At 75.3% G+C, this 57,671-nt stretch carries 35 protein-coding genes (2 of these 35 only partly in view); 25 read left to right on the top strand and 10 right to left on the bottom strand.

The window, feature by feature from the left end; all coding sequences use genetic code 11:
* On the bottom strand, nucleotides 1–943 hold the 5' portion of the coding sequence (locus ACFZBX_RS19370; protein WP_391534958.1) for an ankyrin repeat domain-containing protein. It extends 2 nt beyond the left edge of the window; the window shows 943 of its 945 coding nt (coding positions 1–943); it begins with the start codon at nucleotides 941–943; its stop codon straddles the left edge of the window (only 1 of its three bases is visible, at nucleotide 1).
* 300 nt (nucleotides 944–1,243) lie between these two features.
* On the opposite strand from ACFZBX_RS19370, the gene ACFZBX_RS19375 reads away from it, so the two are divergent.
* The 16 genes from ACFZBX_RS19375 (at nucleotide 1,244) to ACFZBX_RS19450 (ending at nucleotide 39,020) form a co-directional block, all read left to right on the top strand.
* Nucleotides 1,244–2,503: a helix-turn-helix domain-containing protein gene (locus ACFZBX_RS19375; protein WP_391534959.1), complete on the top strand. Its 1,260-nt coding sequence runs from the start codon at nucleotides 1,244–1,246 to the stop codon at nucleotides 2,501–2,503.
* A gap of 178 nt (nucleotides 2,504–2,681) precedes the next feature.
* The gene (locus ACFZBX_RS19380; protein WP_391535040.1) at nucleotides 2,682–3,131 is read left to right on the top strand and encodes a cobalamin B12-binding domain-containing protein; all 450 of its coding nucleotides are present in this window, start codon (nucleotides 2,682–2,684) and stop codon (nucleotides 3,129–3,131) included.
* On the top strand, nucleotides 3,128–4,537 hold the full coding sequence (locus ACFZBX_RS19385) for a methylaspartate mutase (RefSeq protein ID WP_391534960.1): 1,410 nt from the start codon (nucleotides 3,128–3,130) through the stop codon (nucleotides 4,535–4,537). The genes ACFZBX_RS19380 and ACFZBX_RS19385 overlap by 4 nt, the downstream gene beginning before the upstream one ends.
* Nucleotides 4,534–5,544, top strand: coding sequence for an asparagine synthetase A (locus ACFZBX_RS19390; RefSeq protein ID WP_391534961.1), 1,011 nt, complete (start codon nucleotides 4,534–4,536; stop codon nucleotides 5,542–5,544). The genes ACFZBX_RS19385 and ACFZBX_RS19390 overlap by 4 nt, the downstream gene beginning before the upstream one ends.
* Nucleotides 5,541–6,794: a glutamate synthase-related protein gene (locus ACFZBX_RS19395; protein ID WP_391534962.1), complete on the top strand. Its 1,254-nt coding sequence runs from the start codon at nucleotides 5,541–5,543 to the stop codon at nucleotides 6,792–6,794. The genes ACFZBX_RS19390 and ACFZBX_RS19395 overlap by 4 nt, the downstream gene beginning before the upstream one ends.
* Nucleotides 6,795–7,012: 218 nt before the next feature.
* On the top strand, nucleotides 7,013–11,701 hold the full coding sequence (locus ACFZBX_RS19400; RefSeq protein WP_391534963.1) for an amino acid adenylation domain-containing protein: 4,689 nt from the start codon (nucleotides 7,013–7,015) through the stop codon (nucleotides 11,699–11,701).
* Nucleotides 11,701–16,317: an amino acid adenylation domain-containing protein gene (locus tag ACFZBX_RS19405; protein WP_391534964.1), complete on the top strand. Its 4,617-nt coding sequence runs from the start codon at nucleotides 11,701–11,703 to the stop codon at nucleotides 16,315–16,317. The genes ACFZBX_RS19400 and ACFZBX_RS19405 overlap by 1 nt, the downstream gene beginning before the upstream one ends.
* 50 nt (nucleotides 16,318–16,367) lie before the next feature.
* Nucleotides 16,368–18,170: a non-ribosomal peptide synthetase gene (locus ACFZBX_RS19410; RefSeq protein WP_391534965.1), complete on the top strand. Its 1,803-nt coding sequence runs from the start codon at nucleotides 16,368–16,370 to the stop codon at nucleotides 18,168–18,170.
* 1,466 nt (nucleotides 18,171–19,636) lie between these two features.
* A complete protein-coding gene (locus tag ACFZBX_RS19415; protein ID WP_391534966.1) occupies nucleotides 19,637–20,422 on the top strand; it encodes a thioesterase II family protein in 786 nt (261 codons plus the stop codon).
* Nucleotides 20,416–21,600, top strand: a complete 1,185-nt coding sequence (locus tag ACFZBX_RS19420; protein WP_391534967.1) for a cytochrome P450 — start codon at nucleotides 20,416–20,418, stop codon at nucleotides 21,598–21,600. The genes ACFZBX_RS19415 and ACFZBX_RS19420 overlap by 7 nt, the downstream gene beginning before the upstream one ends.
* 193 nt (nucleotides 21,601–21,793) lie before the next feature.
* Complete coding sequence (locus ACFZBX_RS19425; RefSeq protein ID WP_380622803.1) at nucleotides 21,794–22,006, top strand: MbtH family protein; 213 nt, start codon at nucleotides 21,794–21,796, stop codon at nucleotides 22,004–22,006.
* 8 nt (nucleotides 22,007–22,014) lie between these two features.
* On the top strand, nucleotides 22,015–23,013 hold the full coding sequence (locus ACFZBX_RS19430; protein WP_391535041.1) for a TauD/TfdA family dioxygenase: 999 nt from the start codon (nucleotides 22,015–22,017) through the stop codon (nucleotides 23,011–23,013).
* Between the two features lie 42 nt (nucleotides 23,014–23,055).
* On the top strand, nucleotides 23,056–36,471 hold the full coding sequence (locus tag ACFZBX_RS19435; RefSeq protein WP_391534968.1) for an amino acid adenylation domain-containing protein: 13,416 nt from the start codon (nucleotides 23,056–23,058) through the stop codon (nucleotides 36,469–36,471).
* The gene (locus tag ACFZBX_RS19440; RefSeq protein ID WP_391534969.1) at nucleotides 36,468–37,760 is read left to right on the top strand and encodes an MFS transporter; all 1,293 of its coding nucleotides are present in this window, start codon (nucleotides 36,468–36,470) and stop codon (nucleotides 37,758–37,760) included. The genes ACFZBX_RS19435 and ACFZBX_RS19440 overlap by 4 nt, the downstream gene beginning before the upstream one ends.
* A gap of 52 nt (nucleotides 37,761–37,812) precedes the next feature.
* Nucleotides 37,813–38,625 (top strand): dimethylargininase, encoded by an 813-nt coding sequence (gene ddaH / locus ACFZBX_RS19445; protein WP_391534970.1) that lies wholly within the window; start codon nucleotides 37,813–37,815, stop codon nucleotides 38,623–38,625.
* Nucleotides 38,626–38,786: 161 nt separating this feature from the next.
* Nucleotides 38,787–39,020 (top strand): hypothetical protein, encoded by a 234-nt coding sequence (locus tag ACFZBX_RS19450; RefSeq protein WP_391534971.1) that lies wholly within the window; start codon nucleotides 38,787–38,789, stop codon nucleotides 39,018–39,020.
* A gap of 59 nt (nucleotides 39,021–39,079) precedes the next feature.
* Here the strand turns inward: ACFZBX_RS19450 and ACFZBX_RS19455 are convergent, their stop codons facing one another.
* Nucleotides 39,080–42,265: a BTAD domain-containing putative transcriptional regulator gene (locus ACFZBX_RS19455; protein WP_391534972.1), complete on the bottom strand. Its 3,186-nt coding sequence runs from the start codon at nucleotides 42,263–42,265 to the stop codon at nucleotides 39,080–39,082.
* 326 nt (nucleotides 42,266–42,591) lie between these two features.
* On the opposite strand from ACFZBX_RS19455, the gene ACFZBX_RS19460 reads away from it, so the two are divergent.
* Nucleotides 42,592–43,611 carry a hypothetical protein gene (locus ACFZBX_RS19460; protein ID WP_391534973.1) on the top strand — a complete coding sequence of 340 codons (1,020 nt, stop codon included), beginning with the start codon at nucleotides 42,592–42,594 and terminating at the stop codon, nucleotides 43,609–43,611.
* Here ACFZBX_RS19460 and ACFZBX_RS19465 read toward each other — a convergent pair.
* A complete protein-coding gene (locus ACFZBX_RS19465) occupies nucleotides 43,605–43,997 on the bottom strand; it encodes a hypothetical protein (RefSeq protein ID WP_391534974.1) in 393 nt (130 codons plus the stop codon). The genes ACFZBX_RS19460 and ACFZBX_RS19465 overlap by 7 nt on opposite strands.
* An 86-nt stretch (nucleotides 43,998–44,083) precedes the next feature.
* Between ACFZBX_RS19465 and ACFZBX_RS19470 the strand changes: the two genes are divergently transcribed.
* The gene (locus tag ACFZBX_RS19470; RefSeq protein ID WP_391534975.1) at nucleotides 44,084–44,923 is read left to right on the top strand and encodes an S-methyl-5'-thioadenosine phosphorylase; all 840 of its coding nucleotides are present in this window, start codon (nucleotides 44,084–44,086) and stop codon (nucleotides 44,921–44,923) included.
* A 4-nt stretch (nucleotides 44,924–44,927) separates the two neighbouring features.
* Here ACFZBX_RS19470 and ACFZBX_RS19475 read toward each other — a convergent pair whose 3' ends face one another.
* Nucleotides 44,928–45,737, bottom strand: coding sequence for a phosphotransferase enzyme family protein (locus tag ACFZBX_RS19475; protein ID WP_391534976.1), 810 nt, complete (start codon nucleotides 45,735–45,737; stop codon nucleotides 44,928–44,930).
* Between the two features lie 84 nt (nucleotides 45,738–45,821).
* On the opposite strand from ACFZBX_RS19475, the gene ACFZBX_RS19480 reads away from it, so the two are divergent.
* On the top strand, nucleotides 45,822–46,385 hold the full coding sequence (locus ACFZBX_RS19480) for a DinB family protein (RefSeq protein ID WP_391534977.1): 564 nt from the start codon (nucleotides 45,822–45,824) through the stop codon (nucleotides 46,383–46,385).
* 59 nt (nucleotides 46,386–46,444) lie between these two features.
* Here ACFZBX_RS19480 and ACFZBX_RS19485 read toward each other — a convergent pair whose 3' ends face one another.
* From ACFZBX_RS19485 to ACFZBX_RS19495, 3 genes are all read right to left on the bottom strand, one after another.
* A complete protein-coding gene (locus tag ACFZBX_RS19485) occupies nucleotides 46,445–47,830 on the bottom strand; it encodes an MFS transporter (RefSeq protein WP_391534978.1) in 1,386 nt (461 codons plus the stop codon).
* A 336-nt stretch (nucleotides 47,831–48,166) separates the two neighbouring features.
* The gene (locus ACFZBX_RS19490) at nucleotides 48,167–50,488 is read right to left on the bottom strand and encodes a glycoside hydrolase family 3 C-terminal domain-containing protein (protein WP_391534979.1); all 2,322 of its coding nucleotides are present in this window, start codon (nucleotides 50,486–50,488) and stop codon (nucleotides 48,167–48,169) included.
* A 72-nt stretch (nucleotides 50,489–50,560) separates the two neighbouring features.
* On the bottom strand, nucleotides 50,561–51,889 hold the full coding sequence (locus tag ACFZBX_RS19495) for an MFS transporter (RefSeq protein ID WP_391534980.1): 1,329 nt from the start codon (nucleotides 51,887–51,889) through the stop codon (nucleotides 50,561–50,563).
* Between the two features lie 108 nt (nucleotides 51,890–51,997).
* Here ACFZBX_RS19495 and ACFZBX_RS19500 point away from each other — a divergent pair, with 108 nt between their 5' ends.
* From ACFZBX_RS19500 to ACFZBX_RS19520, 5 genes are all read left to right on the top strand, one after another.
* Complete coding sequence (locus ACFZBX_RS19500) at nucleotides 51,998–52,609, top strand: TetR/AcrR family transcriptional regulator (protein ID WP_391534981.1); 612 nt, start codon at nucleotides 51,998–52,000, stop codon at nucleotides 52,607–52,609.
* Between the two features lie 60 nt (nucleotides 52,610–52,669).
* The gene (locus tag ACFZBX_RS19505; protein ID WP_391534982.1) at nucleotides 52,670–54,520 is read left to right on the top strand and encodes a sulfatase-like hydrolase/transferase; all 1,851 of its coding nucleotides are present in this window, start codon (nucleotides 52,670–52,672) and stop codon (nucleotides 54,518–54,520) included.
* Nucleotides 54,521–54,604: 84 nt separating this feature from the next.
* Nucleotides 54,605–55,579, top strand: a complete 975-nt coding sequence (locus ACFZBX_RS19510; protein WP_391534983.1) for a formylglycine-generating enzyme family protein — start codon at nucleotides 54,605–54,607, stop codon at nucleotides 55,577–55,579.
* Nucleotides 55,576–55,971 (top strand): YidH family protein, encoded by a 396-nt coding sequence (locus tag ACFZBX_RS19515; RefSeq protein ID WP_391534984.1) that lies wholly within the window; start codon nucleotides 55,576–55,578, stop codon nucleotides 55,969–55,971. Before ACFZBX_RS19510 ends, ACFZBX_RS19515 begins: the two co-directional genes overlap by 4 nt.
* The gene (locus ACFZBX_RS19520) at nucleotides 55,968–56,255 is read left to right on the top strand and encodes a DUF202 domain-containing protein (RefSeq protein ID WP_391534985.1); all 288 of its coding nucleotides are present in this window, start codon (nucleotides 55,968–55,970) and stop codon (nucleotides 56,253–56,255) included. The genes ACFZBX_RS19515 and ACFZBX_RS19520 overlap by 4 nt, the downstream gene beginning before the upstream one ends.
* A gap of 17 nt (nucleotides 56,256–56,272) precedes the next feature.
* Here the strand turns inward: ACFZBX_RS19520 and ACFZBX_RS19525 are convergent, their stop codons facing one another.
* From ACFZBX_RS19525 to ACFZBX_RS19535, 3 genes are read right to left on the bottom strand one after another with little or no spacing between them, the layout of a single operon-like run.
* Nucleotides 56,273–56,761: an NUDIX domain-containing protein gene (locus tag ACFZBX_RS19525; protein WP_391534986.1), complete on the bottom strand. Its 489-nt coding sequence runs from the start codon at nucleotides 56,759–56,761 to the stop codon at nucleotides 56,273–56,275.
* An 8-nt stretch (nucleotides 56,762–56,769) separates the two neighbouring features.
* Nucleotides 56,770–56,967, bottom strand: coding sequence for a hypothetical protein (locus tag ACFZBX_RS19530; protein WP_391530868.1), 198 nt, complete (start codon nucleotides 56,965–56,967; stop codon nucleotides 56,770–56,772).
* Entirely contained in the window at nucleotides 56,964–57,200 is a 237-nt protein-coding gene (locus tag ACFZBX_RS19535; protein ID WP_391534987.1) for a hypothetical protein, read from the bottom strand. The genes ACFZBX_RS19530 and ACFZBX_RS19535 overlap by 4 nt, the downstream gene beginning before the upstream one ends.
* 126 nt (nucleotides 57,201–57,326) lie before the next feature.
* On the opposite strand from ACFZBX_RS19535, the gene ACFZBX_RS19540 reads away from it, so the two are divergent.
* On the top strand, nucleotides 57,327–57,671 hold the 5' portion of the coding sequence (locus tag ACFZBX_RS19540) for a helix-turn-helix domain-containing protein (RefSeq protein ID WP_391534988.1). 486 nt of this gene lie beyond the right edge of the window; 345 of the gene's 831 nt are visible here — the first part of the coding sequence; its start codon is at nucleotides 57,327–57,329; the stop codon falls past the right edge of the window.

Raw genomic sequence — 57,671 nt, forward strand, 5'->3', positions numbered from 1 at the left:
ACTCCGCGGGCAGCCGGACCCAGCGGTCGGGGGCGCCGCCGAGCGCCCGGGCGTCGGTGGGGCGCAGCCCGGTGAACGCGCAGGCGTAGGCCGCCGGCGCGCCCCCGTACAGGAAGTCGGTGAGGACCTCCGCCGAGTCGTCGCCGACGTCCGGTGCGCCGCCCGGGTGCAGGTCGTGGGCGACGATGACGCCGTCCCGGGCGATGCTGCCCTGGTTGCCGCTCTTCGGATTGGCGTACAGGCCGTAGCAGACCGTGCCCACCGAGAGCCGGGACAGCACCTCGGGCGCCTGCGGCGTGTACCCCCACGGCTGGGTCACCACGCAGCCGCCGGGGACCGTCGTCACCCCGACGATCTCCTCGGTCTCCTCCGGGTCGAACTCGTCGGGGTCCTCCAGCACCTCCTCGATCTCCTCGTCCGGCACCGGCACGGCCGCCAGCCGCCGGACCGCCTCGTCCGCGTCGAGGCCGGCCACGCAGGCCAGCCCGGTGCCGTCCTGGACGGAGCGGCCCAGGGCCGCGATCAGCAGCCGGGCCTCGTCGGCCGCCGCGCGCTCGGCCTCCGTCAGGTGCTCGCCGACCCGGGCCGGGAAGAGGTCCGGGGTCGGCCCGGCCAGGCTCAGCCGCCCCGGTGACCAGCCGCCGAGCGAGCGCCGCCAGGGGTCGGCCCCGGCCTCGGCGAGGACCCGGGCGATCTCCGGCCGCCGGTGCGCGACGGCCTCCCACAGGGCCGTCACCCCGTTGTCGAGCGCGTCCACGTCGCCGACCCGCCGGGCGATCTCCGCGACGACCTCGGGCGAGCCGAACGCCGCCGCCCGGTGCAGCGGCCGCCCGCCGCCCCACCGCTCCGGGTCCGCGCCCCGGTCGAGCCTGCGGCGGACGTCCTCGACGTCCGTCCAGCCCCGGCCGATGCCCGCCCAGCCGTCGTCCCGCACCCCGCTCATCCGCACCCTCCCGGCCGTTCCCGCCCGGCTCCGGCGAGCCAGGGCGCGTCCAGCCTCGCACCCCGGTCCGACAATCCGGCCCGCCGGCACCCCGGGAGGGTTCGTGGACGATGCGGAGGTGTCGTGAACCTGCGGTGATCGGCCGTTGATCGGCCGTAGAGCACGGCCGTGGAGCATCTGCGGGCAGGGGAAACCCGGCCCGGCGGTCACCACCGCCCGGCGCCGCCCTCGGTACGCCGGACGGCGGGCCCGAGCCCCTGGTCCCCGGTAGTTGGCCAACCCACGGAAGGCGGACGGAGCATGGACGGCGTTCACACCCTGCAGTCGACGGCGGGCTTCGGAGAGCTGCTCAGGATCCGGCGCGAGCGCATCGGCCTGACCCAGCAGGTGCTCGCCGATCACGCGACCCTGAGCGTCCGGGCGATCCGCGACATGGAGAGCGGACGGGTGCAGCGCCCCCGGCAGGAGACGGTCCGGCTGCTGGCCGACGCGCTGCGGCTGGAGGGCCGCAGCCGCTCGGTGTTCGAGGCGGCCGCGCGCCGCCAGGCGCCCGCCGAGGAGCCGCGCGAGGAGCCGGCCGCCCCGCCGGTGGCCCGCGGCGCGATCGTCGGCCGGGAGCCGGAGGTCGACCTGCTGACCGAGGCCCTCGCCGTGCACGGCGACCGGCTGGTCACCGTGACCGGCCTCGGCGGGGTCGGCAAGACCCGGCTGGTGCTGGAGGCCGCCCGCCGGCTGCACCTGACGGCCCGCTGGTCGGTGCGCTGGACGGACTGGGCCCGCCACCCCGGCATGGGCCCCGAACGCCGCGCCGAGCTGGTCCTGGCGATCGGCTCCCGCCCGACCCTGCTGGTCCTGGACGGCGCCGACAGCGGAGTGGAGCCCGCCCTGCTGGACGAGCTGTTCCAGCGCTGCCCCGGCCTGCGGGTGCTGATCACCGCCCGGGTCGCCCAGCCGCTGCCCGGCGGCCAGGTGATCCCGCTCGCCCCGCTGCCCACCCCGGGGCCGGAGCTCGACCACGACCCGCTCGCGCTCGCCGAGGTCGGCGCCGTCCGGCTGCTGCTCTCGCACCTGCGCCGGCTGCGACCCGGCTACCGGCTGGAGCCCGAGGAGGCGCCGGCGGTGGCCGCGCTGTGCCGGCTGCTCGACGGCCTGCCCGGCGCGCTGGAGCTGGCCGCGGGCTGGTCGACGGTGCTCTCGCCGCGCCAGCTGGTGGCCCGGCTGGCCGAAGGACCGTTCCAACTGGCGCCGCCCCCGGCCGGGTTCGGCGGGCGCGGCGGGGTCGGCGAGGCCCTGGACGCGGCGCTGGACCGGCTGACGCTCGGCCAGCGCGACCTGCTGGCCCGGCTGGCCGCCGAACCGGGGGACTGGTCGGGCGAGGACGCCGTCGAGCTGAGCGGCCGGCCGCCGCAGGAGTCGCTGGCCGCCGTGCACGAACTGCTGGCGAGCGGGCTGATCCGCAGCGTCCCCGCCCGCGACGGCGTCCGGTTCACCGTGCTGAACCTCTGCCGCCGGCTGTTCGGCGCCGCCGGGGCGTACCCGGTGCTGGCGGCCGCGGGCTGACCCGCGACCCGCCGCGGATACTGCCCGTCACTTGCCGGACGAGCTGCCGGTCCGCCCCCCGGATCCTCCCTAGCGTTCTGTCCATCACTCACCGACACAGAGGGTTTGCGCCGTGGACCAGTTGGAGCAGCAGCGCGCCGAGGCCGAACCGGCCGGGCTGGAGGTCGTGGTGACGACCATGGCCTCGGATTCGCACACCTGGAACCTGGTCTTCCTGCAACTGCTGCTGGAGGAGCTCGGCCACCGGGTCGTCAACCTGGGCGCCTGCGTGCCGGACGAGCTGCTGGTCTCCGAGTGCCGCCGGATCCGGCCGGACCTGATCGTGCTGAGCAGCGTCAACGGGCACGGCCACCACGACGGCCTGCGGGTGATCCGCCGGCTGCGCGCCTGCCCCGAACTCGCCCGCACGCCCGCGGTGATCGGCGGCAAGCTCACCATCGCCGGGCCGGGCGATCCGGAGCGGCAGCGCTCGCTGCTCGCCGCCGGGTTCGACGGGGTCTTCGAGGAGGGCCGCCCGGTGGCCGACTTCCGCGCCTTCGTGGGCGCGCTGCCCGCGCCGTCCGCGCCGATGGCCGCCGTCCTGCCCGCAGCCCTGACCGTGGCGACCGCCTCCCGGGTGCTGCGATGAGCGCCCTCACCGCCGCCGCGCCGCGCGGGTCCCGCCCGGCCAGAGCCGGCTTCGGCGCCTTCGTCGCCCGCGCCCGGGCCGCCGGCGCCCTGGTGGTCCAGCCCCGGATGGGCATGGCCGACCCGCTGCGGATGCGCGACGGCCTGCTCGCCACCCGCGGCGCCGACGCCGTCACCGTCGGCACCATCACCCTGGACAGCTACACCCGCACCGGCGACCTCGCCGCCGCCCGTCGCGCCCTGGCCGACGGGGTGGGGCTGAACGGCTACCCGATCGCCGGCCACCCGGTGGACGTCACCCGGGCGGTGCTGCACGGCGTCGCCGGTGAGGGCTTCCCGGTGCAGGTCCGGCACGGCTCGGCGCTGCCCGGGCACATCGTCCGCGCGCTGCTCGCGGCCGGCCTGGACGCCACCGAGGGCGGCCCGGTCTCCTACTGCCTGCCCTACAGCCGCACCCCGCTGCGCGAAGCGGTGGAGAACTGGCGGCGCAGCTGCGAACTGCTCGCCTCCATCCGGGCGTTCGGCGCCGAGCCGCACCTGGAGACGTTCGGCGGCTGTCTGATGGGCCAGCTCTGCCCGCCGAGCCTGCTGATCGCGGTGAGCGTGCTGGAGGCGCTGTTCTTCCGGCAGCACGGGCTGCGCAGCGTCTCGCTCAGCTACGCCCAGCAGCCCGACCCGCGGCAGGACGAGGAGGCGCTCACCGTGCTCGGCCGGCTGGCCGGCGAACTGCTGCCCGACGTCGACCACCACCTCGTGCTCTACGCCTACATGGGCGTCTTCCCGCGCACGCCCGGCGGCGCCCGGCTGCTGCTGGAGGACGCCGCCCGGCTGGCGGTGCGCACCGGGGCGGCCCGGCTGATCGTGAAGACGACGGCCGAGGCGCACCGCATCCCGACCGTCGCCGAGAACGTCCGGGCGCTGGAGACGGCCGCCGCGGCCGCCGGGGCCGAGCACCTGCGCCCGCCGCTGGCGGTGCCGGACACCGGCATCGAGGCGGAGGCGCGGGCGCTGATCGGCGCGGTGCTGGAGCTGGACGCCGACATCGGCCGGGCCCTGGTCCGCGCCTTCGCGGCCGGCTACCTGGACGTGCCCTACTGCCTGCACCCCGACAACGCCGGGCGGGCCCGCAGCTCGCTCGGGCCGGACGGGCGGCTGCACTGGTCGGACGTCGGCTCGATGCCGATCGCCGGCCTGTCCGGCGGCCCGCGCCCGCCGATCCTCGGCTCCGCCGACCTGCTCGGCGCGCTCTCCCACGTCCAGTGGAGCTACGACAGCCGCGCCGCCGACGCCGCCCCGGAGCTCGGCACCTCGGAACTCGACACCGCCGACCTCGAAGCCTCGGACCTCGACCTCGACCTCGACCGAACACCCGCCGCACCACGAGAGTTGGGACTCACCACGCCATGACCACCGACGGGCCCACCCCCGCGACCGCCGCCGCGACGCTCCCGGACCCCGGCCGCCACCTGACCTCCCCGACCACCCGCGCCGCGCTGCGGATCCAGCACCACCTGCTCTCCGCCGCCCGCGAGCACCTGCGCGGCCAGGGCTTCACCGAGCTGCTCCCGCCGATCATCGGCCCGGTCACCGACCCCGGTTCGCGCGGCTCCAAGCAGGTCGACGTCGACTTCTACGGCCACCGCTACAAGCTGATGACCAGTGCGATCCTCTACAAGCAGGCCTCGCTGCTGGCCTTCGACAAGATCTTCTGCATCGCGCCGAACGTCCGGCTGGAGCCGCTGGAGACCGCCGGGACCAGCCGCCACCTGGCCGAGTTCCACCAGCTCGACGTCGAGGTGGCCGGGGCGAGCCGGGACGACGCCGTGCGGCTGGTCGAGGAGCTGGTGGTGCACATGGTCGGCAGCGTGGTGCGCGAGCTGCCCAAGGAGTTCGCCGAACTCGGCCGCGACACCGACGCGTTCGCCGAACTGCTGAAGGGCTCCTTCGGCCGGATGCGGCACGCCGAGGCGGTCACCGAGCTCCGGGGTCTGGGCCACCCGCAGAGCCCGGACGCCGAACTCGACTGGGACGGCGAGGCGTTGCTCTCCGCGCAGCGGGACCGTCCGTTCTTCGTCACCGACTACCCCAAGGGCTCGCGCGGCTTCTACGACCGCGAGAACCCCGAGGACCCGGGCCTGCTGCGGAACTTCGACCTCATCGCGGCCGAGGGCTACGGAGAGCTGTGCAGCGGCAGCCAGCGCACCAACGACTACGCCGAGATCGTCACCCGGATGCGCGAGACCGGGGAGAACCCGCAGAAGTACCGCTGGTACCTGGACCTGGTCCGCGAGGGCGTGCCCGGCAGCGCCGGCTTCGGCATCGGCGTCGAGCGGCTGACCCGCTACGTTGCCGGGCTGGACGCCGTCTGGCAGGCCAGCGCCTTCCCGAAGATCGCCGGGGTGGTGACGCCGTGAGCGATCTCAGCGCACCGGGCTTCCCGGAGGAGGAGGTCCGGCAGCGGGCCCGGGCCGGGACGGCGGCGGCCTTCCCGCCGCCCGGCGCGTACGGGCTGGTGCTGTTCGGAGCCGCCGGGCACGCGTACGGGGGCGCCCCGGACGCCCTGGACGCGCTGCGGATCGTACCGCCGGTGTTCATGCCGCAGCGGCTGGCCAAGCTGATCGACCTGGGCCGCGAACCCGACCACCGGGACGTCGAACTCACCACCGTGATCGGCGGGTTCACCTCCGCCCTGCCGGTGTACGTGTCCGCGACCGGCTCCACCAGGGCGGCCGGCGGGGACCTCGGGCTGGCGCTCGGCCGACAGGCGGGCGCGCTCGGCCTGCCGATGGTGATCGGCGAGAACGTCGTCCCGGTGAACGGCTACGGCCGGCTCGGCGAGGCCGCCGACCGCGCCCTGCTCGGCCGGCTGCGCGCCTACACCGAGCAACTGCCGAACGGGCTGGGCGGGGTGGCCGTCCAGCAGTCCACCGAGGACGCCGACGCCGAGGTGTGGAACCTGGTCTACAGCGACCCGGCGGCCCTGCCGCTGCTCGAATCGGGGCGCCTCGCCTTCGAGTTGAAGGTCGGACAGGGGGCGAAGCCGGGGCTCGGCGGGATGACCGTGCTGGACGCCGAGGCCGCCGCCCGGCTCGGCGACCGCTACGGCCTGGACCCGGTCTTCGGGGAGGACGACGGCCGGGTGCTGCGCGCCAGTACGCCCGGCACCTTCACGGCGGAGATCCTGCGCCAGCAGATCCGGCTGATGCGCAACAACTTCCCGCGCGCCCGGGTCTGGGTGAAGCTGCACCCCGGCCGGGACGTCGCCGAGGCCGCCCGGGTGGCCGCCGAGGCGGGCGCGGACGCCGTCACCGTGGACGGCGCCGAGGGCGGCACCGGCTGGGCGCCGGGCGTCTTCCCGGCACAGGTCGGACTGCCGCTGGCCGAGTGCCTGCGCCGGCTGGCGGCCGCCGGGCCGCCGCCCTGCCTGCTGGTCTCCGGGCGGATCTGGGAGGGTGGCCGGGCGGTCAAGAGCCTGGCGCTGGGCGCCCGCGCGGTGGGCCTGGGCCGGGCGGCCCTGCTGGCCGCCGCCGAGGACCCGCAGGCGGGTCTGGTCCGGTTCACCGAATGCCTCGCACTCGAACTGCGGCTGCTGATCAGCGCCCTCGGGAAATACGCGCCGGCCGCCCTGGAGCGGGCCGACGTGTGGTCCCCGGAATTCCCCTAGAAAAGCGGTTCCCCGAGCCCGCCGAGGCGCCCGTGTGCGCCCCGGCGGGCTTTCGTCGTTCCATCAACCTGCTTGATGCAAGAGGCAGTTGTAACTGCCGATGGTCTTCCGGGAGTTCTGCCGATCGGCCCCGGAAAGCCGCCCTATCGTCGAGACCACTGCTCGCAGCGTCGTCAATTCATCGGGGTTGGATGATGGAATCTCGCGGTTTCCCCTTCATGTCCGTCGCGCGCCAATTCCCGGACCGGCCGGCCGTACGGCTCGGCGCCCGGACCGTCCGCTACCGGGAGCTGGACGAGCTGAGCGGCGCCCTCGCCTCCCGGATCGCCCCCGGGCGCACGGTGGCCGTCACCGGCCGCGACCGGCTGGACCACCTGGTCGGCCTGCTCGCCGCGCTCCGCGCCGGGGCCACCTGCCTGCCGCTGGACCGGGAGGCCCCCGAGGAGCGCAACCGCTGGATCCGCGAGGACGCCGGTGCCGGCCTCGCCCTCACCGACGGCGAACTCGTCGAGCTGGGCGACGGTGACGGCGAGGGCGGCGGCGCCGAGGCCAGGTCCGCCCCGGCCCCCGGCTACCTCGTCTACACCTCCGGCACCACCGGCCGCCCCAAGGGCGTACACGTCCCGCTCCCCGCGCTGACCGGCCACCTCGCCGCCGCCGTCGACCGCTTCGGCCTCACCGCCGACGACGTCGTGCTGCACCTCGCCCGCCCCACCGTCGACGTCGCCGTGGAGCAGGCGCTCACCGCCCTGTCCGCCGGTGCCTGCCTGCTCGTCCCCGAGCGGCAACTGCTGGCCCCGGACGCCCTGCTGGACCTGCTGGACGCCGAGGGCGTCACCGTGGCCAACCTCGCCGCCGGCTACTTCCAGGAGGTGGTGACGGCGCTGCGCGCCCGCGGCCGGGCCCCGCGCACCCTGCGCCTGATGATCTCCGGCAGCGACCGCCTGCACCCGGACACCGCCGCCGGCTGGTGGGCCGCCACCGGAGTGCCGCTGCTCAACGCCTACGGGCCCACCGAGACCGTGATCACCGCCACCGTCCACGAGCTGTCCGGCCCCGCCGAGGCGGACGCGGTCCCGATCGGCACCCCGCTCGGCGAGCGCCGCGCCTACCTGCTGGACGACCGGCTGCGGCCGGTCACCGCGCCCGGCGGGACCGGCGAGCTGTACCTGGGCGGGCCGCTGCTCGCCGCCGGCTACCACGGCCGCCCGGGCCTGACGGCGGGCCGGTTCGTGGCGGACCCGTTCGCGCCCGAGCCGGGCGCCCGGATGTACCGCACCGGCGACCTCGTGCGCCGGGAGGGCCCGGACGCCCCGCTGGAGTTCGTCGGCCGCACCGACCACCAGGTGAAGATCCGCGGCTTCCGGGTCGAGCCCGGCGAGATCGAGCAGCTGCTCGCCGCCCGCCCGGGCGTCGCCGCCGCCGTGGTCGTCGCCCACGAGGGCCGGCTCGCCGGCTACGTCACCGGCGACGCCCCCGACCCCGCCGCGCTCCGCGCCCACCTGGCCGAGCGGCTGCCCGAGCACATGGTCCCGGCCACCGTCACCGTGCTGGACGCCTTCCCGCTGACCGCCGGCGGCAAGGTCGACCGGGCCGCCCTGCCCGAACCGCAGGCCGCGCCCGCCGCCGCCCCGGCCGGCCGCCCGCTGCGCACCCCCGCCGAGCAGCTGATCGCCGCCGTCTGGGCGGACGTGCTGGGCGTGCCCGAGGTCGGCGCCGAGGACAACTTCTTCCACCTGGGCGGCGATTCGCTGACCGCCGTACGGGTGGTCGGCCGGGTCTTCGACGTCTTCGGCATGATCTCCCCGTACACCATCTTCGACGCCCCGACGCTCGCCGAGTTCGCCGCCGCCGTCACCGCCGCCTCCGGGGGCGAGCGCCCGCCGCTGACCCGGGCCGGGGCCGACTCGGCGCCGCTCTCCCCGTACCAGCGCGGGCTCTGGTTCCTCGACCAGTGGAACCCGGGCGCGCCCACCTACATCGTGCCGTGGGTGTTCCGCTTCGCCGGCCCGGTCGACCCGGAGCTGCTGCGGCGGGCGCTGGAGGGCGTGGTGGCCCGGCACGAGGCGCTGCGCACCACCTTCGCGTTCACCGAGGACGGCCCGCGCCAGCTGGTCCACCCCGCCGTGGAGGTGCCGTTCGGCGTGACGGAGACCGAGGCCGGGCGGGTGGACGCGCTGGTCGCCGAGGCCGCGCTGGTCCCCTTCGACCTGGAGGCGGGCCCGCTGCTGCGCGCCCACCTCTACCGCACCGGCGACACCGCCACCCTGCTGCTGCTCTGCCACCACATCGTCTGGGACGAGGGCTCGCTGCCCGTCCTGGAGGGCGAACTCGCCGCCCTGTACGAGGCGCTGGCCGCCGGCCGCCCGGCCGCACTGCCCGAGCCCGCCGTCCAGTACGCCGACTACAGCGCCTGGCGCTACCAGGACCCGGACCACGCCGAACGCCAACTCGCCCACTGGCGCGAGCACCTGGCCGACGCGCCGACCGAACCCGCGCTGCCCACCGACCACCCCAGGCCCGACGTCCAGCGCTTCCGCGGCGACTTCCACCGCTTCGCGATGCCGCGCCCGGTCGCCGAGGCGGTCCGCGCGCTGGCCCGCAGCGAGGACGCCACCCCGTTCATGGTGCTGCTGGCCGGCCTGGCGCTCACCCTGCACCGCCGCACCGGGCGGCGCGACCTGGTGCTCGGTTCCCCGGTGAGCGTCCGGGGCCGGGCCGAACTCGACGCCCTGGTCGGCTACTTCGTCAACCTGCTGCCACTGCGGGTGCGGATCGGCGAGGCCATGGACTTCCGCGAACTGGTCCGGCACGTCCGCGAGGTGGCGATCGCCGGCTACCGCCACCAGGAGGCGCCGTTCGACGACATCGCGGCGAGCGTCCTGGAGGGCCGCCCGGACGACGAGCGCGCCGACAACCGCAACCCGCTCTGCCAGGTGCTGCTGGAGCTGCACCCGCTGGACAGCCGCCCGCTGACCGTCGGCGGCATCGAGGTGACCCGCGAGCTGCACTCCAACCCGGTCTCCCGCTTCGACCTGTCGATCTCGGTCGACGACCGGGGCACCGACTTCACCGGCCGCTTCGAGTACGACTCCGACCTGTTCGACGCCGCCACCATGGCCGAGCTGTGCGACGCCTGGCTGGGCACCCTCGCCACCGCCGTCGAGGCGCCCGTGCACGCGCTGGTCGAGGCCCGGGCCGCCGCCGCGCCCGCCGCCCTCGCCCTGGTCTCCGGCGAACAGCGGCTCTCCTACGGCGAGTTGAACACCCGGGCGAACCGGCTCGCGCACCACCTGGCGGAGGCCGGGATCGGCCGCGGCGACACCGTCGCCGTGCTGGTCGAGCGCGGACCCGACCTGGTCACCGCCCTGCTCGCCGCGCTCAAGGCCGGCGCCGCCTACACCCTGCTGGACCCGGACTTCCCCGCCGAACGGCTGGCCGGCGCGGTCGCCGACAGCGCCGCCGCCCTGCTGGTCACCCACCGGCACGCGAGCCCGCCGTTCCCCGTCGGGCGCCATCTCGACCTGGACGCGCAGGCCGCCGCGATCGCCGTCCGCCCCGGCCACGACCCGGGCGTGCCGGTCACCGGCGACGATCTCGCCTGCGTGATGTTCACCTCCGGCTCCACCGGCCGCCCCAAGGGCGTCGCCGTCCCGCACCGCGCGCTCACCACCACCTACCTCGGCCAGGACTACGCCCGCTTCGGCCCCGAGGAGGTCTGGCTGCAGTGCTCCCCGGTCTCCTGGGACGCCTTCGCCCTGGAGCTGTACGGTGCGCTGGCCTTCGGCGGCGTCTGCGTGCTCCAGCCCGGCCAGCGGCCCGACCCGCAGGCCATCGCCGAGCTGACCCGGCGCCACGGCGTCACCCAGCTCCAGCTCTCGGCCAGCCTGTTCAACTTCCTGCTGGAGGAGTTCCCGGAGACCTACGACGACCTCAAGGTGGCCTTCACGGCCGGTGAGCGCGCCTCCGTCACCCATGTCGGCAAGGCGCTCGGCCAGTACCCGGACCTGGTCGTCGCCAACGGCTACGGCCCGGTGGAGAGCCTCGGCCTCACCACCTGCCACCGCGCCACCCCCGAGGACGCCGCCGGCGCCGCCATCCCGATCGGCCGCCCGCTGCACGGCAAGGCCGTCCACGTCCTCGACGAGCTGCTGCGGCCCGTGCCCGACGGCGCCACCGGCGAGCTGTACGCGTCCGGCGGTGGCCTCGCCCACGGCTACGTCGGCCGGCCCGCGCTGACCGCCGAACGCTTCGTCGCCGCCCCGTTCGGCGCCCCCGGCGAGCGGCTCTACCGCACCGGCGACCTCGGCCACCGGCGCCCGGACGGCCTGCTGGAGATCACCGGCCGGATCGACGACCAGATCAAGGTCCGCGGCTTCCGGGTCGAGCCGGGCGAGATCGAGGACGCGCTGACCCGCCACCCCGCCGTCCGCGAGGCCGCCGTCGCCGTCCACACGCCCGCCCCCGGCGACCACCGGCTCGCCGCCTACGTCACTCTCGACGCGGGCACGGCCGCCCCCGCCCCGGAGGCGCTGCTGGACCACCTGGCCGCCCTGCTGCCCGAGCACATGGTGCCCGCCACCGTCGACGTGCTGGAGGCGCTGCCGCTCAACCCCAACGGCAAGGTCGACCGCAGGGCGCTGCCGGCCCCCGCCGGGCGCCGCGCCGCCGCACCGGCCGACGCGCTCTCCCCGCACCAGCGGCTGGTCGCCGACGCCGTGCGGGCCGTCCTGGACCTGCCCGAGGACCTCGGTCCGGATGCCAACTTCTTCCGGATCGGCGGCAATTCGCTGGCGGCCGTACGGGTCGCGATGAAGCTCTCGCAGCAGACCGGCACCCGGGTCCCGCCGCACGTGGTGTTCCGCGGCCGCACCGTGGGCGCCATCGCCGAACGGCTGGCCTCGTGATGGCCGCCCGGCCCGCGACCGTCCACCCCGCCACCGCCCACCCCGCGACCGTCCACCCCGCCACCGCCCACCCCGCGACCGTCCACCCCGCCACCGCCCACCCCGCGACCGTCCACCCCGCCACCGCCCGCACAGAAGGGAGCGAGGCCGTGCCCCCGTCCGCCGATGCCCTGGCCGCTCCGGCCCGCACCGCACCCGTCTCCGGCCTCCAGCGCGGCCTCTGGTTCCTCGACCGCCTGGACCCGAGGAGCGTCACCTACACCACCCCCTGGACGTACGACGTCACCGGCCCGCTCGACCTCGGCCTGCTGGCCCGCGCCCTGGACGCCGTCGCCGCCCGGCAGGAGGCCCTGCGCACCACCTTCGCCCTGCACCCCGACGGCCCCCGCCAGCACGTCCACCCCGCCCTGACGGTCCCGCTCGCCGTCACCGACCTGCGCACCCTCCCCGAGGGCGAACGGGAAGGCCGCGCCGAGGAGTTGATCGCCGCACGCGCCGCCGAGCCGTTCGACCTCGCCGCCGGACCGCTGCTGCGCGCCGAGGCGATCCGGCTCGCCGACGAGCGCACCACCCTGCTGTTCGTCGTCCACCACATCATCTGGGACGGCTGGTCGGCCGAGCTCTTCGAGCGCGAACTCGCCGAGTTCTACCGGGCGTTCGCCGAACAGCGGACACCGGGCCTGCCCGACCTCACCACCCGGTACGCCGACTGGGCCGAGGAGGAGCGGCACACCTCCTACGAGGAGCACCTCGCCCACTGGAAGGACCGCCTCGACGGCGCCCCCGCCCTGCTCGACCTGCCCGGCGACCGCCCGCGCCCCGCCGAGCGCGGCGAACACGGCGCCACCGAGCACTTCGCGCTCGCTCCCGGCAGCGCCGCCCGCGTCCGGGCCCTCGCCGAACAGGAGGGCGCCACCCCGTTCACCGTCCAGCTCGCCGCCTTCGCCCTGCTGCTGAACCGCTGGACCGGTGCCGACGACCTGCTCGTCGGCACCCCGGTCACCACCCGGGGGCGCCCCGAACTCGCCGACCTGCTCGGCTACTTCGTCAACCTGCTGCCGCTGCGGATCAGGCTCGCCCCGGACGCGACCTTCCGCGCCCTGGTCGCCGACATCCAGGACGGCGCCTTCGACGCCTTCGGCTACCTCGACGTGCCCTTCGACCAGCTGGTCGACCACCTCGGCACCGCCCGTACCCCGCAGCACCCGCCGCTGGTCCAGGTGGTGTTCGGCGCCCACGGCGAGGACCGCGCCCCGCTCGCCCTCGGCGCGGCCACCGGCCGGCGCACCGTCCGCTCCAACGGCACCAGCAAGTTCGACCTGACCTGGTCCGTCTTCGAACCCGCCGACGACGCCGGGGGTGAACTGCGCGGCGAGGCCGAGTACAGCACCGACCTCTTCGACCCCGCCACCGTCCGCCGCCTCGCCGCCGACTACGCGGCCCTGCTGGACGCCGCCCTCGCCGACCCGGACGCCACCGTGCTCCGGCTCACCGCCGCCCCCGCCGCCGGGCGGCAGCCCCGCCCCGCCCGGCTCGACCGGGGCCACTGCCTGCACCACCTCTTCGAGCGCGCCGTCGACGCCTACGGCGACCGCCCGGCGGTCAGCGACGGGCGGGAGAGCCTCGACTACGCCGAACTCGACCGCCGCGCCAACCGGTTGGCCCACACCCTGCGCGCCGCCGGGGTCCGCCCCGGCGACCGGGTCGGCCTGCTGCTGGAGCGCACCGTCGCCGTCCCGGTCGCGATCCTCGCCGTCCTCAAGACCGGCGCCGCCTACGTGCCGGTCGACCTCGCCGCCCCCGCCGACCGGGCCGCCCTGGTCTTCGGCGACACCGCCGTCACCGCCGTCCTCACCGACCGCCCCGACCGCGCCCCCGCCGGCCCCTGGCAGACCCTCGACCTCACCGCCAGGGCCGCCGAGATCGCCGCCCGGCCCGACACCCGCCCGCCCGCGGTCGGCCGCCCCGGCGACCTCGCCTACCTGATCTTCACCTCCGGCTCCACCGGCCGCCCCAAGGGGGTCGCCGTCGCCCACGAGCACGTCGGCCGGCTGCTCGACTCGGGCCGCGACCACTTCGGCTTCGGCCCCGACACCACCTGGACGCTCTTCCACAGCTACGCCTTCGACTGGACCGTCTGGGAACTGTGGGGCGCGCTGCTGCACGGCGCCCGCCTGCTCGTCGTCCCCTACCTGACCAGCCGCTCGCCCGAGGAGTTCGCCGAACTCCTCGACGACCAGCGGGTCACCCACCTGTGCCTCACCCCGTCCGCGCTTCGCCAGCTCGAACCCGCCCTGCGCCGCCGCCCCCGGGCGCTGCCCGCCCTGCGCTGGATCATGCTCGGCGGCGAGGCCCTGGACCCGGGCGTCGTCCAGCGCTGGCACGACCTCGACCCGCTGCCGCCCGCCCGGCTCTGCAACCTCTACGGCATCACCGAGACCACCGTCCACGTCACGGTCCACGACGTCGCCGAGGGCGGTGCCGGCTTCGGGCGCAGCCTCATCGGCGAGCCCATGCCGCACCTCACCGCCGCCGTCCTGGACGACTGGCTGCGCCCCTGCCCGCCCGGCGTCCCCGGCGAGCTCTACATCGGCGGCGGCAGCCTCGCGCACGGCTACTGGGGCCGTCCCGGCCTCACCGCCGGCCGCTTCGTCGCCGACCCCGCGGGACCGCCCGGCGCCCGCCTCTACCGCACCGGCGACGTCGCCAAGCGGCTGCCGGACGGCGGCCTGGAGTACGTCGGCCGCGCCGACTTCCAGGTCAAGCTGCGCGGCTTCCGGATCGAGCTCGGCGAGATCGAGAACGCGCTCGCCGCCCACCCCGACGTCGACGCCTGCGTGGTCACCGTGCACGACGACCGGCTCGCCGCCTACGTCACCGGCCGTGCCCCCGAGGACCTGCGCGGCTTCCTGGGCCGCTCGCTGCCCGCGTACATGGTCCCGGCGAGCGTCACCGTGCTGGACGCGCTGCCGCTCACCGTCAACGGCAAGGTCGACCGGGCCGCGCTGCCCGCCCCCGGCCGCGCCGCCCCCGAACGCGCCGGCCGGCACGTCGAGCCGCGCACCCCCGAGGAGGAACTGTTCGCCGCCGTCTGGACCGAGGTGCTCGGGGTGGGCGGGATCGGCGTCCACGACGACTTCTTCCACCTCGGCGGGGACTCCATCCGCGCCGTCCAGCTCGCCGGCGCCCTGCACGACCGGGGCTGGCAGCTCTCGCTGCGGGACGTCTTCAAGGCGCCCACCGTCGCCGCCCTGCTGCCGCTGGCCCGGCCCGTCCGGGCCGACCCCGGCGCCGACCGGCCGTTCGCCCTGATCGACGCGGAGGACCGCGCCGAACTGCCGCCCGGCATCGTCGACGCCTACCCGATGGTCTCCATGCAGCTGTCGATGGTCTTCCACATGGAGGTCGCCGGCGGCACCGACAGCTACCACAACGTCAACTCCTACCGCCTGGCCGGCGAGCTCGACGAGACCGCGCTGCGCCGCTCCGTCAACGAGGCGATGGCCCGGCACGCCGTCCTGCGCACCGGCCTCGACCTCTCCGGCTACGGCGAACCGCTGCAACTGGTGCACGGCACGCTGCCCGCCCCCGTCGAGTTCGCCGACCTGCGCGGACGCGGCGAGCAGGAGCAGGACGCCGCGATCCGGGCCGTCTTCGAGCACCACCGCGACCGGCCGTTCGACCTCACCGCGCCCCCGCTGTTCCGGATCACCGTGCAGCGCCTCGCCGCCGACGCCTTCCAGCTGACCGTCTCCGAGCACCACGCGATCCTCGACGGCTGGAGCTTCACCTCGCTGCTCACCGAGATCCTCGAACGGCACGCCGCGCTCGCCGCCGACCCGGTCTCCGCGCCCACCCCGCCGCCGCGCACCTCCTTCCGCGACTTCGTGGCCGTCGAACGCGCGGCCGCCGCCGACCCGGACTCGCTCGCCTACTGGCACCGGCGGCTGGACGGCGCCACCGGCCAGCTCTGGCCGGGCAGCGAGCACGTCCACGAGCTGCCGCGCACCGTCGAACGGGTGCTGCCGGACGCCCCCGGCCAGCTGCGCGCCGTCGCCGACGCGCTCGCCGTCCCGGTCAAGTCCGTCGCGCTCGCCGCCCACCTGCACGCCCTCGCCCGCATCACCGGGCGGCCCCGGGTCACCACCGGGCTGGCGATGAACGGCCGGCTGGAGCGGCTCGGCGGCACCGAGGTCTACGGGCTCTTCCTCAACACCGTCCCGCTGGTCGCCGAGCCCGGCGAGGACCTGGCGGCGCTGGTGCGCCACGTCCACCGCGAGGAACTCGACATGATGCCGCACCGCCGGGTGCCGTTCGCCCGGCTGGCCCGGATGATGGCCGACACCGCGCTCGACAGCCAGTTCGGCTACCTGCGCTTCCACGCCCTCGGCCGGCTCAGCGCGGCCCGCATCGAGGACGGCCGGATCGGCACCGAGCCCACCTACCGGCACGAGCCGAACAGCTTCACCTTCGGCGCCTCGCTGATCCAGGACCCGGTCACCCAACGGGTGCTGCTGGCCGTGGACCACCAGCGGGCGCTGGTCGACGACGTCACGGCGGAGGAGTTCATGGACGCCTACGCGGCGGCCCTGGCCCGCCTGGCCGCCGGCGTCTGACCCGACTTCGAGCACCGTCCCCCCGCCCTTCACTGAGGAGTACCCCCGCCATGACCACCTTCGCGGAGCCGGCCGTCATCGCCCCCGCCGCTGCCACTACGGCCACCGACCTGCTGACCCGGCTGCGCGCCGCCGTCGCCGCCCACCCCGGCCGGCCCGCCGTGCACGCCGCCGACGGCAGCCTCGACTTCGCCGCCCTGGACCGCCGCACCGCCGCCCTGGCCGCCGCCCTGCGCGCCGCGGGCGTCCGGCGCGGCGACCGGGTCGGCGTCCACCTCGCCCGCACCCTCGACCTGCCGGTCGCCCTGCTCGCCGTCTGGCGGGCCGGCGCCGCGTACGTGCCGCTCGACCCGGCCTACCCCGCCGAGCGGATCGCCTTCATGGCCGCCGACGCCCGCCTGACCGCCGTGGTCAGCGCGGAGGCGGCGCCGCCCGTCCCGGCCGGCGTCGTGGTGCTGCGCCCGGACGCCGCCGCGCCCGCTCCGCTCCAGGACGCGGACCCGCGTCCGCTGGACCCCGCCTACGTCATCTACACCTCCGGCTCCACCGGCCGCCCCAAGGGCGTCGAGGTGCCGCACGGCGCCGTCGCCGACCTCGCCGCCGGCCTGGAGGACATCGGCGCCTACCGGCCCGGGCTGTCCGTCGTCGCCTGGAACGCCAGCGTCTCCTTCGACGCCTCCGTCCAGCAGTGGATCCGGATCTGCCGGGGCGACACCCTGGTGCTCGTCGACGACGCCCGGCGCGCCGACCCGGCCCGGCTGGCCGCGCTGCTCGCCGAGCACGCCGTCACCGACCTCGACCTGACGCCGTCCCACTGGCAGCTGCTCCGCGAACCGCTGCTCGGCGGCGGCGCACGTGTCCCGCGCCTGTTCATGGGCGGCGAGCCCGTCCCCGGGCGCACCTGGCGCGAACTGGCCGACGGCGGCATCGAGGCGTTCAACCTGTACGGGCCCACCGAGTGCACCGTCGACGCGATCGCCGCCCGGATCACCGGCCCCGGCCCGCACCTGGGCACGCCGCTGCCCGGCGTCCGCGTGCACCTGCTGGACGAGCGGCTGGCCCCGGTCACCGTGCCCGGCGCGGTCGGCGAACTGTACCTGGGCGGGCCCGGCCTGGCGCACGGCTACGCCGGGCGGCCGGGGCTGACCGCCGGGCGGTTCGTCGCGGACCCGACCGCGCCCGGCGAGCGGATGTACCGCACCGGCGACCAGGCCCGGCGTTCGGCGGACGGGCTGCTGGAGTACGTCGGGCGGGTCGACCGGCAGGTCAAGGTGCGCGGCTTCCGGATCGAACTCGGCGAGGTCGAGCACGCGGTGTCCGCCCTGGACGGGGTCACCGCCGCCGCCGTCACCGTGCACGAGCCGGCGCCCGGGGACACCCGGCTCGCCGCCTACGTCACCGGCCCCTCGGCGGACCCCGCCGCGCTCCTCGCCGCCCTGCGCCACACGCTCCCGGCCCACCTGGTCCCCTCCAACGTGACCGTCCTGGACGCGCTGCCGCTCACCCCGAACGGCAAGGTCGACCACCGCGCCCTGCCCGCGCCGACGGCCGCGGCGGTGCCGGAAACCTCCGGCGGGGGAGTGGCGGAGCAGGTCGCCGAGGTGTGGCGGACCGTGCTCGGCGTCCCCGAGGTGCTGCCCACCGACGACTTCCTCACCCTCGGCGGCCACTCCCTTGCCGCCCTGCGCGTCGTCCACCTGCTGCGCCGCAAGCTGAACGTCGAACTCCAGTTGCGCCACCTGCTCGACGCCCCCGACCTGGCCGCCTTCACCGCCACCGTCCACCACGCCACCACCGCCACCCCGGCCCCCGCCCGCCCCGCGCTCACCCCCCGCCGCCCGGCCACCCGATGACCCCCGCAGCCGAGCACCCGCGCCGTGCGACCCCGCCGCCCGGTCTCCTGATGACCCCCGCCCAGAGCTCCCACCCCGTCTCCCCGCCGCCCGGTCTCCCGGTGACCGGACCCAGGCGCCCCCGACCTGGCACTTCGCCGGCCGGTCCGCCGGTGACCAGCCCCGGGCATCCCCGTGGGACCCCGCCGTCCGGCGACCCGGTGGCCGGCGTGCAGGGTTCCTGCCCGGGTTCCCTGGAGGTCGTTCTCCCGGTGGCCGGTGCTGAGCAGCCCGGGCCGGGGGCCCTGTCGGTCGGTCGCCTGGTGGCTGGCGTGCAGGGTTCCCGTTCGGGTTCCCTGGCGGTTGTTCTCCCGGTGGCCGGTGCTGAGCAGCCTGGGTCCGGGGCCCCGTTGGTCGGTCGCCTGGTGGCCGGCGTGCAGGGTTCCCGTTCGGGTTCCCTGGCGGTTGTTCTCCCGGTGGCCGGTGCTGAGCAGCCTGGGTCCGGGGCCCTGTCGGTCGGTCGCCTGGTGGCCGGCGTGCAGGGTTCCTGCCCCGGTACCCCGCCGGTCGTTCTCCCAGTGGCCGGTGCTGAGCAGCCCGGGTCCGGGGCCCTGTCGGTCGGCCACCCGGCGGCCGGCGTGCAGGGTTCCCGCCCCGGTACCCCGCCGCCCGGTCTCCCGGTGACCACGATTCAGAGTTCCCTTCCTGGCCTCTCGGCGGCCGCCGGCCGGCACCCCCGCCCCGGCACCTCGCCCACACCCCCGACTCCTCGGCCCAGCAATCCGCCGGGCGCGTCGGCTGTCGGCGCTGGCGCTGGTGGGCCCGTGAGTGAGGCCCGACCCAGTGGTCTTGCGGCTGCCGGGCCCGGCAGCCTGCCGGCCCCGTCGATTGTCGGGGTGGCGGCTGGTGGCCCGGCGTGTGAGGTCGGTTCCGGCGGCTATCCGGCCGCCTGGCCCGGCAGACTGTCGGCCTCGTTGGCTGTCGGGGCTGGTGGCCCAGGGATTGAGGTCAGTCCTGACGGTCCTCCGGCCGCGTCCCAGGCCCCTTCGACCAGCCTCCCGGCCGTCGGGGCCGGGAGCCCGGCGGCTGTGTCCTCGGCCGAATCCCCGGAGTTCCGGGCCGGCCGGCTGCCGACCGGCCCGGCCGCCTCCTTGGCCGACGGTCTGCCGGTCGGTCCGGCCGCTCCGGTCGCGCCTTCGGCCCGGGGTGGCCCGGTCCCTCAGGCCGACGACGTCCCGGCCGGTGGTTCGTCGGTTGCTCCGCTCGACCGCCCGGGCCACCAGGCCGAAGCCGCCCGGCCGCCGGTCGCTCCGGCCCGGGAGGCGAGTCCGGGAACCGTCCCGGCCTCCTCCCGTCCGCCCGCGCCCCCGCCCGCGCAGCCTCGCCCCGCCGCCTCCGCCAGGCCGCCGATCACCGCCCGCCCGCGTCCGGTCGCAGGCCCCCTCCCGCCGCGCCCGGCACCGGCACCGGCTCGCGCCGCCCGTGCCGTGCCCGCCACGCGGCCCCGGGCGGAGGGGGACTGGTTCCTCCTCCCGGCGCCCCGACCCGAAGCGCCCGTACGGCTGTTCTGCTTCCCGCACGCCGGGGGCGACGCCACCGCCTTCACCCCGCTCGCCCGGGCCATCGCGCCCGTCGCCGAGGTGTGGGCGCTGCGGCCGCCGGCCCGGGGCGGCCGCAGCCGGGACCCGATGCCCGCCGACTTCGCCGCCCTGGTCGAGGTCGCCGCCGAAGCCCTCGCCCCGCACCTCGGGGCCGGCCGCCGGATCGCCTTCTACGGGCAGAGCTTCGGCGCCCTGCTCGCCTACGAGGTGGCCCGGGCGCTGCCCGCCGACCGGCGGCCCGAGCTGGTGGTGGTGGCCGGGGCGCCGTGCCCGGCCGAGTGGACCGATCGCGGGTCCAAGGACCTCGACGCGGGTGAACTCCTGCGCCTGACGGGCCTGGAGGAGCTGGTCCGGGCCGATCCGGAGCTGGTCGAGCTCGCCCTCGGCGGCATCCGCACCGACCTCGCCGTGAGCGCCACCTACCGCCACCGCCCGCACGCGCCGATCGGCTCCGCGCTCCACGCGCTGGCCGGCGCCGACGACCCGATGCTCGCCACCACCGACCTCACCGGCTGGGCCGCCCACACCCGGGGCGCCTTCGGCCACCGCGTCCTGCCCGGCGGGCACCTGCTCGCCACCGTCGACCGGCCCGGCCCGGTCGACCTCCTGAGCACCCTCCTGAACACCCTCCTGAGCACCCCCGCCACCACCGAGGAGCAGCAGCCATGGTGACCACCACCTCCGTCGACCTCACCGACCCCGCCCTGTGGGCGCGCCCCGACACCCCGGAGCTGGTCGCCGAACTGCGCGCCGAGGCGCCCGTGCACCGCACCGACACCGTCGACGACGGGCCGATCTGGTCGGTGATGACCTACCGCGAGTCGGCCGACGTGCTGCGCAACGCGGCCGTGTTCAGCTCCGAGTCCGGCTCGCTGCTGGGCGCCGGCGTCGGCAACGTCCCGGTCGGCTCGGGCCGGATGATGGCCCTCACCGACCCGCCCCGGCACCGTGAACTGCGGGCCCCGGCCAACCCGTTCTTCTCCAAGGGCGGGGTGCGCGGCGCCTCCCGCTCGATCGCCGACCGGGCCGCCGAGCTGTTCGACCGGGCCGTGGAGCAGGGCGAGGCGGACCTCGTCGACGTGGTCTCCGCGCTGCCGCTGGCCGTCATGTGCGACCTGCTGGACGTCCCGGAGCAGGACCGCGACATGGTGGTCCGGGTCTGCGACGTGGCGTTCCTCGGCGCCACCCCGGAGGAACGCCGGGCCGGGCACCAGCAGTTGATCCCCTACCTGCTGCACCAGGTGATGCTGCGGCGCAGCGACCCGCGCGACGACCTCATCTCGATGATGGCCACCTACCGGGTGAACGGCCGGCTGCTGCCGGTCGAGGACGTCGTGCTCAACCTGGACAACATCGTGGTCGGCGGGGTCCAGACGGTCCGCCACACCGCCGCGATGGGGCTGCACACCCTGGTCAACCGCCCCGACCTGTGGCGGAGGCTGCAGCGCGGCGAGGTGTCCATGGACTCCGCCGTGGACGAGTTGCTGCGCTGGACCTCGGTCGGGCTGCACACGCTGCGCACCGCCACCAGGGACATCGAGCTGGCCGGGCGGCAGATCCGCCGCGGCGACCGGGTCGCGGTCTGGGTGTGGTCGGCGAACCGGGACCCGGAGGCCTTCGAGGCGCCGGAGGAGATCCGCCTGGACCGCTCGCCCAACAAGCACCTGGCGCTCGGCCTGGGCGCCCACTACTGCATCGGCGCACCGCTGGCGAAGACCGAGCTGAGCGCGCTGTTCACGGCGGCGCTGGAGAAGGCGTCGTCGATCGAACCGGCGGGTCCGGCGGAGTACAACCGCTCGATCATCAACTTCGGCCTGGACCGCTTCCCGGTGCGGCTCACCCCGCGCTGAAGGATCCGCCCAGGCCACCCCCGCTCCACCCCCCCCGCTCCACCCCTGCATCGAGGCCCGTGCAGGAGGACGGCAGTCCAGGAACTGCCGCTCTCCTGCCGGGCCTCGTGCCGCTTCCGGGCCGGCCCCGCCCCTACCTTCGAATCACCGCACCACGACCACCCGCGACCACCACCTCATCGAGGAGACCACCGTGAGCAACCCGTTCGAGGACGACAGCGCCGGCTACCTCGTCCTGGTCAACGACGAGAACCAGCACTCGCTCTGGCCGGTCTGGATCGACGTGCCGGCCGGCTGGACCACCGTCCACGGCGAGGCCCCCCGCCAGGAGTGCCTGGACTGGATCGAGGCCAACTGGACCGACATCCGCCCGGCCTCGCTGGTCGCCGGCCTCGACCGCCGGTGAGCGCCGCCATGGTCACCTGGGAGCTGAACCCCGGCCGTCCGGCCCTCGCCCACGTGCCGGCCGTCGCCGACCTCGCCGAGGGCTGCGCCTGGCTGCGCGCGCACGAGGGCGAGCTGACCGCCGCGCTGCACGAGCACGGCACGATCTTCCTGCGCGGCCTGCCGGTCGCCGCCACCGAGGACGTCGCCGCCGTCCGCGACGTGCTGATCCCCGAGCCCACCCCGTACCGGGAGAAGGCCACCCCGCGCAGCGACTTCGGCAACGGCGTCTTCTCGTCGACCGACCTGCCGCCCGCGCTGCCGATCCGGATGCACAACGAGAACAGCTACACGCTGACCTTCCCCGGCCGGCTGCTGTTCGCCTGCCTGATCGCCCCGGAGGCGGGCGGCGCCACCCCGACGGCGGACGTCCGCAAGGTCCTCGCCGCCCTGCCGCCGCACCTGGCGGAGCGCGGCCGGACCTCCGGCTGGACGCTGGAGCGCAGCTACTCGGACTACGTCTCGCTCGGCTGGCGGACCGCCTTCGCCACCGAGGACCGCGCCGAGGTGGAGCGCTACTGCCGGGAGAACGGCATCTCCTGGGAGTGGACGGCGGACGGCAACCTGCGCACCAGCCAGCTGCGCCCGGCCACCATCCACCACCCGCACACCGGCGAGGAGGCCTGGTTCAACCACCTGGCCTTCTGGAGCGAGTGGTCGCTGGACCCGGACATCCGGGAGGCCATGGTCGAGGAGTTCGGCCCGGACGGCCTGCCGTTCAACACCGGCTTCGGCGACGGCGAGCCGCTCACCCGCGAGGACGTCGACGCGCTGAACGCCGCCTACGAGGCCGCCACCGTCCGGGAGACCTGGCAGGCCGGCGACGTGATGCTGGTCGACAACGTGCTCTGCGCGCACGGCCGCGACCCGTACCGCGGCGACCGGAGGATCGCCGTCGCGATGGGCCGCCCGGTCGACGTCCTCGACTGCCGCCCCTCGGTCCTGCCGACCACCGCCGTCGCCGCGTGACGGCGCCCCCCACCCGCCCGTGACGTGAGCAGAGGAAGCACCGTGATCCCGGTTTCGTACGCACAACAGCGTCTGTGGCTGATCGACCAGATCGAAGGGCCGACCGCGCTCTACAACCTGCCGTTCGCGGTCCGCCTGCGCGGCCCGCTCGACACCGCCGCGCTGCGCGCCGCGACGGCGGACGTGGTCGCCCGGCACGAGGCCCTGCGCACGGTGTTCCCGGTGGACGACGATGGCGTGCCGGTGCAGCACATCCTGCCGTCCGAGGAGGCGTCGATCGCCTTCGCGACGGTGGAGTGCGCACCGGCCGGCTACCCGGCCCGGCGGGACGCGGAAGCCGCCCACACCTTCGACCTGAGCACCGAACTCCCCATCCGGGTCACGGTCTTCTCGCTCACCCCGACCGAAGGAGGAACCCCCGAGCACGTGCTGCTCGTGGTGCTGCACCACATCGCCGGCGACGGCTGGTCGCTCGGCCCGCTGCTGCGCGACCTCGCCGCCGCCTACACCGCCCGCCTCGCCGGCGCCGAACCGCAGTGGGAGCCGCTGCCGGTCCAGTACGCCGACTACGCCCTGTGGCAGCGCGAGCTGCTCGGCGACGAGTCCGACCCGGACAGCCTGATGAGCCGTCAACTCGATTACTGGAGAGGAGTCCTGTCCGGCCTGCCGGAGGAGCTGGAGCTGCCGGCGGACCGCCCCCGCCCGCCCGTGCCGACCGGCGCCGCCGACGCCGTCCCGTTCGCCTTCCCGCCCGCCCTGCACGCCGCGCTGGCCGACCTCGCCCGCGGCCACCGCGCCACCCTGTTCGCGGTGCTCCAGGCGGGCCTGGCCGCGCTGTTCACCCGGCTCGGCGCCGGCACCGACATCCCGCTCGGCACCGGTGTGGCCGGCCGCTCCGACGAGGCACTGAGCGACCTGGTCGGCTTCTTCGTCAACACCCTGGTGCTGCGCACCGACACCTCGGGCGACCCGTCCTTCGCCGAACTCATCGGCCGGGTACGGGAGTCCCAGCTGGACGCCTTCGCGAACCAGGACGTGCCGTTCGAGCGGCTGGTCGAGGAGGCCAACCCGGCCCGGGCGCTCGGCCGCCACCCGCTGTTCCAGACCCTGCTGGTGCTCCAGAACCACGAGGAGGGCGAACTCGGCCTGCCCGGGCTGGAGTCGGCGCCCGAGCCGCTCGGCCTGCGGGTCGCCAAGTTCGACCTCAACATCGGCGTCACCGAGCGGCACGGCCCGGACGGCGCCCCGGCCGGCCTGGAGGGTTCGGTCGAGTACGCGGCCGACCTGTACGACCGGGCCACCGTCACCGGGCTGTTCGAGCGCTTCGGCCGGCTGCTCGCCGCCGCGGCCGCCGACCCGCACGCGCCGATCGGGACCCTGGACATCCTCGCCCCCGAGGAACACGCCCGCCTCGCCGGGGACTGGAACGCCACCGCCGCGCCCGTGCGCACCGGCTCGCTGCCCGCCCTGTTCGAGGCCCGGGCCGCCCGCACCCCGGACGCGGTCGCCCTCGCCCACGACGGCGGCGCCGTGACGTACGCGGAGCTCAACTCCCGCGCCAACCGCCTGGCCCACCACCTGGTCGCGGCGGGCGTCGGCCCGGAGTCGCCGGTCGCCCTGCTGATGGAGCGCTCGGTGGACCTGGTGGTCGCCACCCTCGCCGTGCTCAAGGCCGGCGGCTGCTACGTGCCGATGCACGCGAGCCTGCCGCCCGAGCGGATGGCCGCGCTGCTCGCCGACACCGCCGCGCCCGTCCTGCTCACCGACCGCGCCGAGCCCGGCTTCGCGCACACCGCCACCGTGGTCCGCCCCGGCGACGGGGCCGACGGGCCCGACCACGACCCCGCGCTGCCCGTCCACCCGGACCGGCTGGCCTATGTGATGTTCACCTCCGGCTCCACCGGCACCCCCAAGGGCGTCGCCGTCCGCCACCGCGACGTCGTCGACCTCGCCGACGACCGCCGCTGGCGCGACGGCCGGCACGAGCGGATCCTGCTGCACTCCCCGCACGCCTTCGACGCCGCCACCTACGAGCTGTGGGCACCGCTGCTGCACGGCGGCACCGTCGTCGTCGCCCCGCCCGGCACCCTGGACGCCGCCGCCCTGCACGCCCTCGCCGTCCGGCACGGCGTCACCGCCGTCTTCCTCACCAAGGCCCTGTTCGACCTGGTCGCCGAGCAGGCCCCGGAGACCTTCCGCGCCCTGCGCACCGTCTGCACCGGCGGCGAGGCGGCGTCCGGCACCCTGATGCGCCGGGTCCTCGACCACTGCCCGGACCTGCTGCTCGCCCACGTCTACGGGCCCACCGAGGCCACCACCTTCGCCACCCACCACCCCCTGCTGCCCGCCGACCTGGACGGCCCCCGGGCGCCGATCGGCCTGCCGCTGGACAACATGCGCGCCCACGTCCTGGACGCCCGCCTGCGGCCGGTGCCGCCCGGCGTGCCCGGCGAGCTGTACATCGCCGGCGCGGGCCTGGCCCGCGGCTACTGGCGCCGGGCCGCGCTGACCGCCGAGCGCTTCGTCGCCGACCCCTCCGACGAGGGCGGCCGGATGTACCGCACCGGCGACCTGGTGCGCCGCCGGGCCGACGGCGCGATCGAGTTCCTCGGCCGGATCGACGGCCAGGTCAAGCTGCGCGGCTTCCGGATCGAACTCGGCGAGATCGAGGCCGCGCTCTCCCGCCACCCCGCCGTCCGCCAGGTCATCGTGGTCGCCCGCGAGGACCGCCCCGGCGACACCCGGCTGGTCGGCTACTGCGCCGCCGCCCCCGACACCGCCGCCGACCCCGCCACGGAAACCTCCGCCGGCCCCGAACTCGCCGCCGCGCTCAAGCGGTTCGCCGCCGACACCCTGCCCGGCTACATGGTCCCCTCCGCCGTCGTGGTGCTGCCCGCCCTGCCGCTGAACGCCAACGGAAAGGTCGACCGGCGCGCCCTGCCCGCCCCCGACCTCACCGCCGACGCCGTCGGCACCGGCCGCGCCCCGCGCGACGAGCGCGAGCGGGTCCTGTGCGCGCTGTTCGGCGAACTCCTCGGCCTCGACGGCCTCACCGTCGACGACGACTTCTTCGCCCTCGGCGGCCATTCCCTGCTCGCCACCCGCCTGGTCGGCCGGGTGCGCGCCGAACTCGGCGCCGAACTCGCCATCGGGGACCTCTTCCAGGCCCCGACCGTCGCCGCCCTCGCCGCCCGGATCGCCGGCGCCCCGGCCCGCCCCGCGCTGCGCCCCGAGCCGCGCCCCGAGCACCTGCCGGTCTCCTTCGCCCAGCGCCGCCTCTGGTTCCTCGGCAAGGCCGAGGGCCCCGCCGCCACCTACAACGTCACCCTCGCCCTGCGGCTGACCGGCCCGCTGGACACCGCCGCCCTCGAAGCCGCCCTCGGCGACGTCGTCGACCGCCACGAGAGCCTGCGCACCGTCTTCACCGAACGCGACGGCGTGCCCCACCAGCGGGTGCTGCCCGCGCCGCCCGCGCCGCTGCTCACCGTCACCGACCGCCCCGCGCAGGACCTCGTCCACCACACCTTCGACCTGGCCACGGACGTCCCGCTGCACGCCTACCTGCGCCCCGAGGGTCCCGAGGAGCACGTCCTCACCCTGGTGATGCACCACATCGCCAGCGACGGCTGGTCGCTTCGCCCGCTGTTCCGCGACCTCGCCGAGGCCTACTCCGCCCGCCTCGCGGGCGCCGCACCGCAGTGGCCGCCGCTGCCCGTCCAGTACGCCGACTACACCCTCTGGCAGTACCGGCTGCTCGGCGCGGACACCGACCCCGGGTCGACGCTCGGAGGCCAGCTCGCCCACTGGCGCGAGGCCCTGGCCGGACTGCCCGACGAGCTGCCGCTGCTGCTGGACCGTCCGCGCCCGCCGGTGCCCACCCACCGCGGCGACGCCGTCGAACTGGAACTCGACGCCGCCCTGCACGCCAGGCTCACCGCCCTGGCCGCCGAGCACGGCGCCACCCTGTTCATGGTGCTCCAGGCCGCCTACGCCGCCCTGCTGCACCGCTTCGGCGCCGGCGACGACCTGCCGATCGGCACCCCGATGGCCGGCCGGCTGGACACCGCGCTGGACGACCTGGTCGGCTTCTTCGCCAACACCCTGGTGCTGCGCACCGACCTGAGCGGCGCGCCCACCTTCGCCGAGCTGCTGGGCCGCGTCCGGGAGGCCGGACTGGCCGCCTACGCCCACCAGGACGTGCCGTTCGAGCGCCTGGTCGAGGAGCTCAACCCGGCCCGCACGCTGGCCCGGCACCCGCTGTTCCAGGTGATGATCGCCTTCGACAACACCGCCGGCGGCGGCCCCGCCTTCCCCGGCACCCGCGCCGCCTACGAGCCGCTCGGCCTGCCCACCACGCCCTTCGACCTCACCCTCAACCTCTCCGAGCGCCACCACCCCGACGGCACCCCGGCCGGGCTCTCGGGCGGCCTGGAGTTCGCCGTCGACCTCTTCGACCGCGCCACCGCCGAACGGCTCGCCGCCGCGCTGGTCCACCTGCTCGCCCAGGCCGCCGAACAGCCGCACCTCCCGGTCGCCGAGCTGGACGTGCTCGGCGCGGCGGGGCGCGCCGCGCTCGCCCGCTGGCACGACACCGAGCGCCCCGGCGGCGAGGTGCTCCTCCAGGCCGCCTTCGCCGCCCGGGCCGCCGCCACCCCGGAGGCGACCGCGCTGGTCTTCGGCGACACCCGGCTGAGCTTCGCCGAGCTGAACGCCCGCGCCAACCGCCTCGCCCACGGCCTCGCCGCCGCCGGCATCGGCCCCGAGTCGCTGGTCGCGCTCGCCGTGCCCCGCTCGGCCGAGTCGATCGTCGCCCTGCTCGCCGTGCTCAAGGCCGGCGCCGCCTACCTGCCGCTGGACTCCGACTACCCGCGCGACCGGCTCGCCCACATGCTGGCCGACGCCCGCCCGGCCGCCGTGCTGAGCACCCCCGGCTGGCCGCTGCCCGAGGTCCTGGAGGGCCTGACCGTGCTGCCCGCCGACGCCGCCGCCTGGGCCGACCGGCCCGCCGGCGAGCCGCCCGTGCGGATCGGCCCCGAGCACGCCGCCTACGTCATCTACACCTCGGGCTCCACCGGCCGCCCCAAGGGCGTCGTGGTCCGCCACGGCGGCCTCGCCAACCTGTTCGCCTTCCACCGCGACGAGACCCTCGGACTCGCCCGACAGGCCCACCCCGGGCGGCGGTTCGCCTTCGCCTCGACCGCCTCGATGTCCTTCGACACCTTCCTCGAAGGAATGCTCTGGCTGGCCGCCGGCCAGGAACTGCACCTGCTGGAGGACGACCTGCGCCGCGACGCCGCCGCCATCGTCCGGTACCTCGACCGCACCGGCGCCGACGTCCTCGACGTCACCCCCGGCCAGGCCGAACGGCTGGTCGAGGAGGGCCTGCTCACCACCTGCCCGCCCGCCGTGCTGATGCTCGGCGGCGAGGCCTGCGGCCAGCACCTGTGGACCACCCTGTCCGCCGCCCCCGACACCCTCGTGCTCAACATCTACGGACCCACCGAGTGCACCGTCGACGCCCTGCACCACCGCCTCGACACCACCGTGGCCCGCCCGGTGATCGGCCGCCCGCTGTCCAACCTGCGGGCCCACCTGCTCGACGCGCGGCTGCGCCCGGTACCCGTCGGTGTGCCCGGCGAGCTCTATCTGAGCGGCACGGGCCTGGCCCGCGGCTACCTCGGCCGCCCGGCGCTGACCGCCGAGCGCTTCGTCGCCGACCCGTACGACGACGGCGCGCGGATGTACCGCACCGGCGACCTCGCCCGCCGCCGCGCCGACGGCGCGGTGGAGTTCCTCGGCCGCACCGACCACCAGGTCAAGGTACGCGGCTTCCGGATCGAACCCGGCGAGATCGAGACCGTCCTGGCCGCCCACCCGCAGGTGCGGCAGGCCGCCGTGCTCCCGCACCGGGACGGCACGGCCGGCACCCGGCTGGTCGCCTACCTGGTCACCGCCGCCGACCCGGCCGAGCTGCGCGCCCACGCGGCCGCCGCCCTGCCCGACTACATGGTCCCGGCCGCCTTCGTGACGCTGGACGCGCTGCCGCTCAACGTCAACGGCAAGCTCGACCGGGCCGCCCTGCCCGCCCCCGACTTCACCGCGACCGCCGGCGGCCGGCCCGCCCGCACCGCCCGCGAGGAGATCCTCTGCGGCCTGTTCGCCGACGTCCTCGGCCTGCCCGGCGCCGTCTCGATCGACGACGACTTCTTCACCCTCGGCGGCCACTCGCTGCTCGCCACCCGGCTGCTCAGCCGGGTCCGCGCCACCCTCGGCGCCGAACTCGGCATCCGGGACGTCTTCGAGGCCCCGACCGTCGCCGGCCTGGCCGAGCGCCTGGACGGCGCCGACGCCCGGCCCGCGCTCACCGCCGGCGAGCGCCCGGAGCGCCCACCGCTCTCCTTCGCCCAGCAGCGGCTCTGGCTGATCGACCGGATGGAGGGCCCCAGCGCCCTCTACAACATGCCGCTCGCGCTGCGCCTGACCGGCGAACTCGACCTGGACGCGCTCACCGCCGCCCTGACCGACCTCGCCGCCCGGCACGAGAGCCTGCGCACCGTGATCGCCGAGCACGACGGCGAGCCCCACCAGCGGATCCTCCCCGCCGCCGTGCCGGTCGAACTCCTCGACTGCGCGCCGGAGTCCGTCGAGGCCGAGGTCGACCGCGCCGCCCGCCGCCCGTTCGACCTGGCCGCCGAACCGCCCGTCCGGGTCACCCTGCTGCGGGTCGCCGGGGACGACCACGTGCTGGTCGTCGCGCTGCACCACATCGTCGGCGACGGCTGGTCGATGGGCCCGCTGCTGCGCGACCTCGCCGAGGCCTACACCCTGCGCCTGGGCGGCGAGCCGCCCGTCCGCGCCCCGCTCGCCGTCCAGTACGCCGACTACGCGCTCTGGCAGCGCGAACTGCTCGGCGACGAGGCCGACCCGCAGAGCCTCGCCGCCCGCCAACTCGCCTACTGGCGCGAGACCCTGGCCGGCCTTCCGGAGGAGATCGCGCTGCCCGTCGACCGCCCGCGCGGCGCCCGCGCCGACCACCGCGGCGGCCGGGTCGCGCTGCCGATCGACCCGGTACTCCACGGTTCGCTGGTCGCGCTGTCCCGCGAGCACCGGGTCACCCTCTTCATGACCTGCCAGGCCGCCCTGGCCGCCCTGCTCACCCGCCTCGGCGCCGGCACCGACGTGCCGATCGGCTCGGTGGTCGCCGGCCGGTCGGACGAGGCGCTGGACGACCTGGTCGGCTTCTTCGTCAACACCCTGGTCCTGCGCACCGATACTTCGGGCGACCCCTCCTTCACCGAACTCCTCGGCCGGGCACGGGAGGCCGGCCTCGGTGCCTACGCCCACCAGGACGTGCCGTTCGAGCGCCTGGTCGAGGAGCTCAACCCGGCCCGCTCGCTGGCCCGGCACCCGCTGTTCCAGGTCGCGATGGTCCTCCAGTCCACCGGCGAGGGCGAGTTGGAGCTGCCCGGCCTGAGCGTCGAGGCGCTGCCCTCGGACACCGGCGTCGCCAAGTTCGACCTGAACGTCACCCTGGAGGAGTTCTTCGGCCCCGACGGCGCCCCCGCCGGCCTGGACTGCGCCGTCGACTACGCCACCGACCTGTTCGACCGGGAGACCGCGGAGGCGATCGCCGCCCGCTTCGGCCGGCTGCTGGCCGCCGTGGTGGCCGACCCCGGGCAGCCGATCGGCCGGGCCGACCTGCTCGCCGACGGCGAGCGCGCCGAACTCCTCGGCGGCCACCGCCCGTTGCCCGAGCACGTGCCGCTGATCCCGGACGCCTTCGCCGCGCAGGCGGCGGCGACACCCGGAGCGACCGCCCTGGTCTTCGGCGAAACCCGGCTCGGCTACGCCGAGTTGGACGCCCGGGCCAACCGGCTCGCGCACGGCCTGCTGGCCGCCGGCGTCGGCCCCGAGTCCGTGGTCGCGCTCGCCCTGCCCCGCTCGGCGCAGACCGTGGTCGCCCAACTGGCCGTGCTCAAGGCCGGCGCCGCCTTCCTGCCGCTGGACGCGGAGTACCCGCTGGAGCGCACCGCCCACATGCTCGCCGACGCCCGCCCGGCCGTCGTGCTCAGCACCGGGGACTGGCCGCTGCCCGAGGCGCTGGACGGCCTGACCGTGCTGCCCGCCGACGCCGCCGCCTGGGCCGACCGGCCCGCCCACGCCCCGGCCGTGCGCATCGACCCGGCCGACGCCGCCTACGTCATCTACACCTCAGGATCCACCGGCCGTCCCAAGGGCGTGCTGGTGACCCACGGTTCGATCGCCGCGCTGCTGGCCCAGCACCGGGCCGAGACGTTCCACGGTCGGGCCGACGGCCGGCTGAGCGTCGCACTCACCGCCTCGCTCTGCTTCGACGCCTCCTGGGACGGCCTGCTCTGGATGATCGCCGGCCACGAACTGCACCTGATCGGCGACGACCTGCGCCGCGACGCCACCGCCCTGGTCCGCCACGTCCGCACCGCCGGCATCGGCGTCGTCAACGTCACCCCGAGCTACGCCGAACAGCTCGTCGCCGAAGGCCTGCTGGACGGCCCCGCGGCCCCGCGGGTGCTGCTCCTCGGCGGCGAGGCGGTCGGCCAGGCCCTGTGGACCAGGCTGCGCGAGGCCGCCCCGCACACCACCGGCCACAACCTCTACGGCCCCACCGAGGCCACCGTCGACACCCTGCTCCAGTCCTACGCCGACTCCGAGCGCCCCTCGCTGGGCCACACCGTGCTCGGCACCCGCGCCCACGTGCTCGACGAGCACCTGAACCCCGTCCCGGCGGGCGTGCCCGGTGAGCTCTACCTGGCCGGCGCGGGACTGGCCCGCGGCTACCTCGGCCGGGCCGCCCTGACCGCCGAGCGCTTCGTCGCCGACCCGTTCACGCCCGGCGCCCGGATGTACCGCACCGGCGACCTGGTCCGCCGCACCCGCGACGGCGGTCTCGACTACCTGGGCCGCACCGACCACCAGGTCAAGATCCGCGGCTTCCGCATCGAGCTCGGCGAGATCGAGCAGGCCCTGGCCCGCCACGAGGCCGTCCGCCAGGCCGTCGTCACCGTCCACGAGAGCGCCGACGGGGACCGCCGACTGGTCGCCCACTGCGCCACCGGCGCCGCGTGCGGCCCCGAACTCGCCCAGGAACTCCGCCGGTTCGCCGCCGACCGGCTGCCCGCCCACATGGTCCCGGCCGCCGTCGTCCCGCTCGCCGCCCTCCCGCTGACCGGCAGCGGCAAGATCGACCGCAACGCCCTGCCCGCCCCCGACCTCACCCTGTCCACCGGCGGCCGCGCGGCCCGCACCACCCGCGAGGAACTGCTCTGCGGCCTGTTCGGCGAGGTCCTCGGAGTGGACCGGGTCTCGATCGACGACGACTTCTTCGCCCTCGGCGGCCACTCGCTGCTGGCCATGAAGCTGGCCGGCCGGGTCCGGACCACCCTCGGGGCCGAACTCGGCATCCGGGACGTCTTCGAGGCCCCGACCGTCGCCGGCCTCGCCCAGCGGCTGGACGGCGGCGCCGAGGCCCGCCCCGCCCTCACCCCGGGCGAGCGCCCCGACCGCCTGCCGCTCTCCTTCGCCCAGCGCCGGCTCTGGCTGATCGACCGGATGGAGGGCCCCGGCTCCCTCTACAACCTGCCGCTGGCCCTGCGGATCGCCGGCCCGCTCGACCCCGCGGCGCTGGCCGCCGCGCTGGCCGGCCTGGTCGCCCGGCACGAGAGCCTGCGCACGGTGATCGCCGAGCAGGACGGCGAGCCGTACCAGCGGATCGTCCCGGCCCAGGAGGCCCGCGTCCCGTTCGAGCACCTCACCACCGCGCCCGCCGACCCCGCGGCCGCGCTGGCCGGGTACGCGGACCTGCCCTTCGACCTCGCCGCCGACCTGCCGCTCCGCGCCCACCTGCTCCCGGCGGGCGACGGCACCGGTGACCACCTGCTGCTCCTCGTCCTGCACCACATCGCCGGTGACGGCCGGTCGATGGAGCCGCTGCTGCACGACCTCGCCGCCGCCTACGCCGCCCACCGCGACGGCACCGCGACCGACCGGCGCCCGCTGCCCGTCCAGTACGCCGACTACGCGCTCTGGCAGCGCGACCTGCTCGGCGACGAGACCGACCCGCAGAGCCCGGCCGCCCGCCAACTCGCCTACTGGCGCGAGACCCTGGCGGGCCTGCCGGAGGAGATCGCGCTGCCCGTCGACCGCCCCCGGCGCGCCGACAGCTCCCACCGCGGCGACCGCGTCGTCCTGCCGCTCGGCGTCGAACTCCACGGCGGCCTGGCCCGGTTGGCGCGCGATCACCGGGTGACGATGTTCATGGCCCTGCAAGCCGGGCTCGCCGCGCTGCTCACCCGCCTCGGCGCCGGCACCGATGTGCCGATCGGCTCGGTGGTGGCCGGCCGCACGGACGAGGCGCTGGACGACCTGGTCGGCTTCTTCGTCAACACGATCGTCCTGCGCACCGACAGTTCCGGCGACCCGGCCTTCACCGAGTTGCTGCGCCGGGTCCGGGAGACCCAGCTGGACGCCCACGCCCACCAGGACGTGCCGTTCGAGCGGCTGGTCGAGGAGCTCAACCCGGCCCGCTCGCTGGCCCGCCACCCGCTGTTCCAGGTGATGCTGCTGCTGGAGGGCGCCGGCCAGGGCGCCACCGGCGGCGACGCCCCGCTCGACCTGGCCGGCCTGTCGGCCACGGTCGAACCGGTCGGCGGCCACGTCGCCAAGTTCGACCTCTCCATCGGCATGGGGGAGTCCTTCGACGCCGACGGCGCCCCGGCCGGTCTGGAGTGCGCGATCGACTACGCCACCGACCTGTTCGACCGGGAGACCGTGGAGGCGATCGCCGCCCGCTTCGGCCGGCTGCTGACCGCCGTCGTGGCGGACCCGGACCGGCCGATCGGCCGGATCGACCTGCTCGACGACCGCGAGCGCGCCGAACTCCTCCCCGCCGTAGTGGAGGTGCCCGCCGAGGTCCCGCTGCTCCCGGCCGCCTTCGCCGCGCAGGTGGCGGCGACCCCCGGGGCGACCGCCCTGGTCTTCGGCGAAACCCGGCTCGGCTTCGCCGAACTGGACGCCCGCGCCGAGCACCTCGCCGCCCGGCTGCGCGCGGCCGGCGCCGGACCGGACGCGGTGGTCGCCCTGGCCCTGCCGCGCTCGGCGGAGACGGTGGTCGCCCTGCTCGCCGTCCTCAAGTCCGGCGCCGCCTCGCTCCCGCTGGACGCCGAGTACCCGGCCGACCGGACGGCGGCGATGCTCGCCGACGCCGCGCCCGCCCTGGTGGTCACCGGGGACGGCTGGCCGCTGCCGGAACTGCTCGCCGGCCTGCCGACCCTGCCGGTGCACCCCGACGAGCCCGGCGATCCGAGCCCGGTACCGGCCCCGGCCCCGGCCGCCGCTCCCGACCCGGCCGACGCCGCCTACGTCATCTACACCTCAGGCTCCACCGGCCGCCCCAAGGGCGTGGTGGTGACCCACGGTTCGATCGCCGCCCTGCTGGCCCACCACCGGGCCGAGACGTTCGATGAGCCGGCCCACGGCCCGCTGAGCGTCGCACTCACCGCCTCGCTCTGCTTCGACGCCTCCTGGGACGGCCTGCTCTGGATGATCGCCGGCCACGAACTGCACCTGATCGGCGACGACCTGCGCCGCGACGCCACCGCCCTGGTCCGCCACGTCCGCACCGCCCGGATCGACACCCTCGGCATCACCCCGAGCTACGCCGAACAGCTCGTCGCCGAAGGCCTGCTGGACGGCGAGGCCGCCCCGGGGCTGCTGCTCCTCGGCGGCGAGGCGGTCGGCCAGACCCTGTGGACCAGGCTGCGCGAGGCCGCCCCGCACACCACGGCCCGCAACCTCTACGGCCCCACCGAGTCCACCGTCGACGCCCTCACCCACCCCTTCGCCGCCACCGACCGCCCCTCCCTCGGCCGCACCGTGCGCGGCACCCGCGCCCACGTGCTCGACGAGCACCTGAACCCCGTCCCGGCGGGCGTGCCCGGCGAGCTCTACCTGGCCGGCGCGGGCCTGGCCCGCGGCTACCTCGGCCGGGCCGCCCTGACCGCCGAGCGCTTCGTCGCCGACCCGTTCACCCAGGGCGGCCGGATGTACCGCACCGGTGACCTGGTCCGCCGCACCCGCGACGGCGGCCTCGACTACCTCGGCCGCACCGACCACCAGGTCAAGATCCGCGGCTTCCGCATCGAACCCGGCGAGATCGAGCACGTGCTCACCCGCCACCCCGCCGTCCTGGCCGCCACCGTGACCGCCCGCGAGGACGGCCCGGCCGGCCCCCGCCTGGTCGCCTACGTGGTCAAGGACGGCGCCACCGCGCCCGACCCCGCCGAACTGCGCGCCTTCGTGGCCGAGTCGCTGCCCGGCTACATGGTCCCGGCGGCGGTCGTCGTGCTCGACGCCTTCCCGCTGACCGGCAGCGGCAAGGTCGACCGGCGCGCCCTGCCGGCCCCCGACCTCACCGCCTCGCCCGCCGGCCGCGCACCCCGCACCCCGCGCGAGGAGGTGCTCTGCCGCCTCTTCGCCGACGTCCTCGGCGTCCCCGCGGTCACCGTCGACGACGGCTTCTTCGACCTCGGCGGCCACTCGCTGCTCGCCATGAAGCTGCTCGGCCGCGTCCGCACCGTCCTCGGCGCCGAACTCGGCATCCGGGACGTCTTCGAGGCCCCGACCCCGGCCGGGCTCGCCCGCCGCCTGGACCGCGCCGAAGGGGAGCGCCCGGACGCCCTGGAGGTCCTGCTCCCGCTGCGCGCCGCCGGCACCGGGGCCCCGCTGTTCTGTGTCCACCCCGCCGCCGGCATCAGCTGGGTCTACTCCGGCCTGCTGCGCCACCTCGACCCGCGGCGCCCGGTGTTCGGCCTCCAGGCCCGCGGCCTGCGCGGCGGCTCACCGGCCGCCGTCACCGAGATCGCCGCGGACTACGTGCGGGAGATCCGCGCCGTCCGCCCGCAGGGCCCCTACCACCTGCTCGGCTGGTCCTTCGGCGCGGTGGTCGCCCAGGAGATGGCCGTCCAGCTCCAGGCGGCGGGCCAGGAGGTCGCCCTGCTCGCCCTGCTCGACGGCCTCCCGGCCGGCGCGGTCGCCGAGGAGCACCGGGCCTGCGACGACCCGGTGGAGACCCTCGCCGAACTGCTCGCCTCGCTCGGCTACGACCCGGCCGACGGCCGCGGCCAGGCCGAGCTGACCGCCCTGCTCGGTGAGGCCGCCGCCCTCCTGCCGGACGTCTTCGAACACCACCGCAAGCTGATGGCCGAGCACGTGCCCGGCCACTACCGGGGCCCGGCCGTCTTCATCGGCGCCACCGCCGACAAGCCCGCCGACTGGCCGTACGAGTCCGCCTGGGCCCCGTACCTGACCGGCCCCGTCACCGCCCACCGGATCGACTGCGCACACGGAGCCCTGACCCGCCCCGAGCCCCTCGCACGGATCGCCGCCGTGCTGGCCCACACGCTGGAGAGTGACCCGCGATGACCACGAGTACCGTCCCGGTCGAGCCGCCCGTACTGGACGACGGCCCCCGCCGCGGGCGCTGGGGCCTGTGGGGGCAGGCGGACTTCCGCAAGCTCTGGGTCGGCGAGACGACCAGCGGCCTCGGCACCGCCGTCGGCAACGTCGCCCTCGCCCTGGTGGCGGTGGTGACCCTCAACGCCTCGCCGTTCATGGTCGGCGTGCTGACCGCCTCCGCGTGGGTCCCGTGGCTCTTCCTCGGCCTGCTGGCCGGTGCCTGGGTGGACCGCTGGCCCCGGCTGAAGGTCATGCTGGTCTGCGACGTGCTGCTGCTCCTGCTGTTCGTCAGCGTGCCGGTGGCCGGCTGGTTCGACGCGCTGACCATGGCCCAGCTGATCGCGGTCGCCCTGCTGGCCGGCGCGGTGAAGGTGTTCTTCTCCACCGCGTACGGCGCGGTGCTGCCCGCCCTGGTCGCCAAGGACGACCTGCTGGAGGCCAACGTCAAGCTGCGGTCCGGGGACTCGGCGGCGGAGATCGCCGGCCCCGGCCTGGCGGGCGTGCTCTCCCAGGTGTTCGGCGCGGCCAGCGGGCTGCTCGCCGACGCGGTCACCTACCTGGTGTCGGCGCTCTGCGTGGGCACCATCCGGGTGAAGGAGACACCGCCGCCGGTGTCCGAGCGGCGCGGCATCCTGCGCGAGATCGGCGAGGGCGTGCGCTTCCTGGCGGGCGACCCCTACCTGCGCACCCTGGCCCTGTTCGGCGCGGTCGGCAACCTCGGCCTCAACGGCATCCAGGCCGTGCAGACGGTCTTCCTGGTCCGCAGCGTCGGGGTCTCGCCCGGCGGCATCGGCGCCGTCTTCGCGGTGGTCTCGGTCGGCGGCCTGGCCGGGGCCGCCCTCGCCGGGCGGATCGCCCGCCGCTTCGGCACCGCCCGCGGACTGCTGCTGTGCGAACTGGTCGCCGCCCCGTTCATCCTGCTGCTGCCGATGGCCGGCGCCCGGCTGCCGCTCGCGGTGAGCGCGCTCGCCTGGTCGGTCGCGGTCTGCGGGGTGGTCGCCGGGAACGTCCTGGCGGGCAGCTTCTACCAGTCCTACTGCCCGCCCGCGATGATCGGCCGGATCCGGGCCAGCGCCTCCACCGTCAACTTCAGCGCCATTCCGGTCGGCGCCCTGCTCGGCGGCTGGCTGGGCGAGGTGCTCGGCGCCCGCACCACCATCTGGATCATGGCGAGCGTGCTGCTCTCGGCCGGGGCCGTCCTGCTGAGCAGCCCGCTGCGCGCGATGCGCGACTTCCCCGAGCGCCCCGCCGCCTGAACCGCCGCCTCCTGAAGCCGCTCCTCCCACCCTCACCCTCCCGGAGCCCGCCATGACCCGCACCGCCCGCCCCCGCCGCTACCTGATGTGCCGTCCGACCCACTTCGAGGTCGGCTACGCGATCAACCCGTGGATGGACCCGGCCAAGCCCGTCGACACCGCTCTCGCGGTCGCCCAGTGGGAGCGCCTGTACGAGCTGTACGTCGAACTCGGCCACCGCGTCGACCTGATCGACCCGCTGCCCGGCCTGCCCGACATGGTGTACGCGGCGAACGGCGCCACCGTCGTCGACGGCCGGGTGCTCGGCGCCCGGTTCCGCAACGCCGAGCGGGCCGCCGAGGGCCCGGCGTACCTGGAGTGGTTCCGGGCCCGCGGCTTCACCACCCACGACCCGGTGCACGTCAACGAGGGCGAGGGCGACCTGCTGCTCACCGACCGCTACCTGCTGGCCGGCCGGGGCTTTCGCAGCGTCTCGGCCGGCCACGCCGAGGCGCAGGAGTTCCTCGGCCGCCCGGTGATCGGGCTGGACCTCGTCGACCCGCGCTTCTACCACCTGGACACCGCGCTCAGCGTGCTCGACGGCGACCAGATCATGTACTACCCGGGCGCGTTCTCGGCCGGCAGCCGGGCGGTGCTGCGCCGGCTCTTCCCGGATGCCGTGCTGGTGGGGGAGGAGGACGCCGAGGCGTTCGGGCTCAACGTGGCCAGCGACGGGCTGAACGTGGTGCTCCCGGAGCCGGCCACCGGGGTCGCGGCCAGGCTGCGCGAGCGCGGCTTCCGCCCGATCGGGATGGACCTGTCCGAGCTGCTCAAGGGCGGCGGCAGCGTGAAGTGCTGCACCCTGGAGCTCCGCGAGGCCCTCTGACCTGCGCGGACGGGGACCGCCACGCACCGGGCACCCCGATCAACGCGGCCGATCGACGCACGCTGCTCTTGCGTCGATCGGCCGTTGAACGCCCCTTGCCATGCTGATCACGTCAACAGGAGGAACCCCTCCCACCGGGGAGGACGACCCGAGGAGCAGTCATGGCGAAGCGTTCGACGATCGGTACCGCCCGGATCGGCCTGGCGGTCGCGGGCCTCGGCCTCGGCACCCTGCTCGCCCTCGGCGCGGCCGGCACCGCGATGGCCGACGGCGCGGCGACCGGCACGGGCGCCGGCACCACCGCTCCCACCGCCACGCCGACCCCGACCCCCACCCCGACCCCCACCCCGACCGACGGCAGCGGCCACTCGGACTGGAACAGCACCGGCTCCTGAGCCCCGGCAGCACCGACGGCCCCGCGCAGAACCGTTTCTGCCCCCCGCTCGAACCGACCTCACGGATCCACCAGCGCGAACGCCGGCTCCGCCAGCAGGCCCGCCACCTCGGCGGCCTCCGGAAGGCCCAGCCGCCGGAAGATCGCGTACGCCTCCCGCAGCCGCGCCCCCGCCTCGGCCCCGCGCCCGAGGTCCGCCAGCGCACAGCCCAGCACCACCAGCGCCTGCGCCTGGTCCCGCTCGGCCCCCAGCTCCACGCAGAGCGCCAGCGCCTGCTCCGCGTGCTCCAGCGCCTCGTCCGCCCGACCCAGCTCGCGCAGACTGTCCGCCAGCCGGTAGCGCGCGTGCGCCGCCCGGTCCCGCAGCCCGGCCGACACCGACACCGCCAGGCACTCGCCGAACCAGGTCACCGCCTCCTCGTGCCGCCCCAGCGCGTGCAGCGCCAGCCCCAGCACGTACAGCGTGTACGCCCGGCCCGCGTCGTCCTGCCGGGTCCGCAGCCCGGCCAGCGCCTCGTGGCAGATCGTCACCGCCTCGTCCGCCCGGCCGCTGCGCACCCGCGCCAGCGCCGCGTTCACCGTCGTCACCAGCGCGCCGGAGCGGTGCCCGAGCCGGTTGGCCAGCAGCAGCGCCTCGTCGTAGTGGTCCACCGCCTCGTCGTAGCGGCTCAGGAACTGGCAGATCAGCCCCAGGTCGTTGAGCGCCTGCCGCAGCACCACCGAGTCCTCGGCCGCGCGGGCCGCCTCCACCGCCCGCCGGGACGCCGCCTCGGCCGCGTCCAGCCGGGTCGCCGCCAGCGCGACGTTGCCGCGCAGGAAGTGCGCCCGCCCCTCCGCCCGGACGTCGCCGTCCCGGGCGGCCGCCTCGGCCAGCGCGTCGGCCGTCGCGGCGAGCTGACGGCTCGGCGGGGTGAGCACGAACGGGGTGAGCGCGATCAGCAGGTCGATCGCCGCGCGCAGCGCCGGCCCCCGCCCGGCGGCGGTGTCCGCGGCCACCTGCGCCGCCAGCGCCACCGCGCCCGTCCCCTCGACGGACGCCCACTCGCGGGCGGCGTCCCGGCCGGACAACGGGACACCGGGGGAGTGCGCCGGACCGAGCGCGCCCGCCGCCGGGTCGCCCGGCACGGCGTGCTGGAAGGCGGTGCAGGCGGTGGCCAGCAGGTGGTCCAGCAACCGGTCCCGGGCCGCCACCGCCTCCCCGCCGTCCGCCGCGCCGCCCGTCCCCGCGCCTGTTCCCCCGGCTGTTCCCGCGCCCGTCCCCGCGCCGGCTCCCGTCCCCGCGCCGGCTCCCGGCCCTTCCGCCGGCCGCCGGCGCGCGAACGCCCGCAGCAGGTCGTGGTACCGGTAGCGCCCCGGGAACGGCGACTCCACCATCGCCACGTCCACCAGCGCCTCCAGCAGGTCCTCGGCGTCGTACTCGTCGAGGTCCAGCAGCGCCGCCGCCGCCGGCAGCCCGATGTCCGGCCCGTCCACCGAGGCCACCAGCCGGAACGCCCGCGACTGGTCGTCCGTCAGCTGGCGGTAGCTCAGTTCGAAGGCCGCCGCCACCGCGAGGTCGCCGATCCGCAGCTCGTCGATCCGCCGCCGCTCCACCTGCAGCCGGCGGCTGAGCGTCTCCACCGTCCAGCCCGGCCGCGCCGCCAGCCGGGCGGCCACGATCCGCACCGCCAGCGGCAGGTGCCCGCAGGCCACCACCAGCTCCCGCGCGGCGTCCGGTTCGGCGGCCAGCCGCTGCGCGCCGATCGTGCGGCCGAGCAGGTCCAGCGCCTCGTCCGGCTGGAACACGTCCAGGTCGACCTGCACGGTCGCGGGCAGCCCGGCCGGTCTGGTCCGGCCGGTGGTGAGCACCGCGCAGCCGACCGCCCCCGGCAGCAGCGGCCGGATCTGCGCCGCGTCCTTGGCGTTGTCGAGCACCAGCAGCAGCCGCCGGCCGTCCACCACCGACCGGAACAGCGCCGAGCGCGCGTCCAGGCCGTCCGGCACCGCGTCCGCCGGCACCCCGAGCGCCACCAGGAAGCCGCTCAGCACCGCCTCCGGATCGGCCGGCACCGGGTCCGAGCCGCGCAGGTCCGCGTACAGCTGGCCGTCCGGGTAGGCCTCCCGGACGCGGTGCGCCACGTGCAGCGCCAGCGCCGTCTTGCCGACCCCGCCCATCCCGACCACGGTCGCCACCACCAGCGCCTGCTGCGGACGGCCCGGCGCCCCGCCGTCCTCCGGGGGCGCGGCCAGCGCCTCGCACAGCACCCGCACCGGCGCCGTGCGGCCGGTGAAGTCGGCGGCGTCCGGCGGCAGCTGGGCCGGCCGCGGCGGCGCGCCGGACGGACGGGCGGCCCGTCCGGACCGGGGCCCGTCGTCGCCGTCCCCGCCGTCCCTGCCGCTCGCGCCGTCCCCGCCGTCCGCCGCCGGCGCGCGCTCCCCGCCCGCACCCTCGGCCGCGACCGGGGCGGGACCCGGTGCGGGCGCGGCGCCGCCCGGCGCCTGCGGCGCGGCCAGCGCCGGGTCACCCTCCAGGATCCGGCGGTGCAACTGCTCCAGCTCCGCGCCCGGCCCCACCCCCAGCTCCGCCAGGAACAGCTGCCGCACGCCCCGGAACACCGCCAGCGCGTCCGCCTGCCGCCCGGCCTGGTACAGCGCCCGCATCAGCAGCCCGTACGCCCGCTCGTGCAGCGGGTGCTCGGTGGTCAGCGCGGTCAGCTCGGGGATGCACCGCGAGTAGCGGCCCAGCGCCAGGTCCAGGCCGATCCGCTCCTCCAGCAGCGTCAGCCGCAGCTCCTCCAGCCGCTGCCGGTGCCGCTCCGCGAACGGCCCGGGTATCCCGGCCAGCGGCTCGCCCTGCCACAGCTCCAGCGCCTGGTTGAGCAGGTCGCGGGCGCGCAGCGGCTCGGCCCTGGCGGTCCGTTCCGCCTCGGCGGCCAGCGCCTCCGCCTGCGCCGCGTCCACCGCGAGCTTGGGCAGCACCAGCCGGTAGCCGTCGCCCATCGACACCAGGACGCTGCCCGGCGCCTTCTCCCCGTCCCCGGCCCCACCGGCCTCCGCCGGCTGCGCCGCGTCCAGCACCTTGCGCCACCGCCACGCGTACGTCCGCACGGTGGTCATCGCCGCGCTCGGCGGCTCCTCGCCCCACAGCGCCGCGATCAGATCCGTGGCGCTCGCCGCATGACCGGGCCGCAGGAGCAGCACGGCGAGCATCGCCTGCTGCTGCGGGCTGCCCACCTTGAGCGCCGTCGCGCCGCGGTGAGCCCGCATCAGACCCAGTAAGGAAAAACGGAGATCGCCCATCCTGCCCCCTGCTGCCCAGGACAGTGCCCGCCCCGCTCGTGCACATGTCAGCTTCTGTGTGACGTAATCAACCACCAGGTCACACGCGGTGTCGAGGCTTCGTTGAGCCTGTGGTGACCGCGCGTTGAACCCGACCGGCCAGAATCACCGTGCCGGGGCCCGCCGGAGACGGTCCGGTCCGCCCCTCCTTCACCTCCCGCGGCCGGGTGCCCCCGGTAACCGGCCGTGATCGCCCCGCCCTCGGCCGTCGGAGGCGTCGGGCGCCATGACGATACCTTCGGAGGCGGACGTCCGTGAACACCGCTTTGCTGTACAACCTGCTCGACGTCGACCCGGCCGACGGGCCGGCCGAACTGCTCCACCGCGCCCGCGGCAGCCGTCACCTGCCCCACCTCGTGCTCTCCGCCCTCGCCCGTGACGACGTCCGGATGGGCGAGCCCGCCCGCGCCGAACTGCGCCGCGCCCGCACCCGCGCCGACCTCTACGCCCGGCTCGCCGGGGACCTCGCCCGCTCCACCGGCGTCCGGGCCATCCACGGCCTCCCGCTGGCCGGCTACTACCCGGCCGGCCTGCTCCGGCCGCAGGCCTCCCTGGACCTGGTCGCCCCGGGCGAGGCCGCGCTCTGGCAGGCCGTCATCCGCCTGGTCACCGACCACCCCGTGGAGACCATCGACGTCACCCTCCTCGGCGAGCGCCCGCACCACACCGCCGTCACCGTCCGCTGGCCCGCCGAGGACCCGCTGCTCGACCCCTGGTACCGCGTCCACCTCACCACCGCCGCCCTCCCCGGCGACCGCGCCACCGTCCCCGTCCGCCCCTACCTCGTCGCGGACGACCACGTCGAGTGCCTGATCGCCCTCGCCGAGGCCCACCTGCACACACCCGTGGGCACGGACCTCGACCCGCTCACCCTCCTCGACCTCGGCTGTCTCGGCCACCAGCCCTTCGAACCCGCCGAGACCGCCGCCGTCCTGGCCGCCTACCGCCTCGCCCCCGAGGCCGCCGCCCTCCTCGACCTCGCCGCCACCCGCCTCCCGCTCGGCACCCTCGCCGCCGTCCGCACCGCCCTCACCCCCGAACTCGCCCCCGAACACCGCCGCCGCGGCGAGGCCGCCGCCACCCCCCGCCTGCCCGCCCGCCACGGCACCCTGCTGCGCCGCACCGTCATCCGCCACACCTGGGACGAGGCCCGCCTGCTCCCCGCCCCCGACCACACCACCCTCCTCCTCACCCCGGTCGCCGACTACCTCCTCGCCCCGGCCGACCGCACCACCGCCCTGGCGGCCCTCCACCTCTGGGACGCCGCTCAGTGACCGACCTCCTCCGCCTCACCCAGGTCCTCCACCCGCACCGGCCGCAATCCCTCGAACCACACCGCCACCCCGAACGGCTCACCGATCTCCCCCTCGGCGAACCGCAGCATCCACCCGTCGGTGTAGACGTTCACCTCCGGTGAGTCCAGCGCCGCCGCCTCCTCCGTCACCCCCAACTCGGCGCACGCGAACCGCCGCGCCCGCGCCACCACCTCCTCCAGCCGCCCCAACACCTCCCCGAGCAACTCCAGATCCACCGCCCCGACGTCCTCCCCCGCCTCCACCATGACGTTGACCCCCACCCCCCACCGCCCCGGCTCGGCCACCCCCCACACGCTCAACCCGTCCGGCCCGTCACACACCCGCACCAGCGGCCCCACGTTCATGTCCGTCTCCCTTCTCCGGCCCGGATTCCTGTCGCTGAGCCTAGGCTGGTCGTTCCGGGGATCTTCGACGAGAGGCGGGCGGCAGGGTGGGCGAGCGGGCTGAGGTCGGGGTGATCGGGGGGTCGGGGCTGTACGCGCTGCTCGACGAGGTGGCCGAGGTGGCCGTCGACACGCCGTACGGGGCGGCGAGCGACTCGGTGTTCATCGGGGAGGTCGGCGGCCGGCGGGTGGCGTTCCTGCCGCGGCACGGGCGGGCGCACGGGATTCCGCCGCACCGGATCAACTACCGGGCCAACCTCTGGGCGCTGCACTCGCTCGGGGTGCGGCAGGTGCTCGGGCCGTGCGCGGTGGGCGGGTTGCGGCCGGAGTACGGGCCGGGGACGCTGCTGGTGCCGGATCAGTTCGTGGACCGCACCGCCGCCCGGGAGCAGACCTTCTACGACGGCGTGCCGCTGCCGGACGGTTCGCTGCCGGGCGTGGTGCACGCGCCGATGGCGGACCCGTACTGCCCGGCGGGGCGCGCGGCGGTGCTGGGCGCGGCGCGCGGGGCCGGGTGGGAGCCGGTGGACGGCGGCACGCTGGTGGTGATCGAGGGCCCGCGCTTCTCCACCCGCGCCGAGTCGCGCTGGTTCACCGCGAACGGCTGGTCGACGGTCGGTATGACGGGCCACCCGGAGGCGGTTCTGGCCCGCGAACTCGGGCTCTGCTACACCTCGTTGAACCTCGTCACCGACCTGGACGCGGGCGTGGAGAGCGGCGCCGGCGTCACCCACGCGGAGGTCCTGGAGGTGTTCGGCCGCAATGTCGACCGGCTGCGCACCGTCCTGTTCAAGGCCGTGGAGGCGCTGCCCGTCGACCGCACCTGCCCGTGCCGCCGGGCTCTCGACGGCTTCACCCCCGGCCTGCCCGGCGTGCCGGGGGAGTGACAGGTCAGTCGAGCAGCGCCCGCAGCCACCGCTCCTCGCGCCGCTCGATGTACCCGGTGTTCGCCAGCCAGGTGTCCCCGTGCCCCTCCTGCCACAGCCGCGTCCACGGCTGGACGCCGCGCCCCGCCCGCTCGCGCAGGAAGTCGTGCATGGCCCGGGTGCGCCGCCCCAGGAGCGGCACCAGTCGCCGCCGCTCGTCCTCGTCGAGCCCGTAGGCGTCGACGAAGGCGCGCAGCCGCTCGGCGGCGTCGGCGTCGGTGCGCCGGACGGCGGGGTCGGCGGCCAGCGGGAGGAAGCCGTGCGCGGCGTAGGCGAGGTCCCAGAGGCGGGAGCCGGGCGCGGCGGTGTCCCAGTCGATGAACGCCCACCGGTCGGGACCGTCGTCGATCACCAGGTTCCACGGCGCGAGGTCCTGGTGGGCGATGATCTCGCCCGCCGCCTCGGTGTCGTCCCGCATCAGCACCTGCCACCGCGCGTCGGCCGGCGGCGTGAACCCGGCCACGGCGTCGTGGAACTCCCTGATCAGCCGGGCCACCCGGGCCAGTTGCGCCACCGGTTCCAGCAGGGCGAACCGCTCGCCGTCCCCGACCACCCGGCCCGGAACGAAGCCCAGCACCTCCCGCCCCTGCCCGTCGGTGCCGAGCGGGCGCGGCGCGGCCCGGAAGCCCGCCTCGTACAGGTGCGTCAGCAGCGCGTGCACGGCGGGCGTCCACGGGCCGACGGGTCGCCGCACGGTGTCCCCGACGCGGACGACGCCGGCGGTGGCGTTCCCGCCGGTCAACTGCTCCTCGACGTGCCCCTCTTGTTCGTCCACGCGCGGACCCTACCGGCCCACCCGGCCGGGCGCACCCGAAAAACCCGGTGGCGGCCGCGCCCCGCACGGACGATCATGTCCACAATGAGCGACCAACCCGCACGCTGGACCAGAGCCACCGTCTACCCCGACATGTGGATGGACCCGGACGACGATCCGCGCGACAACGAGGGCCCGGGCCCGGACGGTGAACTGCCGACGCTGCGGGAGGCGATCACCAACTACCGCCTCACCCTGCGCCTGAAGTGCGACGGCCTGGACCCGGAGCAGCTGGCGCGCCGCTCGGTGCCGCCGTCGACGATGTCGCTGCTCGGCCTGGTCCGCCACCTCGCCGAGGTGGAGCGCGACTGGCACAACTGGATCACCGACGGCGAGCCGCTGCCGAAGCTGTACGGCGCGCGCGACGCCGACTTCCACGGGGCCGTCGCCGACCAGGCCGTGGTGGACGCCGCGTTCGCCGACCTGGAGCGCGAGCAGGCCGCTTTGGACGCCACCCTCGCCCGCCACTCCGACGACCTCGGCAGGCGCCTGGGCCGCCAGAACCTCGCGGTGCGCGAGGTTCTGGTGCACATCATCGACGAGTACGCCCGGCACTGCGGCCACGCGGACCTGCTGCGCGAGTGCGTCGACGGCCGCGTCGGCCAGTAGCCACGGCATGCCGCCGGGGCCGCGTTCGATCGGACGCGGCCCCGGCGGCAAGGGGAGTGTCAGCGCACCGGCTGCGGCGCCGGCCGGGCCGTGCGGGCCTTCCGGGGCGCCGGACCGGGTACGGCCGCGGCCGCGCCGAGCGCCGTGCCGCGGGTCTCCTCGGCCCAGAGCACCGAGACCAGCAGGCCGCACGCGGTGACGCCGGCGGCGATCAGCATGGTCGGGCCGGTGCCGATGCCGCTCAGCGACAGCGGCAGCAGATAGGTGCCGACGGCCGCGCCGATCCGGCTGACCGAGGTGGCCACGCCGACGGCGGTGGCCCGGACCTCGGTGGGGAACAGCTCGTTGGGGTAGGTCCAGTCGAGCACGTTCGGCCCGCCGCACAGGAAGGCGTACGCGCAGAGCGCGACGACCACGACGGCGGCCGGGGCGTCCGGGAAGAGGCCCAGCACGGCGAGCGGGACGATCATCAGCGCGAAGGAGCGGATGATCACCGGACGGCGGCCCCAGGTGTCGATCAGGCGCAGCGCGGGGTAGCAGCCGAGCAGGAAGACCAGGCTGATCAGGCCGGTGCCGAGGGTCTCCAGCACCGTGCCGCCCGGCATGCCGAAGGCCTCCAGGAGCTGCGGCCCGAAGGTCAGCATCGCGAACAGCGGGCCGACCTGGCAGAGGAAGAAGAGTCCGCAGAAGAGCGTGCGCCGCCGGTAGGGCGGGGTCATCAGCAGCCGCAGGCCGGTCGGGGCGCCGGGGGCGGTGGGCTCGGGCATCAGCTCGCGGCCGTCGACCTTGACCCCGAGGTGGCGCTCGACCAGGCGCACGGCGTCGCCGACCCGGCCGTTGGCGGCCAGCCAGCGCGGCGACTCGGGGGAGCCGCGGCGGATCACCAGGAACACCACGCACAGCACGGTGGAGCTGCCGAGCATCCAGCGCCAGCTGCCGGGGCCGCCGATCGTGAGGAAGAGGTAGCCGGTCACGTAGGCGAGCACGGCGCCGGCGTACCAGGCGATGATCTGCTGACCGAGCAGCCGCCCGCGGTGCTTGGCGGGCAGCCACTCGGCGAGCAGGGACGTCGCGATGGGGTAGTCGGCGGCCACCGCCATGCCGAGGACGAAGCGCAGCAGGGCGATCGCCCAGACCGCGTCGACCCAGAAGGACAGCACCGAGCAGACGATCATCACGAGCAGGTCGGCGGTGTACATCACCTCCCGCCCGATCTTGTCGGTCAGCACGCCGAACAGCGCGCCGCCGACGAACATGCCGACCAGCGCGGCCGCGCCGATCAGGCTGACGTCGGCGGTGGAGAGCCCCAGTTCGGGGCGCATGCCGATGAGGGCGACGCCCACGATGCTCAGGATGTACCCGTCGAGCAGCGGTCCACCGGAGCAGGCGAGCGCGAGCCTGCGGTGGAAGGCGGTATACGGGGCGTTGTCGATAGTGCGGGACATTCGTTCGGGTCCTCCGGAGCGCACCGCGTGCTGTCGCACCCGTGCGCCGCGTAGACGGTCGTTGGCGGACCGCCGGGGGCGGCGTTCCGCTCGCCCGGGTGTCCACCGGGCGACCGTCCACAGTTGCCCGGGTCGAGGGGCGGGTCCCCGGGGCCGAAGGTCAGGGGAAAACAGGGCGGAGGTCCCGAATCGGACGGGCCCTCGGCCTGTGCCGGGAGGGCGTTCGCCCTGCAATACCGGGCCGGACGCGGGCCGCCGGGCGGCCCGCGTCGCTCAGTGTGACGCTCGGCACCTCTTCGGGGTCGCCGGGGGGAGGAGGCCCGGGACGCGCGTGGTTCAGCTCACGTCGTGCTGCCCGGAGGAGTTGGCGAGGGCGATCAGGCCGTCGATCTGCTCCGACGCATTGCCTCCGGCACCGCCCCCGTCGCCCAGCGCGGCCATCATGCCGAGGCGGCCGATGGGGAAGGACTCCATCATCTTGGTGAAGTCGACGCCCTCGGGCATGACCGACGCGGCGGCGTTCACATCGCCGAGCATCCGGCCCAGTGCGTCCTGGAGGACCGGGCCGGCGACGGGGTGCCGCAGGGCCTCGCCGAGGGTCGACGTACGCGACAGCGGCAGGAGGACGTGGTCGCCGGCGACCTCCACGCCGGTGGTCGAGCGGATGTCGCGGCTGGAGGCGGCGACGTCGACGACGTAGTCGCCGCCCTCCACGACCCAGCGGTCCGCGCGGATGTCCCAGTACGCGAGGTCCTCGCGGCGCACCGTCAAGGCGACCTCGCGCGTCTCGCCCGGCGCGAGGTTCACCGAGGCGAACGCCTTCAGTTCCCGTACCGGGCGCTGCACGGCGCCGCCGGGCAGCGCCGTGTAGACCTGCACCACCTCGCGGCCCTCGCGGTCGCCGGTGTTGGTCACCGTCACCGTCACGTCAATGTCGCCCGCGGCGTTGACCGCGGCGCAGGCGGCCCCGTACGCGAAGGTGGTGTACGACAGGCCGTGGCCGAAGGGGAACGCCACCGCCATCCGGCGCGCGTCGTACCAGCGGTAGCCGACGAACAGCCCCTCGCCGTACCGCACGTGCGAGAACTCGCCCGGGAAGTCCAGGAACGCGGGGGTGTCCTCCAGCCGGAGCGGGATCGTCTCGGTGAGCTTGCCCGACGGGTTGACCTCGCCGAACAGCACGTCGGCGGTCGCGCCGCCGCCGGCCTGGCCCAGCAGCCAGCCTTCGAGGACGGCCGGTACGCGGTCGGCGAAGGGCAGGGCCACGACGCCGCCGTTGGAGAGGACGACCACCGTGTTCGGGTTGGCGTCGAGCACCGCGTTGAGAAGTTCGAGCTGGACGGCGGGGAGGTCGATGTCCTCGCGGTCGTACCCCTCGGACTCCAGCCGCGCCGGAAGCCCGAGGAAGAGGACGGCGACCTCGGCACCGGCCGCCGCTGCCACCGCCTCCTCGCGCAGCGCCGCGGCCTCGGCGTCCGTGGTCCCGAGCGCGCTCGTGAAGCCCTGGGCGTGGAGCACGGCGCCGGTCGAGAGCGCGCGGATCTCGTCGAGCGCGTTGTCCAGGCGGGTCGGGTTGATCAGCGAGGAGCCGGCGCCCTGGTAGCGCGGCTTCCCGGCGAACTCGCCGATGACGGCGATGCGGGCGTCCCTGGCCAGCGGCAGCAGCGCTCCGTCGTTCTTGAGCAGCACGATCGAGCGGCCGCCGGCCTCGCGGGCCAGGGCGTGGTGCGCGTCGACGTCGAGCGGCCCCTCGACGGCGCCCGCGCCCGCCCGCGCCTTGCGGACGAGGTCGAGGACGCGTCCGGCGGCGGTGTCGACCACGCTCCCGTCGAGCGAGCCGTCCTCGACCGCGGCGACGATCAGGGCGTCCGTCACGCCGTTCGACGAGGGCATTTCGAGGTCCAGGCCCGCCGCGACGCCCTTGACGCGGTCGTTGACCGCGCCCCAGTCCGACACCACCAGGCCCTGGAAGCCCCACTCGTCACGCAGCACGCCGGTGAGCAGCCAGGGGTCCTCGGAGGCGTACACGCCGTTGATGCGGTTGTACGAGCACATCACCGTCCACGGCTGCGCGTCCTGGACCACGCGCTGGAAGCCGCGCAGGTAGATCTCGCGCAGCGGGCGCGGGTCGACGTCGCTCGACGCCCGCATGCGGTCGTCCTCCTGGTTGTTGGCGGCGAAGTGCTTGAGCGAGGTCCCCACCCCCTTGGACTGGACGCCCTGGACCAGCGCGGCTCCGATCACGCCCGAGACGACCGGGTCCTCGGAGAGGTACTCGAAGTTGCGGCCGCACAGCGGCGAGCGCTTGATGTTGATGCCGGGACCGAGCAGCACCGCGACGTCCTCGATCGAGGCCTCGATGCCGAGCGCCTCGCCGACCCGGCGGGCGAGGTCGGCGTCCCAGGAGGAGCCGAGGCCGACGGCGGGCGGGAAGCAGGTGGCCGGGACGCTGTCGCCGAGGCCGAGGTGGTCGCCTCCCTCGCGCTGCTTGCGCAGGCCGTGCGGGCCGTCGGTGAGCATGACCGAGGGTATGCCGTGGCGCTCGACGGCCTTGGTGCGCCAGAAGCTCGCGCCGCTGGTCAGCGACGCCTTCTCCGCCAGGGTGAGATCGTGGACCTGGTCGGGCAGTCCGGCGGCGGGGGCGGTGGTGTCGGTCATGGATTCCTCTTCCGTTCTCTTGAGGGTTGTTGTGTCTCTTGAGGGTTGTCGTGGCCTTGTCCGCTACCGGGCTCAGCGGACGGATCGGATGAACTGGTTCGCGACGGCGCCGACGATGGCGATGACGGCGCCGCCGAGGAACAGCGCGGCGTAGTTGCTCGACCCGCCGCCGATCATCAGGAACAGCGGCGCGGTGACCGGCACCAGCGTCTGCGGCAGCACGTTCGCGAGGTGCAGCACGGCCATGTCCTTGGCCACGTCCGTGCGGGAGGGCAGCACCTCCGCCACCAACGCCTGGTCGACCGACAGATAGGCGCCCATCGCGAAGCCGGCGATCACCGAGGAGGCGACGAACGTCGCGAAGTTCGGTGCGAAGCCGGCGACGATGTGGGCGACCGAGAGGACGACCGCGGAGACCAGCACGAAGATCTTCCGACGGCCCAGGCGGTCGGAGATCCGTCCGAAGACGATGCTGGTGGGGATCGCCGTGACCGCGTTGATGACCGTGAGGAGCAGCACCGCGGGGCCGACGGTGTCCTCGGTGTAGTCGAACCGGTCGAGCAGGAAGAACAGTTGGTAGTTCGTCAGCGTCATGTTGCCGAACATGACCATCAGCCGGGAGATCCAGGCCAGCGCGAAGTCGGGGGCCTCGCGCGGGCTGGTCCAGAACGCCTTGAGCAGGGTCAGCAGGCTGAACGGCGGCAGGTCCGCGCGCTCGGCCCGGCGGTCTTTCAGGACGCGCAGGAACACGGTCACGAAGACCAGCATGAACAGCCCGGGGATCAGCATGGCGGCCGTGAGGTTGGGCAGGAACAGCTGCGCGAGGAAGGCGCCGCCGACCCCGGCGAGCACCTGGGTGATGCCCATCAGCCCGGAGACACGGCCGAGTTGCCGCTTGGGCACCTGGTCGGGGATGACCGGGTTGAGGCCGGCGATCAGGGCGTTGAAGGTCAGCTGAGTCAGCGCCCAGGCGAGCACCAGCAGTGGGATGCTGTCGGCCGAGGCGAGGAGCAGCAGGCTGGCGGCGCCGGTGACCATGCCGGAGGCGATCCACGGCTTGCGCATGCCGAACCGGCTGGTGGTGCGGTCGCTCAGCGCGCCGAACAGGTTCTGCGCGACGAGGGCGACGAACGCGCCGACACCGAGCACCAGCGAGAGGCTGGCCGCCTTCCCGTCGGGATCGATCTGGTTCACCCGGAGCGCCAGGGTGATGCCGGTCGCGGGCAGCAGGGCGGTCCACATGCCGAGGAACGCGAGGAACAGTGACGCCTGGAATCCCGCCGAGACGAGCTTCTCGGGGTGGTGTTCGCGCTTCGCGCCGGACGCCTCGGTGGCGGCGGCGGGTCCGGCGGCCTTGCCGACCGGCACGTCCACTGGAGCGACGGATCTCTCGTAGTCCACGACGATGCGACCTTTCTCCCACTTTGCCCTCATCGGTCCGAGGGCGTTCGGTATATATACCGAGTACTCGGTAGGTAGCACAATGGGTGCGGCACTACGATTCGGACCATGACGGATGCCGCACCCACCGCTCGCCCGAGGACCCGCGCACCGCGCACCTCGCCGGAACGCCGCCGCGCCCAGATCGTCGAGGCGGCCATCGCCGTCTTCGGCCAGCAGGGCTACCGGCAGGGCTCCCTCAAGGCCGTCGCCGACGAGGTCGGCCTGACCATCCAGGGCCTGCTGCACTACTTCCCCACCAAGGAACAGCTCCTCCTGGCGACGCTGGAGCAGCGCAACGCGCTCACGCAGGCCAAGCTCGACGAGGCGATCGCGGCGGAGGGTGCGCTCGGGGCCTGCCGCTTCGTGCTGCGGCGCAACCGCGACGACCCCGGCTTCATGCGGCTCTTCGTGACCCTGGCCGCGGAGGCGACCGATCCCGAGCACCCGGCCCACGAGTACTTCCTGCGCCGGTACGAGACCACGCACGCGCGGTTCGCCGAACACCTGCGCTCGGAGGTGGCGCGGGGCCGGATCGCCGCCGGCGTCGAACCCGAGGCCGCCGCCGCGTCGCTGATCGCCCTGATGGACGGTCTGCAGCTCCAGGCGCTCCACCGCCCCGCGATGGACCTGCTCGACGTTTTCGAGCAGGCCACCCGGCATCTGCGGACGGATCTGTAGCGCGATCCCTGGTCGGCCTGCTATATCTACCGAGTAGTCGGTAGATATAGGAGGCCCGCCATGGGTACTGTCGCGCAACGGCCGAACATCCTCTGGATCGTCTCGGAGGACTGCCCGCCCTGGTTCGGCTGCTACGGCGACCCGCACGCCGTGACGCCGGCCATCGACGCCCTCGCCTCGCGCGGAGTGCTCTACGAACGCGCCTACTCCCCGGCCCCGGTGTGCGCGCCCTCGCGCTTCTCCCTGCTCACCGGAATCGCACCCGAGAGCCACTCGCCCGCCGACCGGATGCGCGCCGTCGCCGCCCGCCCGGACTGGATGGCGACCTACCCCGAGCTCTTCCGCGACGCCGGGTACTACTGCACCAACAACGCCAAGACCGACTACAACCTCGACGTGGACGCGAACGCGATCTGGGACGAGTCCTCCCGGACGGCGCACTGGCGCGACCGGCCCGCCGGAGCACCGTTCCTCGCCGTGTTCAACTACGACCCGACGCACGAGTCCTCGGTCTTCGACGAGAACTCCCCCCTCGCGCGCGCGTTCGGATCGTCCGCGGTGTTCGGCGAGCCGCTGACGCCCGCCGTACCGCTCGAAGCGATCCGCCTGCCCCGCTACCTGCCGGACACCCCCGAGGTGCGGGCGGACTTCGCCCGCTACTACAGCGCCGTCGCCCGGCTGGACGCGTTCGTCGCGGGCCTGCTCGGCCAGCTGGCCGAGGACGGCCTCGCCGAGGACACCGTCGTGCTCCTCACCTCCGACCACGGCGGTGTCACCCCGAGGAGCAAGCGCTACCTCTACGACGAGGGCCTGCACGTGCCGCTGCTGGTGTCCGCCCCGCCCCGGCTGGCCGAGCGGCTGGCACCCGCCGGATCGCGGCACCCCGACCCGGTCTCGACGCTGTCCGTCGCCCCGACCGTGCTCGCCCTCGCCGGCCTCCCCGTCCCCCCGCAGATGGCGGAGCCGCCGCTGACCGCGCCGACCAGGCCGGCGCTGGCGTTCGGCGAGCGCGGCCGGATGGACGAACGCTTCAGCCTGGTGCGCACCGTCCGCAGCCGCCGCTTCCGCTACCTGCGCAACTACACGCCGCACCGCCCGGTGATCCAGCACCAGGCCTTCGCCTGGAACGCCGCCGGCTTCCGCTCCTGGGAGACGGAGCACACCGCCGGACGGCTGACCCCCGAGCAGGAACGGTGGTGGCTGCCCGCCGACCCGGTCGAGCTCTACGACGTGGACGCCGACCCGGACGAGGTCGAGAACCTGGCCGGGCGCCCCGAGTACGCCCAGGTCGAGGCCGGGCTGCGCCAGGCGCTGCGCGACCACATCCTCGCCCGCCACGACAACGGGTTCCTGCCCGAGGACTCGCCGCTCCTCGGCTGGGACGCGAGCCGCACCCCCGGCGCCTACCCGCTGGAGCGGATCCTCGACCTCGCCGACCGGGGGCTGGAGCGGGACGAGAGTGCACTCCCGGAACTGCTGACCGCCCTCGGCGACGACGACGCGACCGTGCGCCGTTGGGCCGCCATCGGCATCCTCCGGCTCACCCCCGACGCCCCCGACGCGACGGCCCCGCTCCGCACGGCCCTCGCCGACCCCGAGCCGTCCGTCGTCGTTCCCGCCGCCGAGGCCCTCGCACGACAGGCCGGCGATGAAGCCGCCTACCAGGCCCTCGCCCGCGTGGCGGTGTCGGAGGACACACCGTGGACCCGCCTGGAGGCGGTCAACGCCCTCACCTACCTCGACCTCGACCGGGTGCGCCCGTACCGGGAGGTCGTCGAGGCGGCCGCGACCTCGGGCGGCGAGTACCTCAGCAGCGCCGGCCGCTACCTTCGGCTGCTGCTCGACGGCGAGTACACGCCGGACGCCGCCGTGCTCGACCCCGCGGTCCTCCTCGCCGCGTTCAAGCGCTGATCGCCCCTCCCGGGCCGAGACCGTGCCCGAGCCGTCGACCCGGCTCGGGCACGGTCTCGGCCCACACCCCCGCAAGGAAGCACCATGGACCGACCCGAGCACCGCACCGGCTGCTGCGCCCCCCGGCGCGTCTCCGGGCCCGCCGTCCCCTCGCCCCCGTCGGGGCAGCCGAAGCCGGCGGGGCCGTCCGCACACACCGTCCCGCAGGCGCACATCCCCGCGCAGACCTTCCGGATGGGCGACACCCACGGCGACGGCACACCGGCCGACGGGGAGACCCCCGTCCACCCGGTGTCCCTCACCGCCTTCGACATCGACACGACCAGCGTCACCAACGCCGACTGGGCGAAGTTCGCGGCCGCGACCGGATACCGCACCGAGGCGGAGACCTTCGGCTTCTCCGCCGTCTTCCACCTCGCGCTCGCCGCCGACCCGAGCGACATCCTCGGGCAGCCGCCGCAGACGCCGTGGTGGCGTGGTGTCAGGGGCGCGGACTGGCGGCATCCGGGAGGCCCGCGGTCGTCGATCGACGGGTTGGAGGAGCACCCCGTCGTCCACGTCTCCTGGAACGACGCCCAGGCCTACTGCGCCTGGGCCGGCCGCGCCCTGCCGACCGAGGCCCAGTGGGAGGCGGCCGCGCGCGGCGGACTCGACGGCAGGCGCTACCCGTGGGGCGACGAACTCGGTGAGGGCTGGCCGCTGAACATCTGGCAGGGCGCCTTCCCGACGGAGAACACCCTGGACGACGGCTTCCTCACCACGGCCCCCGTGCGAACGTACGCCCCCAACGCCTACGGACTCTGGCAGACCGTCGGCAATGTGTGGGAGTGGTGCGCCGACGCGTGGGCCGTGGACACCTACAGTCGGGACCTCGCGGCGGGGACCGTGCACGATCCCACCGGCCCGGCCGGGTTGGGCCCGCATGCGCCGAGGGTCATGCGAGGCGGGTCCTTCCTCTGCCACGACTCCTACTGCAACCGCTACCGCAACGCGGCGCGGACGTCGAACACCCCGGACTCGTCCATGGCCAACGCCGGTTTCCGCACGGTCTCCCCATGAGCGAGCGCATACGGAACCTGCGGCTGTGGTTCGCGCCGCAGGGCATCCACGACGAGGGGGACACCCCCGACTACCGGTTCTCGCTGGCCAACGAACGCACCTTCCTCGCCTGGATCCGGACGGCGCTGGCGCTGGTCGGCGGCGGGTTCGCCGTCGACCAGTTCCTGCCGGGGCTGGCGTGGGGCGTGCGCGCCGGACTGGCGCTCGCGCTGCTGGTCGCGGGGGTGCTCTGCGCGCTGCGGGCGGTCAACCACTGGGTGCGGTGCGAGCGGGCGATGCGGCTCGGGAAGGACCTTCCGGTCTCGCGGTTCCCGACGCTGATCAGCCTGGGCGTGGCGACCGTGGCGGTGGCGATGGTGGTGGTGGTCCTCTTCGACTGGGAGGGGCCGTGACCACGGCGGGGCGCGATCCTGGACTCCAGCCCGAGCGTACGCGGCTGGCCTGGCGGCGCACGACGCTCTCGTACACGGTGGCGGCGCTGCTGGCGGTCAAACAGGTTCCGTTGACGGTGGTTCCGCTGGTCGCCCTCAGCTGGCTGGGCTTCCTGCGCACCGCTCACCGGCGGGTGGTCGGGATGGGGACGCCACGGCCGCGACCGCTGTCAGCGCGAGGGGCGCTGACAGCGGCGGCGTGCACGATCGCGCTCGCGGTGCTCGCCGCGACCATGCTGGGCTGAGGTGCGGCGCCGTCCGGCTATTCGGCGGGGATGCCGCGGAGGAGGAAGGGGAGGTGGGTGCCCCGGGTGAGGGCTTCGAGGGCTTGGGTGGTGCGGCGGTGCTGGTCGGGGGGCATGGCGTCGGGGAGTTGGGCGGGGTGGAGCCAGTGGACGCCGGTGATGGTGGCGGGGGGTCGGTGGCGGGCGACGGTGGTTTCCTGGGCGGAGGTGAGGCGGCCGCCCCAGTAGACGAAGTTGACGCCTTCGGGGAGGGTCCGGGCGTCGACGTAGTCGGTGGCGAGGATGCGGCGGAGGGGGAGGACGAGGCCGGTTTCGGTCTCGGTGTGCCGGCGGGCGGCGAGGTGGGGGAGTTCGTTGGCCTCGGCGCTGCCGCCGGGGAGCATGAGGCCGGACTTGTAGGCCGTTCCGATGAGGAGGAGGGCGCCGTCGCGGTTGAGGATGAGGGCCTGGTGGCCGAGGCGTCGGCGGGGCGGGGTGGTGAGGATGGCGGGGAGCTGGTTGAGCATGGAGGCTCCTAGTCTCTTTCGGATGCGATCCAGGTGAAGCAGGCGGGCAGTCCGGCCGAGATTCCGGCCGAGAGGATAAGCCCGAAGATCAGCAACTGCGGCCCGAGCGGCCCGTCGTGGATCGGCCAGCAGACGAGCGCGGCGGCGAGGGCGGAGAGCGTGGGGACGCCGATAGCGGTGGCGACCAGCTTGAGGGTGCGGTTCACGCCACGTCGGCGGTGCGGGGCCGGCTGGGGTGCTGGACGTTGATGAAGCGGGGTTCGGCGAGGGGCTGGATGTGTTCGGGCTTGGTGGTCCACTCGCACCCGCCGGATTCGGGGCGGAGGTAGGCGAGCTTGGCGAGGGTGTCCATGTAGACGGCCTCGACGGGCTTGCCGGTGAAGTCGCGGTGCCCGAGGTCCCGGACGACCTCGCCGACGGTGGGGGAGTAAATGGGCATGGGGGCTCCATTGGTTGCGCAGGGTCCCCGATCTTTCACGGGGCGTAGCCATAGTGACCCCCTCCGGTTTACGATGGCCAGGGTCTGAACGTTGACCAATTGGGCGCGTGAAAGGTGCCAGCGTTCATGGATGAGCTCGTTGTTGACGCGATGTCATCTCCGGCTGTTCGCTTCGGTCAGGAACTTGCCAGGCTGCGAAGGGTGAAGGGCTGGTCGCAGGTCGCCCTGGCGAAGCGCATGGGGTACTCCAATACCCTGGTGTCGTACGTCGAACGAGCGAAGCGTCCTCCAACAATGAACTTCGCTGTTAAAGCTGACCAGGTGTTTGAAACCGGAGGCACGTTCTACGAACTCTGGCGCCGGCATACGAAGGCCAGCCTCCTGGAGGGCTTCCCGGAGTTCGCGGACGGTGAGGCGAAGTGTCGCCGTCTGCGCGAGTTTGCGCTGACCATCGTGACTGGCCTGTTCCAG

Origin of the sequence: Kitasatospora sp. NPDC008115 (assembly GCF_042957205.1) — a bacterium.
In the GTDB taxonomy this organism is placed as follows: domain Bacteria; phylum Actinomycetota; class Actinomycetes; order Streptomycetales; family Streptomycetaceae; genus Kitasatospora.

Excerpts from the sequence above, each read along its gene's own strand:
- ACFZBX_RS19375 (WP_391534959.1), top strand. The coding sequence starts at position 1,244 with ATGGACGGCGTTCACACCCTGCAGTCGACGGCGGGCTTCGGAGAGCTG.
- ACFZBX_RS19380 (WP_391535040.1), top strand. The coding sequence starts at position 2,682 with ATGGCCTCGGATTCGCACACCTGGAACCTGGTCTTCCTGCAACTGCTG.
- ACFZBX_RS19385 (WP_391534960.1), top strand. The coding sequence starts at position 3,128 with ATGAGCGCCCTCACCGCCGCCGCGCCGCGCGGGTCCCGCCCGGCCAGA.
- ACFZBX_RS19390 (WP_391534961.1), top strand. The coding sequence starts at position 4,534 with ATGACCACCGACGGGCCCACCCCCGCGACCGCCGCCGCGACGCTCCCG.
- ACFZBX_RS19400 (WP_391534963.1), top strand. The coding sequence starts at position 7,013 with ATGTCCGTCGCGCGCCAATTCCCGGACCGGCCGGCCGTACGGCTCGGC.
- ACFZBX_RS19405 (WP_391534964.1), top strand. The coding sequence starts at position 11,701 with ATGGCCGCCCGGCCCGCGACCGTCCACCCCGCCACCGCCCACCCCGCG.
- ACFZBX_RS19410 (WP_391534965.1), top strand. The coding sequence starts at position 16,368 with ATGACCACCTTCGCGGAGCCGGCCGTCATCGCCCCCGCCGCTGCCACT.
- ACFZBX_RS19420 (WP_391534967.1), top strand. The coding sequence starts at position 20,416 with ATGGTGACCACCACCTCCGTCGACCTCACCGACCCCGCCCTGTGGGCG.
- ACFZBX_RS19430 (WP_391535041.1), top strand. The coding sequence starts at position 22,015 with ATGGTCACCTGGGAGCTGAACCCCGGCCGTCCGGCCCTCGCCCACGTG.
- ACFZBX_RS19440 (WP_391534969.1), top strand. The coding sequence starts at position 36,468 with ATGACCACGAGTACCGTCCCGGTCGAGCCGCCCGTACTGGACGACGGC.
- ddaH (WP_391534970.1), top strand. The coding sequence starts at position 37,813 with ATGACCCGCACCGCCCGCCCCCGCCGCTACCTGATGTGCCGTCCGACC.
- ACFZBX_RS19450 (WP_391534971.1), top strand. The coding sequence starts at position 38,787 with ATGGCGAAGCGTTCGACGATCGGTACCGCCCGGATCGGCCTGGCGGTC.
- ACFZBX_RS19455 (WP_391534972.1), bottom strand. The coding sequence starts at position 42,265 with ATGCGGGCTCACCGCGGCGCGACGGCGCTCAAGGTGGGCAGCCCGCAG.
- ACFZBX_RS19465 (WP_391534974.1), bottom strand. The coding sequence starts at position 43,997 with ATGAACGTGGGGCCGCTGGTGCGGGTGTGTGACGGGCCGGACGGGTTG.
- ACFZBX_RS19480 (WP_391534977.1), top strand. The coding sequence starts at position 45,822 with ATGAGCGACCAACCCGCACGCTGGACCAGAGCCACCGTCTACCCCGAC.
- ACFZBX_RS19485 (WP_391534978.1), bottom strand. The coding sequence starts at position 47,830 with ATGTCCCGCACTATCGACAACGCCCCGTATACCGCCTTCCACCGCAGG.
- ACFZBX_RS19490 (WP_391534979.1), bottom strand. The coding sequence starts at position 50,488 with ATGACCGACACCACCGCCCCCGCCGCCGGACTGCCCGACCAGGTCCAC.
- ACFZBX_RS19500 (WP_391534981.1), top strand. The coding sequence starts at position 51,998 with ATGACGGATGCCGCACCCACCGCTCGCCCGAGGACCCGCGCACCGCGC.
- ACFZBX_RS19505 (WP_391534982.1), top strand. The coding sequence starts at position 52,670 with ATGGGTACTGTCGCGCAACGGCCGAACATCCTCTGGATCGTCTCGGAG.
- ACFZBX_RS19510 (WP_391534983.1), top strand. The coding sequence starts at position 54,605 with ATGGACCGACCCGAGCACCGCACCGGCTGCTGCGCCCCCCGGCGCGTC.
- ACFZBX_RS19515 (WP_391534984.1), top strand. The coding sequence starts at position 55,576 with ATGAGCGAGCGCATACGGAACCTGCGGCTGTGGTTCGCGCCGCAGGGC.
- ACFZBX_RS19525 (WP_391534986.1), bottom strand. The coding sequence starts at position 56,761 with ATGCTCAACCAGCTCCCCGCCATCCTCACCACCCCGCCCCGCCGACGC.
- ACFZBX_RS19535 (WP_391534987.1), bottom strand. The coding sequence starts at position 57,200 with ATGCCCATTTACTCCCCCACCGTCGGCGAGGTCGTCCGGGACCTCGGG.